Origin of the sequence: Limnothrix sp. PR1529 (genome assembly GCF_002742025.1) — a bacterium.
Lineage (GTDB): Bacteria > Cyanobacteriota > Cyanobacteriia > CACIAM-69d > CACIAM-69d > CACIAM-69d.
On record NZ_LIRO01000062.1, the window covers coordinates 57,672 to 109,377 of the forward strand.

At 55.3% G+C, this 51,706-nt stretch carries 38 protein-coding genes (1 of these 38 running past the window's edge); 18 read left to right on the forward strand and 20 right to left on the reverse strand.

Going from position 1 to position 51,706, the window contains the following annotated elements; genetic code table 11:
- The 4 genes from AMR42_RS09715 to AMR42_RS09730 form a co-directional block, all read left to right on the forward strand.
- On the forward strand, positions 1-306 hold the 3' portion of the coding sequence (locus AMR42_RS09715) for a gamma carbonic anhydrase family protein (protein WP_099533284.1). Its footprint begins 249 nt before the window's first position; the window shows 306 of its 555 coding nt (coding positions 250-555); its start codon lies beyond the left edge, outside the window; the stop codon is at positions 304-306.
- Positions 307-453: 147 nt separating this feature from the next.
- A complete protein-coding gene (locus AMR42_RS09720) occupies positions 454-567 on the forward strand; it encodes a photosystem II protein Y (protein WP_099533248.1) in 114 nt (37 codons plus the stop codon).
- A 347-nt stretch (positions 568-914) separates the two neighbouring features.
- Positions 915-2,138 (forward strand): folylpolyglutamate synthase/dihydrofolate synthase family protein, encoded by a 1,224-nt coding sequence (locus tag AMR42_RS09725; RefSeq protein WP_368670733.1) that lies wholly within the window; start codon positions 915-917, stop codon positions 2,136-2,138.
- 347 nt (positions 2,139-2,485) lie between these two features.
- The gene (locus tag AMR42_RS09730; RefSeq protein WP_234406928.1) at positions 2,486-3,910 is read left to right on the forward strand and encodes a type IV pilus twitching motility protein PilT; all 1,425 of its coding nucleotides are present in this window, start codon (positions 2,486-2,488) and stop codon (positions 3,908-3,910) included.
- Between the two features lie 176 nt (positions 3,911-4,086).
- Here AMR42_RS09730 and hflX read toward each other — a convergent pair whose 3' ends face one another.
- On the reverse strand, positions 4,087-5,937 hold the full coding sequence (gene hflX / locus AMR42_RS09735; protein WP_234406931.1) for a GTPase HflX: 1,851 nt from the start codon (positions 5,935-5,937) through the stop codon (positions 4,087-4,089).
- Positions 5,938-6,171: 234 nt separating this feature from the next.
- On the opposite strand from hflX, the gene AMR42_RS09740 reads away from it, so the two are divergent.
- Positions 6,172-6,765: an AAA family ATPase gene (locus tag AMR42_RS09740; protein WP_099533251.1), complete on the forward strand. Its 594-nt coding sequence runs from the start codon at positions 6,172-6,174 to the stop codon at positions 6,763-6,765.
- 31 nt (positions 6,766-6,796) lie between these two features.
- Here the strand turns inward: AMR42_RS09740 and AMR42_RS09745 are convergent, their stop codons facing one another.
- Together AMR42_RS09745 and AMR42_RS09750 are read right to left on the reverse strand one after the other, a co-directional pair.
- Positions 6,797-7,411, reverse strand: coding sequence for a hypothetical protein (locus AMR42_RS09745; RefSeq protein WP_099533252.1), 615 nt, complete (start codon positions 7,409-7,411; stop codon positions 6,797-6,799).
- Between the two features lie 179 nt (positions 7,412-7,590).
- Positions 7,591-8,400 carry a carbon-nitrogen hydrolase family protein gene (locus tag AMR42_RS09750; RefSeq protein ID WP_099533253.1) on the reverse strand — a complete coding sequence of 270 codons (810 nt, stop codon included), beginning with the start codon at positions 8,398-8,400 and terminating at the stop codon, positions 7,591-7,593.
- 752 nt (positions 8,401-9,152) lie between these two features.
- Here AMR42_RS09750 and dnaA point away from each other — a divergent pair.
- Both dnaA and leuD read left to right on the forward strand, forming a co-directional pair.
- Complete coding sequence (dnaA, locus tag AMR42_RS09755) at positions 9,153-10,571, forward strand: chromosomal replication initiator protein DnaA (RefSeq protein WP_190354999.1); 1,419 nt, start codon at positions 9,153-9,155, stop codon at positions 10,569-10,571.
- 92 nt (positions 10,572-10,663) lie between these two features.
- Positions 10,664-11,257, forward strand: coding sequence for a 3-isopropylmalate dehydratase small subunit (gene leuD, locus AMR42_RS09760; RefSeq protein ID WP_099533286.1), 594 nt, complete (start codon positions 10,664-10,666; stop codon positions 11,255-11,257).
- Positions 11,258-11,332: 75 nt separating this feature from the next.
- Here the strand turns inward: leuD and AMR42_RS09765 are convergent, their stop codons facing one another.
- The gene (locus AMR42_RS09765) at positions 11,333-13,555 is read right to left on the reverse strand and encodes a recombinase family protein (RefSeq protein ID WP_199858139.1); all 2,223 of its coding nucleotides are present in this window, start codon (positions 13,553-13,555) and stop codon (positions 11,333-11,335) included.
- A 232-nt stretch (positions 13,556-13,787) separates the two neighbouring features.
- Here AMR42_RS09765 and AMR42_RS09770 point away from each other — a divergent pair, with 232 nt between their 5' ends.
- The 3 genes from AMR42_RS09770 (at position 13,788) to AMR42_RS09780 (ending at position 16,904) form a co-directional block, all read left to right on the forward strand.
- Positions 13,788-15,272 (forward strand): proton extrusion protein PcxA, encoded by a 1,485-nt coding sequence (locus AMR42_RS09770; protein WP_099533288.1) that lies wholly within the window; start codon positions 13,788-13,790, stop codon positions 15,270-15,272.
- Between the two features lie 34 nt (positions 15,273-15,306).
- Complete coding sequence (gene ylqF, locus AMR42_RS09775; RefSeq protein WP_099533255.1) at positions 15,307-16,308, forward strand: ribosome biogenesis GTPase YlqF; 1,002 nt, start codon at positions 15,307-15,309, stop codon at positions 16,306-16,308.
- A 146-nt stretch (positions 16,309-16,454) separates the two neighbouring features.
- Complete coding sequence (locus AMR42_RS09780) at positions 16,455-16,904, forward strand: secondary thiamine-phosphate synthase enzyme YjbQ (protein WP_099533256.1); 450 nt, start codon at positions 16,455-16,457, stop codon at positions 16,902-16,904.
- A 168-nt stretch (positions 16,905-17,072) separates the two neighbouring features.
- On the opposite strand, the gene AMR42_RS09785 is transcribed toward AMR42_RS09780, so the two are convergent.
- The 3 genes from AMR42_RS09785 to AMR42_RS09795 form a co-directional block, all read right to left on the reverse strand.
- Entirely contained in the window at positions 17,073-19,331 is a 2,259-nt protein-coding gene (locus AMR42_RS09785; RefSeq protein WP_099533257.1) for an ATP-binding protein, read from the reverse strand.
- 611 nt (positions 19,332-19,942) lie between these two features.
- On the reverse strand, positions 19,943-20,947 hold the full coding sequence (locus tag AMR42_RS09790) for a BMP family ABC transporter substrate-binding protein (protein WP_099533258.1): 1,005 nt from the start codon (positions 20,945-20,947) through the stop codon (positions 19,943-19,945).
- A gap of 126 nt (positions 20,948-21,073) precedes the next feature.
- Complete coding sequence (locus AMR42_RS09795; RefSeq protein ID WP_099533259.1) at positions 21,074-22,567, reverse strand: mercuric reductase; 1,494 nt, start codon at positions 22,565-22,567, stop codon at positions 21,074-21,076.
- 153 nt (positions 22,568-22,720) lie between these two features.
- On the opposite strand from AMR42_RS09795, the gene AMR42_RS09800 reads away from it, so the two are divergent.
- From AMR42_RS09800 to AMR42_RS09810, 3 genes are all read left to right on the forward strand, one after another.
- The gene (locus tag AMR42_RS09800) at positions 22,721-23,338 is read left to right on the forward strand and encodes a methyltransferase domain-containing protein (protein WP_099533260.1); all 618 of its coding nucleotides are present in this window, start codon (positions 22,721-22,723) and stop codon (positions 23,336-23,338) included.
- 88 nt (positions 23,339-23,426) lie between these two features.
- Positions 23,427-24,134, forward strand: coding sequence for a HEAT repeat domain-containing protein (locus AMR42_RS09805; RefSeq protein WP_099533261.1), 708 nt, complete (start codon positions 23,427-23,429; stop codon positions 24,132-24,134).
- Positions 24,135-24,435: 301 nt separating this feature from the next.
- A complete protein-coding gene (locus AMR42_RS09810; protein ID WP_099533262.1) occupies positions 24,436-24,963 on the forward strand; it encodes a phycobiliprotein lyase in 528 nt (175 codons plus the stop codon).
- Here the strand turns inward: AMR42_RS09810 and AMR42_RS09815 are convergent.
- Entirely contained in the window at positions 24,960-26,441 is a 1,482-nt protein-coding gene (locus tag AMR42_RS09815; RefSeq protein ID WP_099533263.1) for an adenylate/guanylate cyclase domain-containing protein, read from the reverse strand. The genes AMR42_RS09810 and AMR42_RS09815 overlap by 4 nt on opposite strands.
- 86 nt (positions 26,442-26,527) lie before the next feature.
- Here AMR42_RS09815 and AMR42_RS20395 point away from each other — a divergent pair, with 86 nt between their 5' ends.
- The gene (locus AMR42_RS20395; RefSeq protein WP_234406929.1) at positions 26,528-26,671 is read left to right on the forward strand and encodes a hypothetical protein; all 144 of its coding nucleotides are present in this window, start codon (positions 26,528-26,530) and stop codon (positions 26,669-26,671) included.
- A 636-nt stretch (positions 26,672-27,307) separates the two neighbouring features.
- A complete protein-coding gene (locus tag AMR42_RS09825) occupies positions 27,308-31,117 on the forward strand; it encodes a PAS domain S-box protein (RefSeq protein ID WP_099533265.1) in 3,810 nt (1,269 codons plus the stop codon).
- A 133-nt stretch (positions 31,118-31,250) separates the two neighbouring features.
- Here AMR42_RS09825 and AMR42_RS09830 read toward each other — a convergent pair whose 3' ends face one another.
- Positions 31,251-31,616, reverse strand: a complete 366-nt coding sequence (locus AMR42_RS09830; protein ID WP_099533266.1) for a phage holin family protein — start codon at positions 31,614-31,616, stop codon at positions 31,251-31,253.
- Between the two features lie 29 nt (positions 31,617-31,645).
- Between AMR42_RS09830 and AMR42_RS20400 the strand changes: the two genes are divergently transcribed.
- The gene (locus AMR42_RS20400) at positions 31,646-31,798 is read left to right on the forward strand and encodes a hypothetical protein (RefSeq protein WP_158234431.1); all 153 of its coding nucleotides are present in this window, start codon (positions 31,646-31,648) and stop codon (positions 31,796-31,798) included.
- A 23-nt stretch (positions 31,799-31,821) separates the two neighbouring features.
- Here the strand turns inward: AMR42_RS20400 and rimO are convergent, their stop codons facing one another.
- On the reverse strand, positions 31,822-33,144 hold the full coding sequence (gene rimO, locus AMR42_RS09835) for a 30S ribosomal protein S12 methylthiotransferase RimO (protein WP_099533267.1): 1,323 nt from the start codon (positions 33,142-33,144) through the stop codon (positions 31,822-31,824).
- A 745-nt stretch (positions 33,145-33,889) separates the two neighbouring features.
- On the opposite strand from rimO, the gene AMR42_RS09840 reads away from it, so the two are divergent.
- Positions 33,890-34,306, forward strand: a complete 417-nt coding sequence (locus tag AMR42_RS09840) for a hypothetical protein (RefSeq protein ID WP_143473013.1) — start codon at positions 33,890-33,892, stop codon at positions 34,304-34,306.
- A gap of 255 nt (positions 34,307-34,561) precedes the next feature.
- Here the strand turns inward: AMR42_RS09840 and AMR42_RS09845 are convergent, their stop codons facing one another.
- The gene (locus AMR42_RS09845; protein ID WP_099533269.1) at positions 34,562-35,287 is read right to left on the reverse strand and encodes a calcium-binding protein; all 726 of its coding nucleotides are present in this window, start codon (positions 35,285-35,287) and stop codon (positions 34,562-34,564) included.
- Between the two features lie 438 nt (positions 35,288-35,725).
- A complete protein-coding gene (bchH, locus tag AMR42_RS09850) occupies positions 35,726-39,613 on the reverse strand; it encodes a magnesium chelatase subunit H (RefSeq protein ID WP_099533270.1) in 3,888 nt (1,295 codons plus the stop codon).
- 424 nt (positions 39,614-40,037) lie between these two features.
- Here bchH and AMR42_RS09855 point away from each other — a divergent pair, with 424 nt between their 5' ends.
- Positions 40,038-41,012, forward strand: coding sequence for a hypothetical protein (locus AMR42_RS09855; protein ID WP_099533271.1), 975 nt, complete (start codon positions 40,038-40,040; stop codon positions 41,010-41,012).
- Between the two features lie 62 nt (positions 41,013-41,074).
- Here the strand turns inward: AMR42_RS09855 and AMR42_RS09860 are convergent, their stop codons facing one another.
- The 8 genes from AMR42_RS09860 to AMR42_RS21125 all read right to left on the reverse strand — a co-directional run.
- On the reverse strand, positions 41,075-42,391 hold the full coding sequence (locus tag AMR42_RS09860) for a response regulator (RefSeq protein ID WP_099533272.1): 1,317 nt from the start codon (positions 42,389-42,391) through the stop codon (positions 41,075-41,077).
- Positions 42,392-42,856: 465 nt separating this feature from the next.
- Positions 42,857-46,030, reverse strand: a complete 3,174-nt coding sequence (locus tag AMR42_RS09865) for an ATP-binding protein (protein ID WP_099533273.1) — start codon at positions 46,028-46,030, stop codon at positions 42,857-42,859.
- Positions 46,031-46,146: 116 nt separating this feature from the next.
- Entirely contained in the window at positions 46,147-46,998 is an 852-nt protein-coding gene (locus tag AMR42_RS09870) for an SDR family oxidoreductase (RefSeq protein WP_099533289.1), read from the reverse strand.
- A 165-nt stretch (positions 46,999-47,163) separates the two neighbouring features.
- Positions 47,164-47,811, reverse strand: coding sequence for a bifunctional phosphoribosyl-AMP cyclohydrolase/phosphoribosyl-ATP diphosphatase HisIE (gene hisIE, locus AMR42_RS09875; RefSeq protein WP_099533290.1), 648 nt, complete (start codon positions 47,809-47,811; stop codon positions 47,164-47,166).
- 220 nt (positions 47,812-48,031) lie between these two features.
- Positions 48,032-48,715, reverse strand: a complete 684-nt coding sequence (locus tag AMR42_RS09880) for a biopolymer transporter ExbD (protein ID WP_099533274.1) — start codon at positions 48,713-48,715, stop codon at positions 48,032-48,034.
- Between the two features lie 216 nt (positions 48,716-48,931).
- Positions 48,932-49,621 (reverse strand): GDYXXLXY domain-containing protein, encoded by a 690-nt coding sequence (locus tag AMR42_RS09885; protein WP_099533275.1) that lies wholly within the window; start codon positions 49,619-49,621, stop codon positions 48,932-48,934.
- 130 nt (positions 49,622-49,751) lie between these two features.
- On the reverse strand, positions 49,752-51,239 hold the full coding sequence (locus AMR42_RS09890; protein WP_158234433.1) for a DUF2157 domain-containing protein: 1,488 nt from the start codon (positions 51,237-51,239) through the stop codon (positions 49,752-49,754).
- A 252-nt stretch (positions 51,240-51,491) separates the two neighbouring features.
- Positions 51,492-51,706, reverse strand: a 215-nt coding sequence (locus tag AMR42_RS21125; RefSeq protein WP_234406930.1) for a hypothetical protein, incomplete at its 5' end; no start/stop codon positions are given.

Genomic DNA, 51,706 nt, shown 5'->3' on the forward strand with positions numbered 1-51,706 from the left:
GATGTGACCGTGGGCCACCGGGCCATCATCCACTCCGCCCACATTGAACGGGGCTGCACGATCGGGATGGGAGCCATCATTCTCAACGGTGTGCGTGTGGGTGCGGGTAGCATCGTAGGGGCTGGGGCCGTGGTGACTAAAGAGGTACCACCCCGATCGCTTGTGGTCGGAATTCCGGGCAAGGTCGTCCGATCGCTCAGCGATCAGGAAGTGGCGGAACAAATTGAACATGCGGCCCGCTACGTGAAGTTGGCCCTGGTGCATGGCGGCCAGGGCACGGATCTGGGTTTTCACGGGGCGCACTAGGTAACTCGGCCTACCCCAATGCCCGCCAGTGACCCAGTTCCCAGGATTCCGATCGACTGGTCGCGTTCGGGAGGCCCCAAATGCCCGACAATGGCATTTAATTAAATTGGCTCGCCTGTTTTTAGAACTGTTACGGGAGATCAAGATATGGATTGGCGCGTTTTGGTTGTGGTGTCTCCGCTGCTGCTGGCTGCTGGCTGGGCTGTTTTCAACATTGGTAAGGCAGCTCTCGAGCAATTGCGTCGTCAGCTAGACAGCTAGGTTCGTAGTAAACTCTGGCGGTTTTGTCGCGATCGCCCACAATCGATACCCAATCGCAGAATAGTAGGGGCGCTTTGATGGCGCTCCTACTTGTTTTTGGGCATTTTTGGCCCCTCGCAAGGCGCAATAGGCTAAGGAACAACACCATGACCTCGGCGATCGAACCATCAAACCCAGAGCCGCTAGATTCAGCAAATTCCGTCAGTGCAGCTCACCCGGCAACCCAGGATCATCACGCCAATCACGCTCACCAGGCCAATCAGGTAGATCAGGTAGATCAGGTAGACCAACTAGACCAGCAATTAGCCAGTTTTCAACCCTTCGGCGTGCAGTTGGGTTTAGAGCGGATGCTAGGGGTGCTGGCGGCTTTGGGGAATCCTCAGCAACAAGTGCCGATCGTCCATGTGGCGGGAACCAATGGCAAAGGTTCCGTTTGTGCTTACCTGTCCAGCATTCTGACGACGGCGGGCTATCGCACCGGGCGCTACACTTCACCGCACCTGGTGGATTGGACGGAGCGAATCACGGTGGATCAAGTCCCGATCGAACCGCAAGTTCTGGCTGAGTTGCTGCGTGAGGGGGAACGGGCGATCGCCCAAACCGGCATTTCCCTGACCCAATTTGAGCTGGTGACCGTGGCCGCTTGGCTGTATTTTGCGCGCCAGCGGGTGGATTTGGCGGTGATGGAAGTGGGGCTAGGGGGGCGGTTGGATGCGACCAATGTGGTGGACGGGCCGATCGCCTGTGCCATCACCTCGATCGGACGGGATCATTGGCAGGTTTTGGGCGACAGCTTGGGACAAATTGCCGGAGAAAAAGCCGGCATCCTAAAGCCAGGGCGGCCGCTGGTGGTGGCTCCCCTGCCGCCCGAGGCCCGGGCCGTGGTGGCCGATCGCGCGGCCCAACTGGCCTGCCCGATCGATTGGGTGGAGCCGGCCGAGCCGATCGCCCCGCCGGCCGAATCTTGGCCGCACTTACCTTGGGTGCGATCGGGCAATTTAGCCTATCCGCTGCCCCTGGCCGGAACTGTCCAGCGCACCAATGCGGCCGTCGCGATCGGGCTGGTGCAACAGTTGCGAGCGGCCGGTTGGGCCATTTCCAACCCAGCCATTCAAACCGGCATGGCCAACGCCCGCTGGCCGGGTCGGTTGCAGTGGACAACCCATCAAGGGCGATCGCTGCTGGTGGATGGGGCCCACAACCATGACTCGGCCCAAGTGCTGCGGGACTATGTGGATCAGCAAAATTTGGGGCCCGTGACCTGGGTGATGGGTATGTTGAGCACCAAGGACGCGGCCGCCGTGTTGCGGATCCTGTTGAGATCGGGCGATCGGCTCTACACCGTGCCTGTTCCAGATCCCCAGTCGATCGCCCCCGAAGCATTGGTGCATCTGGTTCCCGAGGCGATCGCCCTGGCAGAGGGTCGCCCCTTCACGGATCTGTTGCCAGCTTTGGAGGTGGCCCTGGCGGGCGATCGGCCCGTGGTGCTCTGTGGTTCCCTGTATCTTTTGGGGCAATTCTTTCGGATCAGCACCCCCACCATTTCCCCAGCCTTAGCAGCCAAAAGCTGACAAATCCATTGGTTTTGGATTAGAAACAAAGGGAGCCTGATCCGCAAAATCACGGAGTTCAGGGGAACCCTCTTTTCGGTTTCCCAGTTCTCCAGCAGCAGGCAGGTATGGATGGGTCAGGCTGAATGCAAGGGCTTTCGACCATGGGCCAAACTGTGGATTGAAAGTCGATCGGGGCGGAAGCGGGGCGATTCATCTCGAAATGGCGGCCAGTCCGGTCTTGTCAGCCTGGGTTGCGGATGAAGCGGACTTCGCCGTGATGAAGCAGGAAGCCTCCCGATTGCAGCCTTCGTGAGCGAATGGTGGCAATTGCTAGTGAAGTAGTGACGGATTTTGGAGGTTTCTCAATGAAAATTGTTCAGGCTCCCAGCCAACCCGTGCGCCCGCTCCAGCGGTTTGTGGTGGCCGGTGTGGCAACGCCCGATGATGCGGGCAAACCGTTGGTCGTCAGTCTGAATAATGACTTCAAGATGACAGGGCCGATCGTGGCCAAGGACGGCACTTGGCGCTTAGACCTGGTGTTTCCCAAGCCCGGCAACCATCACCTGAGTGTGAATTTGGGCGATCGGCGGGCGGACTGGTCGTTTCAGGTGATTGGGGAAAATGGCGAAACGGCCCCACCGGGCCCGATCGTCCCAGAAGCCAGCCCCGTCAGCGGCCGCCGTCCCCTCCCTCGGGCGAAGGCCTCGGAAGGTGCGCCCACCCTGCGGCAGTTGGTGGAAGAAGCCTTTCGCAACAATTATTCCGATGTGCATTTGGCCGTGGGCCGAGAACCGCGCTTCCGCAGCCGGGGGCAAATGCAGCCCACCACCTACCCCACCACGGACGACAACACCTTCATGGCTTGGATGCAAGAGGTGTTGAGCGATTTGGAAATTCAGCATTTTCAAGAAAACTTAGACTTTGACGGGGCGGCCCAATATCCCTTTGCGCGGGTGCGGATCAATTTGTTTGAAACCCTGAATGGGCCGGCGATGGTGTTGCGCTTGATTCCGATGGAAATCAAGACCTTTGAGCAGCTTTGTTTACCGGCGGCCTTTGCCAATGTTTGCCATGCCCACAAGGGATTAATTTTGGTGACGGGGCCCACCGGCTCCGGGAAGTCCACCACCTTGGCGGCCATGATTGACTACATCAACCGCAACATGACCCGGCACATCATCACGATCGAAGACCCGATCGAGTTTGTCCACCAAAGCCGCCGGTCGGTGATCAATCAGCGGGAAGTGGGGATTCACTCCCTACGGTTTGACAATGCGTTGCGGGCTTCCTTGCGGGAAGATCCAGACGTGATTCTGATTGGGGAAATGCGCGATCGGGAAACGGTGGAAACCGCCCTGAAGGCCGCCCAAACCGGTCACTTGGTATTCGGAACGCTGCACACCAACGGGGCCGTCAAGACGATCGAGCGGATTTTGGCGCTCTATTCACCGGAAGATCGCGAAGCCGTGCGAACCCAAATTGCGGAAGCGATGGTGGCTTGCATTTCCCAAGCCCTAGTGCCCACCACCGACGGCAAACGGGCCCCGGTCTTTGAAGTGCTGATCAACACGGATGCCATCCGGGATTACATCAAGAAAGGTCAGATTGACGAGGTGGAGGACATCATTCCCCGATCGGAATACGAGGGCATGTGTACGATGAACCAAATTCTCTACAAGCTCTATTTGGAAGGGCGCATCAACGAGGAGATTGCTCTCGCCAATTCGCCCCGCGAGAACGAAATGGCGATTATGTTGCGAGGTGGCTCTCTCTACAGCTCTGCGGTCTAGGTCGGGGCGCAAGGCTCTAGGCCCGAAAGCTGCTGTTTGACTGTTGATTAACCCATTGCGGCGGTGTGTCCCACCTGATCGATCGGGCAGGTATCGATCGGGCAGGATTAATCGATCAGGATCGATCGGGCAGGATCGATCAGGATGAATCGGGCAGGATCGATCGGGCAAGGGGCCTATTCGCCCGTGGCGTAGCGAACCAGGTTCAGCAACTGTTGCCGAAGGGTTTCGAGTCCCAAGCGATCGCCTGCGGAAATAAACACCCCGTGGGGACATTCCGCCTTGGCCTGCTCGATCGCCTCGGAGCTAGCCGCGTCGATTTTGTTGAAAACCAGCAGCTCCGGCCCCGGAACGATCGGCATTTCACCCAAAATTTCATGCACCGCCGCAATATGTCGGGGCCAGGAAGGATGGGATAAATCCACCAAGTGCAACAGGGCCTCTGCTTCCGTCACCTCCTCCAGGGTGGCGCGAAAGGCATCCATCAAGGGCGGCGGCAGCTCTTGAATAAACCCCACCGTATCCGTCAGCAGGATCGATCGCCCCTCGGTGGGTTCCGCAAATTCGGGGCTGTCTGGAAATTCCGATTCAGCGATCGGGGCGATCGGGGCGGGCGCAGTCAGGGTCAGGCGGCGAGTGGTTGGATCCAACGTGGCAAACAGTTGATCGGCCGCGTAGACTTCCGCATCGGTCAGCACGTTCAACAGGGTTGATTTTCCAGCGTTGGTATAGCCCACGATCGCCACGGTCGGCACATCGTGGTGTTGGCGACGTTGGCGCAGGCGGTTGCGGTGGGCCTGGAGTTCGTTCACCTCCCGTTGCAAGCGGGCAATGCGCCGCTGAATCACCCGGCGTTCGGTTTCCAATTTGGTTTCACCGGGCCCCCGGGTTCCAATGCCGCCGCCCAACCGAGACATGGCTTGGCCACGGCCCGTCAGTCGCGGCATGAGATATTCCAACTGGGCCAGTTCCACTTGCAGCTTGCCCGCGCCCGATCGGGCCCGTTGCGCGAAGATATCGAGAATCACCTCGGTGCGATCGACCACGCGCGTACCGATGAATTTTTCCAAGTTGCGGATTTGGGCCGGGGACAAGTCCCGATCGAACGCCACCAGGTTGGCCCCCAAGCTCTGGGCCTGGAGGGCAATTTCTTCCACCTTCCCTTCACCCACCACGGTTTGGGGATGGGGGCGCGATCGCTTTTGGCGCACCACACCGACCACGGAACCGCCGGCCGTGTCCACCAGCCGATCGAGTTCCGCCAACCCGTCTTCAAAGGCCCTGGGATCCCGATCGCTCGTTTGCACCCCCACCAACAACACCCGATCGCCCGCTTGATCAATCTCTAAGCCGGACACTTCCCGGGCAAACTCGGCCTCCAGCCCCGTCACAAAGTCCAGAAAGTCCTGTTCCGCCAAGTCCTCGATCGGGACAGGGGGTAACACCGTGGTGCTTTGGGTGACGCTTTCGGCCGTCGATTCCGTCCCTCGCACCACCAAACCCGGCAGATTGGACGGCGGCAGCAGATGGGCCACCCGCGCCGATTTCACATAGCCCCCCACACCGCCGCCGCGCCGCGCAAAGCCACTGCCCGTGAGTGGCAACCAAACCAACGCATCCAACCGTTGCAGGGCCAAAGCCGTCAAGGCTCCGGTTCCCGGCTGTTCTGACTCGGGCGCGGTGGCCATGCAACGAATTCCGCACAGGCGCTCGGCCCCGTAACGCGGCAATTCCAAAGGCGGGATTTGGGTTTGGCGCGGTGTGCCCACGCCGACTCGAATCACCTGGCCCCGCCGGTTAAAGTAAACGCAAAGGGGTTTTTCCAGTTCGGTGCTGATGGCGGCTAGGCGCTGGGCAAATTCCGGCGTGGTGAAGCGATCGCCGGGCACGCGCTGATGATAAAGCCGCTTCAGTTGTTTGAGTTGGTTGGTTTTGAGACCTTTCAGATCTCCATGAATGGTTTCGATAAGCCACCTCAGAATGCGACAAAAAAATGGAAAAGAATAGAACGGCAAAATGAACCAGATCCCCAAACGGCGATCGCCGCACATCTCCCGCCTGGGAGGGGCGATCGGGCGGTGGAGAATGGTTCAATTTTAGGCGGGCCGGGCCGGCTAAGGCGAGGGTGATCCCTGATCCTTAGGCGGTTCAACGGCTCAACCATGCTCAAATCATCTCGTTAGCCGATCTCGTTAGCCGATCTCGTTAACCTACAGCGTTAACCTGTGGCGTTAACCGGTTGATTAGCCCATTCCAGCGCCATGCCGCCTCTCGATCGCCCCGTTGCTGATCCCCCTGCCTCTGGTCTGCCCACAACTCGCCTGATCGTACTGATTGGGCCGCCGGGCTGTGGCAAGTCCACCCTGGCTCGCCAGTGGCAAGCCGCCGCTCCCGATCGACATTGGATTTCCACCGATGCCATCCGGGCTGAACTCTTTGGTGATGCGGCTGTTCAGGGCGACTGGTCAGCCATTTGGCAGGTGGTGTGCGATCGACTGCAAACCGCGATCGTCAATGCAGCCGATGCCGTTTACGATGCCACCAACGCCGACCCGCGCCAACGACAGCGAATCTTAGAAACCGCACGGGAATTGGGGTTTAGCCAGATTATCGGCTGGTGGGTGCAAACCCCGTTGGAGCAATGCCTGGCCTGGAATGCCCAGCGCGATCGACAGGTTCCCGCCCATGTCATTGAACGGATGGCTCAACAATTGGATCGATCGCCCCCAGAACTGGCAGAAGGCTTTGATCAACTGGAAATCATGACTCTGACTAGTAATTGCCCCGCGACCCCGAGCCTGAATCATCCTTTGCTCACTCAGCCCAATCAGTGGTCATTCAGTGGTCATGGATAAGCACTAATAACTAGGCACTAATAACTAGGTGCTAATAACAACGGGTTGGAGGCGAAAGTTGGTGCGATCGAGCCATGCCCGCTTCTACCCAGTCAATCCCCTCAATCTCAATCTGCCAACGGTTATTGCTACTGGTCACAGCTTCTAAAGCAATCGGTTTGTCCTTGCGATCAAACATCCCGCGATCTCCCACACCCAGCAGTGACTCATTTAATGAGCGTCCATCGCGACTCAAAATACTGGATTCTGATTTCACGACATAGCGCACCGTCACATTGCTCACCGGTCTGCCCGTTTGATTTTGCACAGAACCCATGAGATGAACAATTAAGCGTTGACTAGGGCCAACCGGCTCGGTACGACCTTCTCCTTCAACGCGGCATTGCAACAGCTCCACATTGCCGCCGCCATTGGCACTAGTGGCCGCCGAAGGTGGCCCCATCGGCGCAGATGCCGGAGCGCTGTTTGGGGCCGTTGGATTGTTGCCCGGCCGACCACACCAAGCACTGAGATCCCGGCGGTTGCCAGCCGCATCAGTGAAGTAGCACAGGGGGTCTGTGTCCTGGCCCTGGGCTGATTTTCCGAAGCTCACCGTAAGCAACAATGCCGTTACCATCAGGGTTGAAAGCTGAACTCGGGGAACCATGGCAGCTTGGAACTCAAAAGCTTACATAAAGTGATTTGTTTAATAATATCTGGGTTTTCGCAGGAAAGGGAATTCGCCAATAATTAGAAAATCAAGGTTTGGGGGCGGGTGTTGTGCCCCCGTTGTTTGGATGGATTGTTTGGATGGATTGTTTGGATGGGCGTTAATCAGATGGACATTTAGCCGAAAACGCGGTGCTCCAGGCAGGGCATTTGGCGACGGACTTGGGCCAGTCGATCGGGGTTGATTTCCGCGATCGCGAGGCCCACCGGATCCCCCGCGTCGGCCAAGATTGTGCCCCAAGGATCAATAATCACCGCGTGGCCATGGGACTGGCGGCGGCCGTAGTGGAGGCCCGTTTGGGCCGGGGCGATCGCGTAACAGGTGTTCTCGATCGCCCGGGCTTGCAGCAACACTTGCCAATGATCCTTGCCCGTGTAGGCCGTGAACGCTGCGGGCACAAACAACACATCTGCGCCCTGTTTGGACAGATGGCGATATAGCTCCGGAAACCGCACGTCATAACAGACCGAGAGACCCAAATTGCCCAAATTGTCCGATCGATAGAGGGGCGGCAAGTGGGAACCGGCCAACACCGTTTGCGATTCGCGGTAGGTGTTGCCATCGGGCAAATCCACATCGAACAAGTGCACCTTTTCGTATCGCACCACGGAGCCATCGGGATCCACCAGCAGCGCCGTGTTGGCCACCTGGTTGTCCGGCACTGGCACGGGAAATCCACCCCCCAAAATGGTGACCTGATATTTCTGGGCCATGGTTTTCAGGAATTTTTCGCTGGCGGCGGCGATCTCGCTGGCCTGGGCGAGTTTTGCGTTTTCTTCGCCCAAAAAGGAGAAGTTTTCCGGCAGGCCAATCAGTTCTGCCCCCCGGTTCACGGCCAGATCAATTAAGTCTTCGGCTTGAGCCAGGTTGTGGGCCAGATCGGGCTGGCTGTTCATTTGGACTGCCGCCGCCAGGTAGGACTTCATAGGTTCAGATCGGTTTAACAACAGGAATTAGGGGCAGATAGCCCGCATTAGATTATCCGTAAATTCTTCCCATTCGTTGCGTTCAGTTACACCCAAGTCATTAACCATGCCAAGTCCGAATGGCAGATTGAGCCGCAAGGGAGGCGGATGGAAGACGGATGGAAGGCGCACGGAAGGCGCATGAATTGTTTAAGAAATTCCGGCCGATCGCCCCTTGGCCCGATTCATGATAGGTTTATGGCTCTTTGCTGGACACTAGATGTCAGCGAGCAGACCCTTCATGCTGCATTTCGCTGCTGGAGTTGTGTTGATGATTGGAGCGCGATCGACCAGACCAGCATGGAATCAGGGTCTTGAGGAATCTGATGACGGGCCGATCGGCCCAGTCCAACCTACTGACGGGGCCAACGCAATGGCGTGAGGGTGACCCAACTGCCCGATCGCTGCCCTGGGTTTCGGGGCTGTTGCGTTGATTTTGACCGGGTTTTTGTGCGCTGGGTCGGGTTCGATCCGTTCAATCGAACAAAGACGGCTAGAATAACTTCGCTGCACTGGTTGCCGGTTGTGGCGATCGCTGCCCCAGCAGTCAATGCTATGCAGTCAACCTATGCAGTCAACCAGTGCAATCGAATGGTTGCCATCGAACTGAAGTCGCGGGGCAATACACCGTTGGGGGTGTTGGGCACAGGTGGAATCGCTACCGGTGACCTGCGATGGGGGTTCGATCGAGATTCGTCCAGAGGATGTCCACCGTGGAAAAATCGCTCGATGCGTTCTGGGGTCAGGTTTTGGATCAGCTCCAAAACCAACTGAGTCGGCCAACGTTTGAAACTTGGATCAAAACGGCCATCGCAGAGCGCTTAGACGATCAGGCTTTGGTGGTGCGGACTCCCACGCCCTTTGCTCGTAATTGGCTGCAAAAGTATTACCTAAAAGCTATTTCCCAGGCGGCCCGCGAAGTGCTGGGCCATGAGGTGGAAATTCAGATCGTGGCGGCCCGGGGTGATGAAAGCGTTGGCGGGGCGATCGACCCGGAAGCCTTCTTGCCGCCACCGGAGCCGATCGCCGATCCCCCCAGCGCCCCACCGATCGCCAGCCCTGCCCCCAGCGATCGGGGCCGCACCGCCACGGAACTGAACCCGAAATATACCTTTTCGCGCTTTGTGGTGGGGGCTAACAACCGCATGGCCCACGCGGCTTCCCTGGCGGTGGCCGAGTCGCCGGGTCGGGAATTTAACCCCCTGTTTTTGTGTGGGGGAGTGGGACTGGGCAAAACCCATTTGATGCAGGCGATCGGTCATTACCGCCTGGAAACGGATCCGAATGCCAGAATTTATTACGTTTCCACCGAGCAATTCACCAATGATTTGATCGCCGCCATTCGCAAGGACGGAATGCAGCGGTTTCGGGAGTTTTACCGCGCCGTTGATGTGCTCATTGTGGATGACATTCAATTTATTGAAGGTAAAGAATATACCCAAGAAGAGTTTTTCTATACCTTCAATACGTTGCATGAAGCGGGTAAGCAAGTGGTGTTGGCGAGCGATCGCCCGCCCAGTCAAATTCCTCGGTTGCAAGAGCGGCTGTCGTCCCGATTTTCCATGGGCTTAATTGCCGATATTCAACCGCCGGACTTTGAAACCCGGATGGCCATTTTGCAGAAAAAAGCCGAGTATGAAAATATTCGAATGACCCGCGATGTTATTGAATATATTGCCGCTAGCTATACTTCCAATATTCGGGAATTGGAAGGGGCCCTCATTCGCGCGGTGGCCTATATTTCGATCTCGGGATTGCCGATGACGGTGCAGAACATTGCGCCGGTTTTGAACCCGCCCGTGGAAACGGTGGAAGCTTCGCCCGAGTCAGTGATTCAAATTGTGGCGGATGCGTTCAATATCTTGATCGAGGATTTGAAGGGCAATTCTCGCCGCCGAGAAATTAGCCAAGCCCGTCAAATTGGGATGTATTTGATGCGGCAACATACGGATTTGAGTTTGCCCCGAATTGGGGAAGAATTTGGCGGCAAAGATCACACCACGGTGATGTATAGCTGCGACAAAGTGGCGCAATTAAAGGATGCGGATCCGGAGTTTGCCCAAAATTTGCGCCAACTGAGCGATCGAATTAATTTGGCGGCTCAACCTCCGGCTCCACCAACGGCGAGTTAAGGGCATTCAGTTAAGAGTATTTCCGATTGCGGTAGGATAATTCCACTCTGTTTTATGACCATCAGCAGCCTTTTAGCAGTCCTATGAGCGAAATCAACAGTCAAGTTCAGCGGGTTTCGGGTACTGGTTTGCCGTTACGCGGTGATGACATTGACACCGATCGCATCATTCCGGCTCGCTTTCTGCGCTGTGTCACCTTTGATGGGTTGGGTGAACATGCCTTTGCGGACGATCGCACCCAACTGAACGGCGAACATCCGTTTGATCAGGCTCAATACCAAGGGGCCAAGCTGTTGGTGGTGAATCGTAACTTTGGTTGTGGTTCCAGCCGTGAACATGCGCCCCAGGCGATCGCCCGTTGGGGCATTGGGGCGATTGTGGGCGAAAGTTTTGCGGAAATCTTCTTTAGCAATTGCGTGGCGATCGGGATTCCCTGCGTCACGGCCAGCCATGAGGATGTGTTGGCGCTGCAAGGGGCCATTGAAGCCAACCCCAGCGCCTCGGTGTCTTTGGATTTGGTGAATCTGACCGCTGCGATCGGGGACTTAACCATCACCGTCACCATGAAGGAAGGGCCGCGCCAGGCCTTCCTCAGCGGCATGTGGGATAGCTGCGGTCAGTTGGTCAGTCAAGGAGAGGCCGTGCAGGCCACTGCTGGCCGTTTGCCTTACCTGGCTTGGGCCTAGGGCCTGTCGTCTTGCCCCCTACGATCTCGCCACGGTGGAATCCGGGTTGCAGACGAACGGGAAAGCCTCGATTTCCTAATTGTCAACCCCAAGCTCGCTGGCATCGATCACCGGGCGCATGGGCCCCAACTGGTCTTGGCCGGTGACCGATAGATCGCTGTGGCACAGATAAAGTCGATCGCGGCAACGCCCCAACAGGTCATGCACCACCCGATCGAACCGATCGAGGTCTGCTTGTTCCTCGTCGTCTGGGGTGCGGCGGCGACCGTTCCAATCTTGCAGAAACAGGGGTGAGCCGAACAACACCGCTGCGCCCCCCCGGGGCCAAAGGGGCGAGGAGGCATCTAGCCAAAAGTGCCAGCGGTGGGAAAGGCGAGCGGTGCGGTACTGGAAAATATTGGCGAGGGTGATGCCGCTGGGGGCCGGGTTCAGCACTTGGCTGGGGAAGGGGTTGGCGGCGATCGTGCCGCGTCGTAACAGCGCAATGAATTTGTGGATGGTTTCCGTTTCCGGTGCTTGGGGATCAATGCGGTGGCTGATGTCCCAATAGCGATGGGCGGCTTCTAGGAGTTCGCGCAGGGCGGCCAATTCGGCGGGATCCAAGCGTCCCCCATGCCACAAAAACTGCTGAACGGCGCGATCGAGCACAATCAGGGGGCTGCGAACCAGGCGTTGGCGGAGTTGTTGCTGTTGCTCGCTAATCCACGATCGCAGCTTTTGATAGGCCATGGTGGCTCGGTAGCCCAACCGATCCCAACGGGCAAAGACTTCCACGGGCAACAGTTCCGGCCGCTGTCGATCGGGACGGAAGCAGTGATCGGCAATCAGGCCAGCGCGCACGGGATCGATCGCCCGGCGTAGGCCCGTGGGGCTGGTTTCCGCCAAATCCGGCAGCGCCAAATCTAACTCCGCTTCTGTCCCGATCGACCCGGCCCCGGTGGCCGCCGGTTCCGGGGTGGCCAACCAAGGATCCGGTTCCGTGCTCAGCCCCACCAACATTTCCGCCACATCTTCCCGATTTAGCCAGTCGCCCAAACCCGAATAAACCAACGTCCACAGGGTCAGGAGCGATCGCACCGTGGGCGAACTAATCAAAGGGCGCTGGTTGCCCAACAGGGTCACGGGTAACCCCCGATCGCGCAGGATGGAGGCCAGGGTGTAGCCCGCGATCGAGTCCAAACCGGGACTAATCACCGCAATGTCCTGGGGTTGGAGGGCTTCCGTTTGGACGGCCTGCACAATGGTTTCGGCCGTTTCCCGCAGCAGTTGGGCCCGAGCAATGGTGGTCAGCACTTGCACCGTGGGGGGCCAGGCCTCGGCCCAGGGGGCGATCGCAAAGGGTTCCCGCGCCACCGTGGTTAGTAACGGAGCCACCCGTTGCACCAAGTCGTGATTCGCGCGTCCCAAATCCAAATGATCGGTGCAGCGATCGGCTAAGGGCTGCAAGGCCACAGGATCCGCACCCAACCCCAAGCGGCTGGCCCCATCCCGATTGTGGGTGTAGCCAGCCCAGGCCCCGCCTTCTTGCAACAGGGTCAGCAGCCGCCCTGCCAGGGCCGGAAAATCATCGGTGTCATCGGCCAAAACCACTTGATAGCGTCGTTGCAGTCGATCGAGATAGCGCGGATCCGACAGCAAAAAGTTGCCATAGAGCCAACTCACCAGTCCGTAGGTGAGCAGACCGCGCCGCAAGCACCAGTCTCGCCACTCCACAATCAGAGCGCCCGCCCGATCGACCCAATTTCCCGGCAGTTCCACCGCCGCCGCTGGCCCCAGCCCTTGCACCAGCCGATCGGGAATTTCCGCCAAATCCGTGCCGCTGTTGGCTGCTAACTGCAACAGATCCAACAGCCGCCGCACGGCCCGCTCTCGCAATGGTTGGGCGATCGGTGCATCAGGGTTTTCAGCCAGCGCCGGGCCCCACAACTGCCCCGCCAGTTCCTGTTCATTTTCCGGGCGCAACAGCAGCGGAAATTGCGGCACAAACCCCGCCCGCTCCGCCAGCAACGGATAGAACAGCATCACCTCCTGCTCAAAAAAGCCCAGGGGGGTGGTGCAGTCGATGGCTGGCCAACCCACCGCCGCCAATCGCTCCATCAGGGCCCAACGGGTTTCGCTGCTGGCCGCCAGGGCCAACACCCGACTTCCCGGGGGCAACTGATCTCGCAATCCCTGGAACCAATCCACCAGGGTTTGGGTTTTGCCGCTGAGGGCCCCGCCTGTAATCCAAATTGATCGGGCGATCGCAGCCGGGCGATCGGGCGCAAACGTGGCGGAAGCCGGGAAATGGTTAGCCACAAGCACGGAAAAATGATGGTTTTGCTATGATACCGATCGCCCAGTGATTCCAAACGATCACCCCAATACCCAAGCCTCAAGTCCCGCCCCAGGGTTGCCCTTTGGATCTCGTTGGGCAACTGCGGTTGTGGGGTTAAATCACGGCTCGGAATTCCCTGAATTTTCCTCAGGGAAAAATGTCAACCTGTCAGCCCGATCGCTGGCCACAGCATTTCAACCGCCTTTGAACAATATGAAGAATCGGTGGCTTCCGGGTTTGCGATCGCTCTGGGCGAATGCGGGGAGTTGGTATGAGTCCACCCCAGAACGGGCGCTCAACCAGGCCTATGAAGCGGCCCTCGCCATTCGGGCCCTGGAAGATCGCTACTTCGAGGGCAATCCAATCGACCTCGACAGCACCCGCTACGGTGACAGCACCTGCGATTACTTTCGCACCGAGCTGCAAAAACAACTGAAAATGATTGATGTGCGGTTGTGGGAATTCAACAGCAGCAACGCTTTTTTGGATTTTGGCACCAAAATGATCGGGATTCCCGGCCGCAAAACCGAAGCGGGCCTGAGCAATCCCAACGCCCCGATTGCCACCAGCACCGACGCAAGCGGCCGGCGATTTTCGGAGCCGGGCGATCGCTCCTTCATCGTGCTCAAAAAACTGGAGCTAATTGACAATACCTTGGATCGCTATGTCCACGGTCGATCGGTCGATCGGCTGGAACTCAACAGCGACAACCTGCCCGCCACCCCGGAGGAATCGCCGCCCGTCACCGCCACCACCACCGCCGCCCTAGACCAGTCCCGATCATGGCAGGCCGCCGCCAACGCCGCCAAAATTCGCCCCAAGCGGCCCTCCAGTTGGCGAACCGGGGCCCTGAACGTGGCCACGCGCAATATCTCCGGCGGAATGCGCAAACCCTCCGCCACCGGCAGCACCGGCCTCATTCCCCGATCGCTCCTCACCACCTTCGATCGCGTGCGGCGCGACCTGGACGATCGTTCCGAAGAAGAAGTGCTGCAAAACTATCGCACCTCCAAAGTTCGGACGATTGTTTCGCTCAAATTCATCTTGCTGCTGATTTTGGTGCCCCTGTTGGTGCAGCAGATGTCCAAAAACTTCCTGGTGGGGCCGATCGTCGATCGGATCTATCACCCCAGCATCAACAACGTCTTCCTCAACATGGACATGCAAGAAGAAGCCATGGTTGAGCTAGAGCGCTATGAAAATTTCCTGCACTTCCAGTCCCTCTTGGGCAAAACGCCCAAACTCACCCCCGAAGAAATTGAGGAAAAAGTTCAAGAAAAAGCTGAAGAAATTGCCAATGAATCCTGGGTTCGCAGCGCCGATGCCCTCAAAAATGTCTTTTCCGATTTCCTGTCCCTGGCCGGGTTTGGGCTAGTCATTGCCTATAGTCGCGAAGAAATTGCCGTCCTCAAGTCCTTCATTGATGAGATTATGTATGGTCTGAGCGACAGCGCTAAGGCCTTCGTGATCATTCTTTCAACCGATATCTTTGTGGGATATCACTCGGCCCACGGCTGGGAAGTGGTGGTCAGCGGCATTTCTCGACACCTGGGGCTACCGGAAAATAAAGACTTCATGTTTTTGTTTATTGCGACCTTTCCGGTGATTTTGGATGCCGTGATTAAGTATTGGATTTTCCGATATCTCAATCGCATTTCACCTTCCGCCGTTGCCACTTACAAAGACATGAACGAGTAGCCCGTTTCCAGTTCTTCTCCACCCTTGCCCGCCCATGATTACCCCAACCATTCAGTGGTATCCCGGTCACATTGCCAAAGCCGAAAAAGCCCTTTTGGAGCAACTCAAATTGGTGGATGTGGTTTTTGAGGTGCGGGATGCGCGGATTCCCCTGGCCACCCATCACCCAAAGTTGCAAAGTTGGCTGGAGCGCCCCGGTACCAAAACCGGCCGCGTGTTGGTGCTGAATCGGGTGGACTCCATTCCGGGGCCCGTTCGCCAAAATTGGGAACAGTGGATGCGATCGCAAGGGGAAACACCCTATTTCACCGATGCGCGCCAGGGTCAGGGGGTCAAGTCGATCGCCCATGCGGCCCAGGATGTGGCGGCTTGGGTGAATGAGCGACGGTTGCAACGGGGAATGCGGCCGCGGCCGGTGCGGGCTGCGGTGATTGGGTTTCCGAATGTGGGCAAGTCGGCGCTGATTAATCGGTTGGTGAAGCGGCGCGTGGTCGAAAGTGCGGCCAAACCGGGGGTAACGCGCCAATTGCGGTGGGTGCGAATTTCTTCAGAATTGGAATTACTGGATGCGCCGGGCATTTTGCCCGCCAATTTGGTGGATCAGTCGGCGGCCGTGAAGTTAGCCATTTGTGACGACATTGGCCAAGCGGCCTACGACAACCAAAAGGTAGCAGCGGCTTTGGTGGATTTGCTGTGCGGGTTGAATTTGGATCCGCAACCGACGCTCGAAACCCCGGCGGATATTTCACCAAAAACTTCGCCAAAAACTTCGCCAGAAACTTCACTAGAAACTTTGCCAGAATCCCTAACAGAAACCTCCACAGCACCTCCAACGGCAACGGCCCGATCGACGGGCGATCGGGCACTGGAAAAACGCTATGGCTTGGCTCCGGGACTCCTGAACGGCGAGGACTATGTGCCCGCGTTGGCGGAATTTCGTTATCAGGGCGATCGGGAACGAGCCGCCCGTACCCTGTTGCAAGACTTTCGGAAGGGCGCGTTGGGTAATTTGCCCCTGGAACTACCGCCCAGTTAGCCATCCAAATTAATTCAAGTTAGTTCAAATCAAGCCAATTCAAATCAAGCCAATTCAAATCACTTCAGCCCTATTCGATCCTGCTCGATCCTATTGGCTCCTGATGATTTGTTTTTTCATTCTCTGCCCATCGTTCCCTTAGCTCCATGCAAATTGTTCACCACACCCTGAAACGAAACACCGATTCAGGGATTGAAATCTATGATTTAACCCCCGAAATTCGCGAGAAAGTTGCCGAATTTTGTCACCAAACCGGTGCTCAAAACGGTCAAATTTTGGTCTCTTCTTTGCACACCACCACGGCCTTGGCGGTGAATGAATATGAAGTGCGCTTGTTGCAGGATCTAAAAGTTTGGCTAAAAACTTTGGCTCCACCCATGGGTTCCTATCGCCACAACGATCTGCATTTGCGAGATGTGCCGGAAGATGAGCCGATCAATGCCCATTCCCATCTGATGGCGATCGCCCTGAGTAACTCGCAGGTGATTCCTCTGGTGAATGGGGGATTGGGTTTGGGGCAATGGCAATCGGTGCTGCTGTTTGAGTTAGACGGCCCCCGATCGCGCTCCGTGTCTCTGCAAATTTGGGGTGTTTAAGGGGTGCTTAAACGGTTGACTAACCCATTCTGACTTGGGAAATTGCCCCCATTTCGTTTTTCGGTAACCGATCGCTTACGTCGCAAGACTTTCATCGGCTCATCATTCGTGAATTACGACACTACCAACCTTTGGGCAGTTAACTGGAGGGACTGGCAAACATTGGCGCTAAATTAGCGGAATGCCCACCGTCGCCGCCGGACTGGTGGTGATCGTATTGCTATTGCTATTGACCCGATTCGCAGAAGCTTGGGCAATTCCTTCCCTGGGATCAATGGCCAGATCATGATCAGCATCCGCCTCATGGGGAACGGTGCGGCGTGCCAACTGTGTCAGCCGATCGAGCGGTAACGTAATGGTAAATTCCGCCCCCCCTTGGTGATGGTTCTTGGCTTCCAAGGAACCGCCATGGGTTTCCACAACAATTTGGTAGCTAATCGATAGGCCCAATCCTGTGCCTTGACCCACGGGCTTGGTGGTGAAAAAGGGATCAAAAATTTTGTTGGCGGCGGATTCATCCAAACCGGGGCCATTGTCTCGAATCGAAATCACAATCGCTTCATCGAGGCAACCGGTTGTGATCCACAATTGCGGCTGTTCATCATTGGGCAACAAATCCATCGCGTCGATCGCATTGCTCAAAATTTGCAGAAACACCTGATTGAGCTGGCCCGCATAGCAAGTGACGGCGGGCAATTCTCCAAGCGATCGATGCAAGGTAATGCAAGAGCGAGTTGGCATGGGCCCCAGTCGATTTTGCAAGATCGTCAGGGTACTTTCAAGACTGGCATTGAGGTCAACAATTTTGACTTCTGCCTCATCCAGGCGCGCAAATTCTCGCAAGTTGCGAATCAGATCCCGAATGCGAACTGCTCCATATTCCATGGATTGCAGCAATTTTGGATAGTCTTGGAGAATAAAATCATATTCGATTTCTTCCCATTTCTCGCGTACTCGCTCCGGCAAATTGGCCAGGGCTTGTTCCATGGGTTCATCGGACTGATAGCCCAATTCTTGAATACACATTTGGTGTAGTTCAACAATATCTTCAAAATAGGAACGAGCATGGGCAAGGTTGCCAAAAATAAAGCTGACGGGATTATTAATTTCGTGGGCTAATCCGGCCACCAATTGACCCACACTGGACATTTTTTCGGTTTTGATCAGTTGCAATTGGGTATGGCGCAGATCATCCAAGGCCCGTTGCAGTTCGATCGTCCGTTCCAAAACTCGCTGTTCCAATTCTTCATTGGCCTTGCCCAAGGCCACAAAAGATTCCCCCAGCCGGTGGGCCATGTCCTTGAAAGCCCGCGCCAAAATACCTAGCTCATGGCGATCGTGGGTGGCCGCGAGCTGGTCAATGTGGCTGTGTTGATGGAGTTGCAGAAAGGAAGCCCGATCGAGCTTAATCACCTCATGGGTCAGCAATTGCAAGGGATGGATCGCCCGGTGGGCCAAGCGCCAACTGAGCCAGCCGGCCGCCGCTCCCGCCGCGATCGCCCCAAGGGTCATCTGTAAAATTAGGTCACGCAGCGGCGCATAGGCATCGGCCAAGGGCAACTCCGTCACCACCCGCCAGCCGCTGGAGTTGCTGGAGGGGATGGGCGCAACGGTTCCAATCACCTGCGCCTGTTTTAAGCCTTGATATTGGGTCACCTCCCCCGCGATCGCCTGATCCAAATGTTCCGCTAGGTGTTGCCCCTCTAGCTCTAAATTAATGGGAGCGAAGGTGGTGGGGTCGGCATCGCTGACCGTTAGCACCACATTGCGCCGATCAAGCAAATAGGTATAGCCCGCCTCCTCACTCCAGGCCTCGCTGAGCACAGAATCCAGGAAATCTAAATTCACCCGGGCCAGCAGTACCCCCGAAATTTGCTCCGAGCGATCGCGAATGGGCACGCTCATCATGATCCAGCGCACCCGCCGATCGTGGAGCTGCTCTGACTCCACCCAACCCACATAGTCTTCGGCCCAGCGGTAGGCCCGCGAGAAGGCTACAGTGTGGTTTTGGTTTTGGGGACGAAAGAGGGGATCTGTGGCCACAAAGGTGACGGGCTGTCCCGATCGATCCAAAATCGCCACCATTTCATAGGCCGAATCGTGGCGAATTAAAGCCTCCAGGAGCGATCGCTGCACCGGCACGGGCAACTCCGACAACCCCGTCACCCGCGACAAATAGCCCAATTTGCGCTGGAAATCCTCGAGATAGGTGCTAATGCGCTCAGCCACCGCCCGCGATTGGGCCGCCTGCAACTGATGCAGCGTTTTCAGTTGCACCTGAGTGCTGTTGTAGGCCAACAGGGCCCCAGTGGCCAGCGTTCCCAGGGAGACCATCAGCGTCAGCCCCAAACGGATTTGCAGCGCCAGGGACATGGGCCACCAGCGGCGATAGTTCACCAATTGCTGAAACCGTTGTTTGAGCCTCATTCGTGGCTAATCCATAACGCCTCGCTGGCCGCAGAGGGTTGACGATTGTTCAGCACTTTCCCCTGCACCTTAACCGTCGGCATCATTTGGCGAGCAACTGTTGCTGTTAAACCCATAGCCCAACCATACATCAGCCAGCACATCAGCCGGCACATGGATTAATCGGTCAATCGACCCATCAATCAACTGGCCAATTGACTCACAGCCCAATTGATGAATTCACCCTTACATCAGCCAACGCATCAGCTTGTCCATTAGCTGATCAGCTTGCACCTCAATCAAGGGATCAACCAAGAGATCAATAAGTTGATCGATAGGTTGATCGATGAACCCGTCCATTGGTCGGTTGATTCGGTCTATCAAGCTGTACATCTATTTTCTTACTGTTCAGCTTGTTTCTTGCGATACCTCAACTCCCTGGCTGTTCAGCTTGCAGTCTAAGAGGAATTTGCCGAGTGGATTGATCCCCACTGAACTAAATTCAACCAAAACCCTAAATTCAATCACAGCCAATACCAAAGCCAATACCTAAATCAATACCTGTTTTAAGTGCGCTGGTAATTGCCACGAGAGATTGAGAGTACTTGATCCAATCCCAAAACCCTAATGGCTTAACGCTCCTCTAAAACCTCCAAGCGGCCGCTACGAATTTGGTCATGGAGATCCGCAATTTCCTTTTGACTCTCAGGGTTCAGGTTACCAGTGGTGGGAATAAATTCCAGCACCCGTTCTGATAGCCCAAAAAGGTATTGGCGACCTTCCCAACGTCCCCGTTGGGCCAGTCTGGCCCCATGCAAAATTAGCTCTGGCACGTGGATGAGGCCACTGGCCAAAATTAAGTTGGGGGCCAATTTGCGAGAATCGGGGCCCAACACCACCATGGGCAATTGGCGATCGACCGCTACGTTAACAATGGCAGGATTATTCGTCCAACAGTTCATGGCCAACCCATCAATTCCCGCGCCGATCAGCTTTTGAGTGAGGGCGATCGCCTTGGGTTCATCATCAAAACTCCCCACCCATTCGATCGAAAGCCTGCGATCGGGGGCAAAGCGGCGCAGGGCATTTTGAAAGGCTAAGTTGAATTGTTTAATGGGCGGGGTGGGCAGGCTGGTGACGAGGCCAATGTGTTGCAATTTGGGCTGCAACGCCAGGGTTGCCCCCAATAGATAGCCCAATTCAGCATTGCGATAGCCCAAGGCTCCGAAATTCCGGTTGTTGCCACTGTCGCTAGCCACTATGGCAAAACGGGTACGGGGGTAGCGCACCGCCGCCTTGACCATATCGTCGCGGAAGGTTCCGCTGTGGCCAATGATGAAGCCGAAACCTTCTTTGGCGTAGCGATCGAGCGCTTGCGGCAAGCTGGCAGGCAACCCCTTATTGATGTCATCGGTGTAGGCAATTTCTGCGTTTAATTCCCGCTCAATGCGCCCGAGGCCGGTCATCCCTTCTCGGCACCAATCGTCACTGTCTGCGCCCCGAGGCAACAGCATCGCCACCTTGAACAACGCAGCTCGGCGGCTGCGCTGGGGCGTACTGGGTGCGAAGGTGCAATTGTTGAGGACGATCGCGCTACCGGCAGCGCCTAGGCCATACAGCAAATCCCGTCGTTTCATAGCAGTCGTTCAGTGGAGAGGGAAGAAGAGGGAAGGGTCAGAAGCGGTGTTTGGGGTGGGCAGGTGGCTAAGCCAACCAAACCAGGCGGCTTGCTTGGGGCCCGCCGTCTGCGATCGAGAGGCGGCCTAGCTCCAACGATGCAACCAGGCCAGTAACTGGCGGGTGCGATCGGACAGTTGGGTTTTGCGATAGGCATCCGCCGCTTTTTTGATGCATTCAGCCTGGGTGGGGTAGGGATGCACCACTTTGGCGAGCCGGCCCAGCCCCCAACCGGCGGCCATGGCCAAGGTAATTTCGCCAATGGTTTCGCCCGCGTGGGGAGCAATGAGCGTGGCCCCCAAAATTTGGTCTTGATCGGGGGCTAGCCACACTTGCAAGCACCCTTCGGCAACCCGATCGGTCTGGGCCCGATCGACTTGGCTTAAGGGTACTTCAATCAACCGAGGGGCCGGCCCCGGGACAATTGGGCTAATTCCCTCTCCGGGATCAATCCAGCCCACGCTGGCCACTTCCGGATCGGTGTAGGTGACCCGGGGCATGGTGACCTTGCTCCAGCGGCCCTTACCCAGGCCAAAGGGCGTGAATAGCGCATTTTGCAAAACAAGACGGGCCGCCGCATCGGCCGCGTGGGTGAATCGATCGCCCTGGCACACGTCGCCCGCCGCAAAGATGCGAGGATTGCTGGTTTGCAGAAAATCATTGACGGCAATTCCTTGGGGGCCAAGGGCCACTTGGGCCGCTTCCAGGTTCAGGGTTTCAACATTGGGCGATCGACCGGTGGCCACCAGAATTTCATCCACAGCAATCGCAGGATGTTGGGCCATCTGAATTTCACAACCCAAGGGCGATCGATCCACTTGGGTCACCGTTTGCCCCGTCAACACCGTGATTCCCTCCCGCTCCAGGGCCCGTTGCACAATGGCAGCGGCGGCGGCACTTTCGCGCGGCAACAGGCGCGATCGCCGTTGAATCAGGGTCACGTGGGTTCCCAGTCGGGCAAAGGCCTGGGCCAGTTCGCAGCCGATCGGGCCGCCACCCAAAATGGCCAGGCGATCGGGCCGCTGCACCCAGTTAAAAAGAGTCTCGTTGGTGACAAAGCCGGCTGCGGCCAAGCCCGGAATTGGCGGCACGTGTGGGCGGGTTCCGGTGGCAATCACGGCTTTTTTGAACCGCAGCGTTTGGGAACCCACCGCGATCGTCCGAGGATCTTGAAAGCGCCCTTCGCCCAAAAACACATCGACCCCCAGCCCCTGAAACCGCTGGGCTGAGTCATGCACCGCCAAGCGTGATCGCACGGCCCGCAGTTGGGCCATGGCCGCCGCAAAGGTTTCCGGTTCCACGGGCGATCGGGCCGCTTTGGCCGCCGCAATCAAGCTCTTGGAAGGAACACAGCCCACATTCAAGCAGTCCCCACCCAACCAGCGGCGCTCAATGAGGGCCACCTTTAGCCCCAAGCCCAAGCCCGCCGCGCCGGCCGCCGCCACCAAACCCGCCGGCCCGCCGCCCAACACCACTAGGTCATAGCAATCCGCTGGTTGCGGATTCACCCAATCCTCCGGGGCGATCGCCGCTAGCCACTGTTGATTGAACGAATCCTGAGGAAGGGCGATCGATTGCATAATTCAGAGGTCGTGAAATGGGGGTGTGAAATGGGGCGAGATGGAAATCTTGGGCAGGAAAAAGCACCGTCAGACCGTACCTAAATAATGACCAAAGAATAATGGTCAAAGAACTGATTCACCAATTCATCAACTAACGGCAAACACCTCAACATGGTTCTGAACGAGGAACAACCAACGATTGATTTTTGGGAAACGGCCTACCAAACGGGCAAAACCGGTTGGGACTTGGGACAGCCATCACCTGTTTTGGTGGCCTGGGCCGATCGCCCCGATGTGACACCGGGAGGACGCATGGCCGTGGTGGGCTGCGGCCGGGGCCACGACGCGGTGTTTTTGGCTGATCGGGGCTTTCAGGTCGTGGGGTTTGATTTGGCCCCTTCTGCCATTGCCGAAGCTGACCGGGCAGCCCGCGATCGGGGTGTGGCGGCGGAATTTGTGCAGGCGGATATTTTAAACTTGGCGGCCAATTGGGCTGGGCAATTTGATTGGGTAATTGAGCACACCTGCTTTTGTGCGATCGATCCCAGTCTGCGGCCGGCCTATGTGCAGGCCATGCGATCGCTCCTGAAGGATCAAGGCTCCTTGGTGGCGGTGTTTTTCACCCACGATCGCCCCGGTGGCCCACCCTTTGGCACCAGCATTGCCGAAATTCAGCAACTCTTTGAGCCACAGTTCGTGATCCAAGAACTGCAACAATCGGCTCACTCCATCGATCGACGACGCAATGAGGAATATTTGGGTTGGTTGCGGCCGCGGCTGGCCCCGTGATCCCCGGTCATGTCTGGGGAGAGTTGGCCCTTGGTATGATGGTGAAATGCTCGGCCAATTCGTCGATCCGTTTTGGTAGCCTCACCCCATGTCCGACCCCAATCTTGATCGCATTGCCGACCAACTCGAAAGCCCCAATTCGCGCGATCGGCTCCTGGGCCTCACGGCTCTGCGGGATGTGTCGCCGGTTGATGCCGTACCGCTGATTAAAAAAGTTCTCAACGACGACCATTTGCAAGTGCGCACCATGGCCGTTTTTGCCCTAGGACTGAAGCCCACAGAAGAATGTTTTGACCTGCTGATGGGCCTGTTGGCGGACAAAGACTACAGCATCCGCGCCAATGCAGCCGGAGCGTTGGGCTATTTGCACGACACCCGCGCCGTTGAACCCCTGATCCGCCTGTTCTATGAGGATACGGATTGGTTGGTGCGCTTCAGTGCGGCCGTTTCGTTAGGGAACTTGGGCGATCCACGCGCCCGCAAAACCCTGATTGATGCGCTGGACAGTCCGGAGGTGATTGTGCAGCAGGCGGCGATCGCGGCGCTGGGCGAGGTGGGAGCCGTGGAAGCCGTTGAGCGGATGTTGACCTTTGTGCAGTCGGATGATTGGCTGGTGCGGCAACGCTTGGCGGAATCGCTGGGTAAGTTGCCCAGTGAGAAGAGCCGATCAGCCCTGAAATATCTTGCCAAAGATAGCCATCCCCAGGTGGCCGAGGCGGCACACTATGGATTGCAACAGCTTGATCAGCTCGATCAACCGTCGAATCCTGCGGCCGATCAGCCCCTGGATTCATAACCTAGTAGCACGGCCACCTTAATTCGCTGGGTCAAATTACATGACTGTTACTATCACTTAATCGTTACGCAGCAAGGGGCTTAAGCCCCTTGTTACCACGGCTGGCTCCGCAACTTTGACCCAGTACCTTAAGCCTGTCATGCTACTAGATTCATGGGATTCTGAGTTGCTTGGCCTGGCTCAGATCCAGACTGTGACCCGGCCAGGCGATCGCAACAAATTTTCGGCTCCCCAAGGCCAAATCCATTTCAGCCCTGATCTTTTTTGAGTATTTTTTTACCCATCAATTCTTTGTTTCATCATGAGCACGATCGCTGAGTTTTTAGAAAAATGTGTGGGTAAGTGGTTTTCCCAACGGACGGGCCACAATTTGACCGATCGCAAATCCGTTTTGGGCAAAGGGGATCTTTGGATGGAGACCCTAACGGCCGACGCACCGGAGGCGATCGCCCTTTGTCAGAAATATGGGGCCGATCCGCAGGCGATCGCGGCGGGGCTGAAAATGCGTTGGGAAGCGATCACGGCTTCTCCGAATAAGGAATTGGGATCCTCGGTGCTGTTGGCTTTGGCTCCGGATCCGTCGGGAGCGGGGCCGCTGTTGGCCACGCCGGGCAGCAACGGCCAACCCCAACCCGGTCGCTACAGTTTTGGCAGCGATGGGGCCCTGTGGATTACCCTGCCGGTGGAGGGTGGCTGGATTGAGGAGCGAATTTGGTTTGCTAGCGATAATCTCCGGTTTCGATCGAGTACCACAACCCGATCGGGCGGCCCCACCTTTGCCTCCTTCTGCTCCGAAATTCGGATGGGCGTAACGCCACCCAAGGCCTAGGAGGGCTGGCGATTTCCCGACAATCCTGAGGCGATCGGGGGGTGGGCCGCCGGGTTCGCGGCTGCGCCATTCATGGGGCCGTTGGTTGCCAATCGATCGAGCAACCAATAGGTGGTCATTGTGCCTTTGCCCTTGATGGCAATTTCGCCCCGCCGCTCAAATTGGAAGCGATCGCGCAGGGTTTGGTAAACCGCTTCGGTCACCTGGATTTGGCCCGGCATTCCATGGGACTCCATTCGGCTGGCCGTGTTCACCGTGTCGCCCCACAGGTCGTAAATAAACTTGCGGATGCCAATCACACCGCCCACCACCGGCCCCGTATGGATCCCGATCCGGATCGAAAAGGGGTGCTGGGTGGAGTCGGCGGCGGGCTGGTAGGCCACGATCGCCCGTTGCATGGCCAGCGCCATTTCCGCCACCGCCGTCACACAGTCCGGGTGCGGATCCGGAACACCCCCCACCACCATGTAGGCATCCCCGATCGTCTTGATTTTTTCGAGGCCATAGGTATCGGCCAGCGCGTCAAAGGTGGAAAAAATGTGATTGAGCTGTTGCACCAACTCGCCCGGGGTGATGTGGGCTGCGAGTCCAGTGAAATCCACCAAATCCGCAAACAGCACCGTTGCCTGTTCAAACCGTTCTGCGATCGGGTGTTCGCCCCGTTTCAATCGTTCCGCGATCGCGGGGGGCAAAATATTCAGCAGCAAGCTTTCCGATTCCCGCTCTGCCCGTCGCCGCTCCAAGATTTCCTGGTGAATCCGGTTATACATATGCCGGAAGGCCGTAATCACCTCCCCCAGCTCATCGGGGCGATCGACCTGGCAGGCATACAACATCTCCCCAGAGGTATCCTCACGACTGATTAAGTCCGCCGCTCGCCGCAGGTCATCGCGCATTTGCAAAATCGGCACGATCGCCACCCGCGACAACACCACCATCGTCACCCCCGTTGCAAACACCGAAATCAGCACCACCAATCCCAGAATGCGGAAAATAAAAGCCCGCAATTCCGCATAAACCGGGTTCATGTCGTGGCGAACCACCAGGGTGTAGTTGCGTCTGGCATCGGGCGGCCAAGCCAAATCGAGCCGTTGTTGATCGCGGCTCAGTTGTTCACGGCGACCCGCGGCCACCGCCGTGATGGTCAACTCAGGCTTTTCGCCCACCGTGGCCACCAAACGCCCCGATTGGTCATAGAATGCCAGCCCCTTCCACAGGGAAATCGGGTCATCTGTCTGATTGGCCAACCGCTGGGCCAACCGCACGGGATCCTGAAACTCCGGTGCAGCCTGCGACCAACGCGCCAGGGTCACCACCTTGGCGGTGGAAATCCGTTGCATGTAGTCAATTAGCTCACGTTCCCTTCGCCAATAGGAGGGAATGAGAATCACCGCCTCAATGGTCACAATACTAAACAACACCCCCAAGGCCACCGTTCGCGACAAACGAGCCTGAAAAGGTTGCAGCAAACGTTTCATGGGGATGAACGGGGCGAAATTAGAATGGCAGTCCCATAGCTTGCTTGGGTGGGGCTGTCCTCAGTGTAGTCGGCGGAACCAGCACAGTGCATGGGGGAATCGGGGCAGGCAATCGATCGCCCTCGGTCACCGCCGGATCGCCCCAGGGGCAGGGCAACCCTGACAGCCATTACGGCTCGATCGCGCCCAAAACCGGACAAGCGACCCGATCGGGTTTTGAGTGGCGCTGACCATCACACCGCGATTAAGAACAGTTTTGTCTCTTTGCAATTCATCCCCCCAAAGCCCGATTCGGAAAGCGGTCTGTTGACCCATCCCCCGGTTTTTGAAAACCCGTAGCATTGCTTGAAATCTGTGACCAAGCTCACTTACTAATCATCCGGTTTAAGGGTGATCAACCCCGCAAAGATTAACGATGTCGGCCCAAACTCGATCGCCCTCGCAGAAAATGTTTAAACAGTCAAAATTGATACTCTGCTTACCCCATTGATCGACGAAGACAAGGGACTTAAGCTCCTTGCCCCCATGACCACTAGCGCTTTGCCAGCACCCCAAGTTATTTCTCAGATATCTTCTCAGTTCTGAATTCCCAAAGCTTCTTTCCCAAGCGTTAATTGCTAAGGCTTCATTTTCAAAATCTGATCTCCAGCGCTTTATTTTTAAAACTGGTTTTGAGCACAATTTGTGCATAACAAGATTGATTTTCCATCACTGATCGATCATCCTTGCCCAAGTTAATGATCCCAGCAACACAGTCAAATGCGGCCAATCATAAAAATAAATAAGGAGATGAATCCAGAGAATTGGCCCCGATCGCAAGGTATAACCATGATTCACCACTTGTTTCTACGTCTGCCCCGCTAGCTATGACTGACTTCCTCCAGCCTGATCTTGAAGTTCAGCATCTACGACAACAGCTTGCACAATCCCAAACTGCCTTGGCCGAAGCCCAAGCGCAGCTAAAAGCCCTGCAAGCCAAACTGGAGGAGTCCAAGCCTCGTCAGCCCAGCCCAGTCCCAAAATCCCCATCAATATTTTTGAATAATCCCTTGAAGTGGCAGCAGATTATGGATCTCCTGCCCGTTTGTATTGCCTATTGCGATCGGGATTTATATTATCGCTACGTTAACCAAAGTTATGAGGATTGGTTTGGTCTCTGTCCTCAAGAGATTTGTGGAAAGCGAGTCGCTGAGGTAATCGGTCAACAGGCTTATCAATTAGTTAAACCCCACATCGATCGGGTCTTAAAAGGGAAAATTGTGACCTATGAAAGTGTTATTCCCTATGCCCAAGGAGGCCAGCGCTATATTCGAGCTACCCTGATTCCCGACCAAGCGATCGATCAAAGCGTTCATGGTTATTACGCCATGATTGTTGACTTCACAGAGCACTTTCAACTAGAACATGCTCTCCAGGAAAGTCAGCAAAAATATCGAACGCTCTTTGAAATTTTGCCCGTTGGGGTTTCCATCGCCAACGCCAGCGGTCAGATTTTGGAAGCCAATCCAGAGTCCAAACGAATTTTAGGCATTTCCAAAGAAGAACATACTCAGCGCACCTGCGATTCCCCAGTGTGGGAAATTTTGCGATCGGACGGTAGCCCCATGCCCGCCGAAGAATATCCCTCAATTCGGGCCTTACGTGAAGGTTGTCCGATTCAAAATATCGAGCAAGGCATTGTGCGGCCCGATGGCACTTTGCGCTGGATTATGACCAGTGCAGCCCCCATCCCATTAGACCCCTATGGTGTCGCCATTGCTTACATTGACATCACCGATCGCAAAGCCACAGAAGAAGCCCTACGCCGCAGCAACGCCCACTATCAATCCTTAGCCAATGTATTACCGCAATCCCTTTTTCGTGAAGACTGTCAGGGGCGTTGCACCTTTGCCAATCAGGCATTTTTAAACTTGCTGAATTTGTCAGATTCAGAAATTTTTGGCAAAACGGTTTATGACCTCTATCCCAATGATTTAGCAGCTCGCTACAACCAAGAAACGCGCTGGGTTTTGGAAACTGGTCATATTTTAGATGTCATTGAACCCCATCCAACGCTGAGCGGCTCTCAAGAGGGTTCTGAGTTGAGTCTTGTGCAGGTGGTGAAGACTCCTGTTCGTGATAGCGACGGCCAGATTATTGGCATTCAAGGCATCTTTTGGGACGTGACAGAACGAGTCCATTTAGAACGAGCACTGCGTGAATCGGAAATTAAACTCAATGCCGTTTTAAGCAACACGGCTGCGGCCATTATGAGCGCCTATGTTTTTTCCGATGACAGCCATCGCTATGATTACTGCTCGGCTGGATGTGAAGATTTATTTGGCTATCATCCTTCTGAATTCTTAGCCAATCATCAATTGTGGTTATCGATTGTTCATCCTGAAGATCTTCAAAAGATTGTTTTGCCCAATTTTGAAAGTATTTTGGCAGAAGAAACATTTCAGTTCAGTTACCGATTTCGTCATCGAAGTGGAGAATGGCGCTGGGCGATGGTAACCGGCACATCGCAATGGGATTCTGAAATCAATGGTTGGCGCGTCACGAAATTTCACATCAACATCACCAACCAAAAACGCTTGGCTGATGATCTAAAAATCATTAACGATTTATATAATCTCGCCATTCAGAGTATTGGTGAAGGCGTTTGGGATTGGAATATTTTGGATGATTCTATTTTGGTATCGGAACGCTATTTAGAGCTATTGGGCGAAGAGCGACGAGGAATTCAATCACCACAACTCTTTGCTGAAGCTGCTTTTTCCCAAAAAATCCATCCTGAGGATCAAGAGCGGTGGGAAAAAGCTTTAATAGCCCATCTTCAGAGCTATGAACGCTATGACATTGAAGTACGATTTCAACATGCCCAAGGTCATTACATTTGGGTGCGAATTCGTGGGCAAGCGGTTTGGAATGGGCAAGGGGAACCAGTCCGGATGGTAGGGACGATCGAGGATATTAGCGATCGCAAATTTGCAGAGGCGGCCCTCAATCAACGGGAGCAGGAATTTCGCAATTTGGCAGAAAATTCACCGGATTGCATTATGCGGTGCGATCGGGAAGGGCGCTTTCTCTATGTCAACCGCACGGTTTTGCAACTTTGCAGAATTGCTGAACAGGATTTTATTGGTAAAACCAGCAGAGAGTTAGGATTTCCAGAAGACCTAGTTCAGATGTGGCATGAGGGGATGGCAACGGTTTTGGAAACCGGTCAGAAGGCTTTTTTAGAATATGAAATGCTGTTGCCGGACGGTGGCCATATTTTTCAGTCTTGGGTGGTTCCGGAGGTGATGCAAACGCCCATTTTTGATCGAGAGCACCCCAGCGCATCGATGACCGCACCCCGTTGGACGAGTTTGGAACATCTGCAAAACTTCATGGCCAGTTCGGCGCTGAACACAGCCCCATTGGGCAATTCTGCGACAGCGGAATCTCAGTCATCGAATGTGATGGTTAGTTCAACGGCAATCGAATCGTTGCTAGTTGTGGCGCGGGATATTACCCATCTCAAGCGAGCGCAAATTGCCCTTCGCCAACAGGCCGATCGGGAACGAACCTTGCGTTCCATTACCCAACATATTCAAAGCAGTCTTGATCTGAGCGAAATTTTGGATATTGCGGTGACGGAAGTGCATCGAACCCTGCAAGCCGATCGCACCTTTATCCTGCGTTTCCATGGGGATTATTCAGGATCAATTATTCAAGAGGTGGTGAAAACAGACTATCCCCCCATGCGCGATCGACAGTGGCCCAAAACCAACGCCCTCTGGTCACGGTCTAGGGCAGAATCTGCGCCTCGGACACAAATTATTCAAGAAATTCCGATCGATCGCCCTCAAATACACTTGGCACGGTTGATGGAAGCCACGGGAGCACAATCTCAAGTGATGGCTGCCATTGTGGGCACTTTGCCCCATGGTGAATCGCATGTTTGGGGACTTTTGATTGTGCAGGCCTGTGCTAGTGCCCGCTCTTGGCAAGGAGATGAAGCCGAATTGTTGCAACAGGTGGCGGATCAGTTGGCGATCGCCATTCAACATTCTGAACTATTGGAACAGTTTCGATCGCAAGCGGAGCAACTCCAACAGGCTAACCATTTTTTGGAAGAAATTAACATTAAGCTCAATGATTTGAGTAACCGCGATGGACTCACGCAAATTGCCAATCGCCGCTGTTTTGATGTGGTTTTGCAACAGGAATGGCAGCGGTGTCAGCGAATTCAAGAACCGCTCTCACTAATTTTATTTGATGTGGATTTCTTCAAAAAATATAACGATTTACATGGACACCCAGCCGGTGATCAGTGCCTAATTAGCATTGCGCGATCGATTGATGGATTACTTCAGCGCAACACAGACTTGGTGGCTCGGTATGGCGGTGAGGAATTTGTGGTGGTGTTGCCCCACACCGATTCTGGTGGTGCAACCCAAATTGCAGAATTGATTCGCAAAACTGTTTTGAATCTGCAAATTTTCCATTCAGAACACCAAGGAATTACCCATCATGTAACTGTGAGTTTGGGAATTGCCAGCCAAGTGCCTCAGCTCGATCGCCCCTGCCAAGATTTGGTGCAAGCGGCCGATCGGGCCCTTTACCAAGCCAAGTCCCTTGGTCGTAATACTTGGGTGTTGGCTAGCGATGACTTACCCAATCGATATCCCAGCTCCGATCAGGATTGAAACGAGAAATTAACGGCAGAAAAGCAGCACAGACAAGGGGCTTAAGCCCCTTGTCCTCCATGGCTTTGCAGCAAAAGAATCAGAAGTTTAGTACTTGAGAAATTGCTGCCATTGACCGATCGCTTTAGCTATCTTATTGGTTGAGAACGGGCAGGAAATTTCCCAGAACTCCCAGCACCAACGATTGGAAAATGCTAATAAAAACTGCCCCCAGCAAGGCACTCCAAATGCCATTTTTGAGGCGGAAACCTTCCACCAACCAAGCAGCTAAACCAAACAGCAAGGTACTAACAATTAAAGAAAACAAGCCCAGCGTGAGCAACTTGGGTAAGAAGGTGAGCCAGCCGGGAACGGCCCGCGCCAACCCCTGAAAAATGCCCAAAATAATACCGGCGATCAAGGCCTTCCAAGGGCTATCGACTTCCACGCCAAACGGCAAATAGGTTAGCAGAATCAGGCCGACGGCAATGACGACGGCCACGATCAGAAAAGAAACCACAATTCCTCATCCTTGGGGACACACCCCGGTTGATCCACCCACGATTCGATCGGGCAGTCGCGGCGGGAGTCCGATCGGCGGTGGATGGGCTGAAGCGGCGAGAGCTGGCCCCTTCGGAAATGGCTCCTTGGGAAAGCCAGCCCGCGCGCTTTTCAATTCTGAGCGATCGCCCTCGGATTTGAGTAGAGCTGGTGGGGCAAATTCTTTAGGCGGAGACGGCAACCTCGCCAAATAGATCGTAGGGTTCGGCGGCGGTGATCGTGACCGGGACGATCGCCCCCAGGCGAGCCGGCCCAGTGACATAGACCAAACCATCCACATCGGGAGAATACCGAGCCGATCGACCCAAGAATTGTCCCGTTTTCGGGTTCACCTGCTCAATCAGCACATCCACCGTTTGGCCCACGTAGGCCTGATTTCGCTTCAGGGAAATGGGCTGTTGCAGGGCCATCAGTCGATCGCGCCGACCATCCATCACTTCCTGCGGGAGTTGGTTGGGCAAATTAAACGCGGCGGTTCCCTCCTCGGGCGAGAAGGTGAACACCCCCACATGGTCAAATTCGTGGCGCTGCACAAAGTCGCACAAATGCTCAAAGTGCTCCTCCGTTTCGCCGGGAAAGCCCACAATGAACGTGGTGCGCATGACGGCATTGGGCGATTGCTCGCGAATTTGGGCCAAGAGCCGATCGTTCACATTGGCCTGCCAAGGGCGATTCATCGATCGCAGCACTTCCGGGTGGGAATGCTGGAGCGGCAAATCAATATAGGGCAAGATATTCGGCGTTTCCCGAATGGCCGCAATCACCGATTCTGTCAGCCCCGTGGGATAGGCATAGTGGATTCGCACCCAAGGAATGTCCACCTCACCGAGGGCCCGCAACAGCTCTGCCAGCTTGGGCTTGCCATAGCGGTCTAGGCCGTAGTTGGTGGTGATTTGGGAAATCAAGATTAGCTCTTGCACCCCTTCATCGGCCAGCTTGTGGGCTTCGGCCACAATCGACTCGATCGAGCGCGATCGCTGGTCGCCCCGCAAGTGGGGAATGATGCAGAACGCACAGCGGTAGTCACACCCCTCCGCCACCCGCAGGTAGGCCGTGCCTTCGGCCGTGGTGCGATAGCGAGGGACGGTCTCATCGGCAATGTAGGTTGGTTCTTCCGAAATTTCCTGAACGCGCTCGCCCGCTTCCGTTCGCTGCACCACATCCACAATCTTGTGATAGTCGCCCGTGCCCACCACGGCCACGGCTTCCGGAATTTCATCCAAAAGGGTGTCCCGAAAGTGTTGAGCCATGCAGCCCGTGATCACAATTCGTTTGCCCGCTTCCGCCAGGGAAACCAAGGTGCGCACCGATTCTTCCCGCGCCTCCTGAATGAAGCTACAGGTGTTGACGATCGCGTAGTCTGCCGCATCGTCGTTGGCACTCACGTCATAGCCTGCCTGGGCTAGCAGGCCCATCATATGCTCGGTGTCAATGCGATTTTTTTCGCAACCGAGGTGAGTAACGGCGATCGTGGGTTTTCCAGCCATAGCTTGCAGTTGCAGTGCCGTTGAAGCGAGGGGTTAAGGGGTGTTAGCAGAGTCGAATCCACAATTATTCACCATATCAGCCCAAATTGCGCGTCCAATCGATCCCAGGGATTTTGATCAGATTTCTGGCGGGTGGGGAATGGTATGACTGGGGTGATGCGCGGGGTGATGTATGGGGTGATACATGGGAGACGGATGAGGCAATGCCTGGGGCTTGAGGGGGCTTGGGCTGGCGAAATTGGAGTTAAGCAACGGGGCCGATCGCCCGGAGCCACCAATCCGCCATCGCCCCTTGTGCGGAATTCTCCTTCTGGCTGATCTGCACGGAATTTTCCCGATCGGCACTGTACCTTAGAGGAAGAGATAGGCAGTCTCTGTATCGACGATCGCCTCAATTTGTCCCAACTATACGGACAAGACTGGTGCAACTCCCGGTAGCCTGCCATTGCCAGCTCAAGGCTGCTTTGTTTGGGATCACCAACCCGCTGCTCCATTCCTGGCAGCATACGGGGCAACCGTAAGGGTTAAGTAGCCGATCGTGGAGTTGATCGCTAATGGGTCTCTAACCGATCGCTCACCGATCGTTCCCGATCGTGCTCGATCGCCCGTGATCGGTTTTGAGCGCAAACGCAAGGTGGCGTTAACCGCGTTTCGAGGGTGCATCAGCCGGCGATTCATGAGGAATTTTTGAAAATCGCATGAAAATCGCATGAAACTTGACAGCTCCGCTATTGCCCACAAAGCTATGCAACATTTACCCGAAAGCATTAGCGACGCAATTAACACCAGCGAACTCGGCGCGTTGATTGCTGAACACCGCAACACCCTGTTGTGCGAATTGTTACGCCCCATGCTGGATACCCTCGATCGGGAAGGCATCCAATTTTCTGCCGTGTTGCGTGCCCTGGCCACCGTGGCCAACGAACGCAGCAGCCAGCTTGAGGCCCTGAATGGATCGAACCCTTGGGAGCGCTGCAATAAGCTCTTGCACCAAGCCCGTGCCAGCGCTGAAGAGGCCGAACGCGCACTGCGCCCCAAAAGCCGCACCAGCCCCCGATCGATCGCAACTCCCGCCGCGATCGAACTGCGGGAAACCCGGCCCTCCTTGGACGAGCTGCCCGAAGAAGAAGCCTGGGCCCGAGAGCTACTGAGTGAATCCTGAAGACAAGGGGCTTCAGCCCCTTGCCCGCAATTCACCCTTTACCCGCCATTGGCCACTGATGCCACCGGTTTAGTGTTGATCCCATTAGGTGTTGATCCCATTAGGTGTTAGTGCCATCAGGTATTGATCCCATTGGGTGTTAACTCCCTCAGGTATTGATCCCATCAGGTGTTAATCCCGTCAGCGGAACCCTTAGCCTAAACAACCGGCTGAAAGGTTAGTTAGACAGTCGGCCGCAAGGTCGGCCTAGTCGGCTTAAAAGTCCGTATTCACGAACTTACCGGCCAGCTCGGTGGGCGTTTTGCCCAACACCAGACCCAAGGTTTTGAAAACCCCATTGTCGTTGAACGTAATCGCCGTGCTGGGTGTGGAGCCGCCGCCGGAGTCGTTCAAAGTGATCGCCAGCAGTTGCAACTGACTTTCCTGCAAGCCGCCGGTTAGGCCGATCCGATCATTTCCAGTACCAAAATCCACGATGAAATCTGCGGCGATCGCCCCGCTGGCATCAGCCACCGCCGCCGTGTCCCGCCGCAACACCAACAGATCATCGCCAGCCCCGCCGGCCAGGGTATCTTGGCCCAGATCGCCCACCAGGGTGTCATTGCCCTCTTCGCCATTCAGGAAATCGTTGTCCTGACCACCCCGCAGGATGTCGTTACCCACGCCACCCAAAATCAGGTCATTGCCCTTGTTGCCGCTGAGTACGTCATCCCCGGTGGAATTGAGGCCATCACCCACCAACAGATCGTCACCTTGACCACCATAAAAGGTGTCATTGCCCCCCAAACCATAGAGGCTGTCGTTGCCCAGGTTGCCGTAGATGATGTCCGCTTGGGCACTGCCGGTGATTTGGTCATCGCCCCCCAAACCCCGCACGCCTGCCGGGGTGGTGCGAAGCACTTCCGCCGACAGCGAGCTAGTGGAGAAAAAGTTATTGGTATCGTCAAGATCGTAAAACGGGGGGTTAGGGCCAATAGCCATGATTACAAACTCCTAATCGATGAATGGTTCCGGAACTGGTTAGCCTAGGGACTGTTTAGCCTTTGAGCCTTGGATTAGACCGCTGTGGGGGCTAGTTCGTTCATGGTGTGCAACCAGTTCCTCCAGAAACTTGAGCACGATTTGTGCTCCCGCTGAACTCAGCCTTGAATTCCGGCCTTGAATTTCAGATTCCAACCTGTAAAGTCCAGTCTTGAATAATGACTGGCATTGGCGGGCAAATCAGCACGATCGCCCTGAGAAGTTTCCCCCCCAGAGATCGTGCCATTAGTGGCGGTCTTTTCGGATCCGGGTTAGGGCTGGGGACGCTGACGGCGGCGTTGTCGTTCCCGATCGCGCGATCGCGGCCCTGGTTGAACGGGGGTTCCGGCTGGGGGCATTTAAATTGAGTGGCCAATTGAGTGGCTGATATTGAGCGGCTTACGGATTGGTTACCCCCTCCAAGGCCGCGTCGGTTTCGTCGTAGAGGGCTTGTAGTTGGCCGACCACAGCCTCATCGGCGGCCCAAAATCCACGGCCATTGGCTTCCAGCAAACGACCAACAATGTTGCGGAAGGCTTCCGGATTGGCGCGGCGCAGGCGATCGGCCATGGCTCGATCGAGGGCGTAGGTTTCGGCGGCTCCGTCATAGACCCAGCGATCGGCAAAATCCGTAGTGCCGCTCCAGCCCAACAGGGCCGTCATCCGTTGGGAAATTTCAAAGGCCCCGCCGGAACCCTGGGCGGCCATGGCTTCGGCCCACTTGGGATTCAGCAATTTGGTGCGATATTCCAACCGCAAGAGGCTGTTTAAGTCGCGGGGTTGGGTGTTTTTGCCGAAACTTTCCACAAAACTCGCGGTGACGGAGCGCTGTTGCTGTTGTTCGGCGGCACGCTTCAAAGCTCCGGTGTTGGCGTAGTACTCCTGGATATCCGTCAAGCCATATTCCACGGAGTCGATTTCCTGGACAATGCGCCCAGTGGTGGCCAAGAGCCGATCGAGCACTTCTGGGCGGGCTTGCCCCCGATCGCGCCGACCGTAGCTAAAGGCATTGCGCGATCGCCAGGTTTGGGCCAGCTCATCACCAGACTCCCAATTCCCATCATTGACGCGATCGTTCACAAGGGAGCCAAAATCCCCCGCCGGGTTTGAGAAGAGCCGAGCACTGGGATTTTCAACCCCTTGGGTCTGAAGCTCCAGGGCATGTTTACGAATGAAGTTTTGTTCGATCGGCTCGTCGGCCGCCGCCGCCCGCGCAAACAGATCATCCAAAAGTTCCAAAATATTGGCGAAACTGTCTCGAAAAATGCCCGATAAATTAGCCAACACATCAATTCGAGGACGACCCAATTGAGCCAGCGGAATTAACTCATAGCGAACAATTCGGCCCGTACCTTCCTTAATTGGTTCTGCGCCCACTAATTCCAACAAAATGCCCAAGGATTCGCCCTTGGTTTTAATGGCATCCAAACCCCAAAGCATCACGGCAATGGTTTCGGGATAGCTGTTCGGTTCCTGATCATGTTCCTGTTGGTGTTGGGCAATCAATTGCTGGGCGATCGCCTTGCCCCGTTCGTAGGCTCCTGGGGAGGGCATTCGGTAAGGATCAAGGGCGTGAATATTGCGGCCCGTGGGCAATGCGCCGGGCCCGTCCCGCAACAGGTCTCCCCCCGGTGCGGGCGGAATATATTCCCCATTCAAGCCCCGTAATAAATTCGTTAGCTCATCGGTATTTTGGTTGAGCAAATCCCGCAAATGAATGGCTTCTTGAATTCGTTCTGAGACCTTGAGATCCAACTCAAATGATCGATTGGGATATTCCTGCTGGAACCAGTATCGATAGGCATTCAGGGGGCGATCGAGGTCGGATCCTTGGGCGATCGTTTCTAAGACCGATCGGGGTAAATCCGTCTCAAAATAGGCTTCCAAATAGGACAATAGTTGCTCGACATTGGGTGCAGCTCCCAACACATGCAACCCACTGGAAAAGAGGCGCTGTTCTAGTTCTTGCAGGTATTGATAAACCCTTGCAAAGTAGCGATCGAGCAAATCGGGGCCAAACAACTTCAGGGTTTCCGCACTCAACTCCACCCCCAATTGTTGGGCTTCCGGCAGCGGACAATCCCGATCGAGTCCCGTGTCAATTAACCGTTGGGCGATCGCATCCCGCAGGGCCGTATTCGCCTGCGGATCCTCGCGATATTCCGCAATTAAATCACGCAGATTCACCAATTCCTTATACAAACCTGCTCGCCCATAGGGAGGCACATTGTGGGAAATTAACACCCCATAGCCCCGGCGTTTTGCCAAGATCGACTCCGAAGGATTATTGGCCGCATAGATGTACAAATGGGGCAGATTTCCCAACAAAATATCTGACCAAGAATAGCCCGTATTACCCAAGGGAGATCCCGGCAACCATTCCACCGTTCCATGCATTCCAAAATGGACGATCGCGTGGGGTTGCCAAACCCGCTGCAACCATTGATAGAATGCGGCATATTGGGGATGGGGGGTCAAGTCTCGCTCAAACATCAAGCGCATGGGATCGCCTTGCAAACCCAAAGGCGGCTGCACCCCAATCCAAACGTTTCCAAAGTAAACGCCCCCAATGTGCAACTCATCCCCAAAGGTTTTAATACCCGATTCCGTGAGACCACCCCACTGTTTTTGAATCCGAGAACTGCCGAGATATCCTAACCATTGATCAAGGATTTGAGCCGGAACCCAGCCATCATTCAAGGGAGCCTGGTGTGGGTGCGATCGGGAGGGATGGCCCAAAGACCAACGATCATCGGCAGCTTTCACCTGTTGAATAATCGCCTCGCCGTCGGTGGGCAATTCACCCACGTCATAGCCTTGAGCTTGCAAAGACTCCAGCAGTTTCAAGAGCGATCGGGGAACATTCAACAGGGCCGCTGTTCCCGTTGCGCCATACCCCGGTGGAAAGCCATATAAAATGATCGCTAATTTGCGATCGCGTGGTGGAGTTTTGCGGAGTTGAATCCAGTTTTTGACACGACTGGTTAACCGTTGAACACGCTCCGGAATCAGGTAAATATCATCTCCCACCAAGCCACCCAAGGGCACAGTATCAATTGCCCCGTCCAACTCCGGCAGGGCATATAGCACCACACTTTGGAGACCGCCAATTCCCTGCCTTGTCCAGGATTTTAGGTCTTGAATGAGCAAAGGAGCGGCAACTAAATAGGGCACATTTTTAGCCGCCAAAATCCGCTGGGCTACTGCCACCTGTCGCCCAGCTTCCATGGAACCAGCAGGGCCGCCCACCAGCGGAAATCCAATCGTGGAAACAATTGCATCCACCAACACCGCATCAGCCGCCAGGGATTTCAATTCCCGATCGCCCTGGGCCCGTTGTTGCTGTTCATGGCTGGTGGTCAGCCAATCTCGGACAATCACATGGGCTTCCACGCCATTAATAAAAATGGGCAGAGGTAGCAAACCAGCCGCTTCAAAATGGCGAATCAGTTGAGGAATATAAGCCTGTTGCGTCACCACATGTTTTCGGTAGAGCAAAATGGCTACTACCGGACGATCGTGAGCAATTTTGGAGGCTTCCATTGTCGATCGCCCCGAATGATCAAGATGATCAGGCTGATTAATTGGAGACCCCGACAACTGGGGCGATCGTTGTTGACGATACCAGTTCAAATAATCTTGAGGATTCAAAAAATAGCCCGCATATTCAGGGTGCAATAACCCCATATTGGGCGTTTCGATCGGTGGGGCAATTTCCCCGATCGAGAGATCCAAATATTTTTCAGCCAAAATCCAGAGCATGGCGGCCACATTTTCCAAGCCACCAGCATTCCAATAGCCATAGATAATTAGCCAATTGCGCAGATCTTGTACCTTTTGAATCGGCACAAATTTCAGCAGCTTGGGCCCGGTTTTTAAAAAGCTGAGATAACCAGCCAGTCGATCTTCTTCTCGGCCGCTGGAAAATTTACTGAGAATAAACTTCACAGGCTTTGGCATTCCCGAAGGCTTGTCGCCAATTTTAAACGCCCCAATCTGAGTGAGGGAAATTAATTCCAAAGCCGACTCAAAGACCAAACGAATAGGGATATGTTGCACCCGATCGCGCAACCAAAGCACCTGCTCATAGTCAAAAATTAGGCTGGCAAAAAATACATCGGCTTCTGCTAAAGCTGCGGCCACCTGATCGGGTTGTTCCGTAATGTCACGATCGGTAAAAGTGGTCACTTGCAATTGAGGACAACGCTCGATCGCCCGGTGGGCAGCTTTTCGGTACAAATCGGCGTTAAAAGTCTCGAACCCAGCAATGAGAACAATGCGCTTCATGGTGATGGAGGGTAGTGCGAGCGGAATTTAACGCAGGAGATCAGCAATCGATCAGTAATTAATCGGCAATTGATCGGTTGATCGGTAATTGGTCAGCAATCGATCGGCAATCGATCGAAAACCAACCAGACCTTGATCGGAACCCGATCGAAGCTTGATCAAAACTGAACCGGCCCTTGACCGGCACTTGACCAGAACTTGACCAGAACTGAGGTCGATCGCCCCTTGGGAGCCAGGCGGAGCCACTTGTTAAGCTAGCATCACCTGACTTTTCGCTGGGCTGTTTCCCTGGGGCTCTGTCGTTCGATCGAAACGCAATTGCCATCGCCCAAAGACTCCGATCCCTGGCCGGCAGCGGTGACCAATTGCACCCCAGCCTATCTATTTTGACGAAATTTTTACGAAACCTGGACTGGAGAAACCCATGATCCCCAACTTTTTCCCCACATCCCAAAGTCCTGAGAGTGATGCTGCCGGTGCTGCTTGGCAAAAGGTGGCGATCGCCGTGGTTCATGGCATTGGAGCCGGTGATCCTGACTACAACAGCGGCAAAGCTGACCAACCGGAATTTATTCGCAGCTTGCAAAATAATCTAATCGATCGCTTCAGTAAACTAGGCATTTCTGACAAGGAATATCATCAGCGGTTCGTGATGGCTCCAGTGTATTGGGCAACGGTTTTGGAAGGAAACCAACAGGATTTGTGGGCCCGATTCCAGCGCCAAAGTGCCATGAATTGGGATCGAATCCGAGAATTTATGGTGTCCTTTGTTTCCGATGCCATTGCCTATCAGGTTAGTCCGCGCGGTCGCCATTCCTATCACGCCATTCATCGATTTTGTGCCCAAACTTTGCACACCCTGGCCCAAAAAGCTGGCCCCAAAGCACCCCTCTGCGTGATTGGCCATAGCCTTGGTTCGATCGTTTCCTATAACTATCTTCTGGATTTGCAAGCGGAATTTGGGAACAACACCGAAGCAGAATCGCTCTTCCGAGAATCGGTGTTGCGTCAAGTGGGCAATAGCCCCTTGGAACGGGGTGAAACCCTCAGTTTGTATTACACCTTGGGCAGTCCCTTAGCCCTTTGGACACTGCGTGATCGCGATGGGGGCTTGCCGATTCAGTTTCCGGCCCCCCACCTGACAGAACATTATCCTCAACTGAACTCAGCCACCGAATGGGTGAATGTTTACGATTCTGATGATGTGATTGCCTATCCATTACGACCCATTAATTCAGCTTTTCAACGGGCAGTGAAGGAAGATTTGAACGTAAACGCGGGAGAAGTCTGGGAAAGCTGGAATCCGCTTTCTCACAATGGCTATTGGAAAGATCCAGAAACGGGCGATCGCATCGCCCGATCGCTCCTGAACCTATCTCGATTGATCAATGGCCGCTGATCAATGGCCGCTGATTAGGTTTCTGATGAAGTTTCTGATGAAGTTTCTGATGAGGTTTCTGGTTAGGGCTGAGTAACAGGAATTTCGAGAATGAACTTAGCGCCGTGACCCATCTGAGATTCACAATCGAGCCGACCACCGTGGCGATCGACCACGATTGAACGGGCGATCGCCAGCCCTAATCCTGTGCCAATACCCGTGGGTTTCGTGGTGAAAAATGCTTCAAACAACTTCTGCTGTACCTCCGGTTCAATCCCTGGTCCATTATCAGAAACGATAATTTGCACCCATTTTTGATTCAGGGATCGGGTTTGAATTTTAATTTCCGGTTCCAAACCGCTCATGTGCTCCCAGTCCAAGTCATCCAAGGCATCGATCGCGTTAGCAATCAAGTTCATGAAAACCTGGCTCATTTCCCCGATCGAACATTCAACGAGGGGTAATTCCCCATAATCTCGAATGATTTTAAATTCCGATCGGCTGCCCTTGGACTTTAATCGATGGCGCAAAATGATGAGGGTATTTTCCAACCCTTCATGCAAGTCCGCTGGGGCGAGCTGTTGATTGCCCATTCGCGAAAAATTGCGCAAACTTGCGACCAAATCGCGGATTCGATCGGTTCCCAAACGCATGGATTCCAAAATTTTTGGAAAATCCTCCATCATAAAAGGCAAGTCCAAATCTTGCGTTTGGGTTGCCAAATCTTCTGGCGGCTCTGGATAGAATATTTGATAGAGCTGCAAGACATTCATCAAGTCTTCTGCATAATTACAGGCATGAACCAGATTGCCATGAATAAAATTCACAGGATTGTTAATTTCATGGGCCACTCCCGATAGCAACTGTCCCAGACTGGATAGTTTTTCTGCCCGCACCAAACTAAGGTGGGTGTCTTGCAAATCCGCCAAGGCTTTTTCCAGGGCCGCTGTGCGCTCAGCCACCCGAATTTCCAATTCTTGATTGCGATCGGCTAAGGCTTTGGTGAGGGATTGCAAACGCAAATGTAAGCGCACCCGCGCGAGGACTTCATCTTGCTGAAAGGGCTTGGTGATATAGTCCACAGCCCCTAAATTGAGACCACGCACCTTATCATCCACTTCCGAGAGGGCGGTCATGAAAATGATGGGAATGGCGGATGTTTGGCTATTGGCCTTCAAGCGGCGACAGGTTTCAAACCCGTCAATTCCTGGCATCATCACATCCAGCAAAATCAAATCTGGGGTTGCAAAATTGACCCGATCGAGCGCCACTTCTCCAGATTGGGCGATCCAAACTTCAAACCCCGCATCATCTAATAAATCAGACAGCAAACTAAGGTTAGCTGGCATATCGTCCACAATCAGAATCGTGGGACGATTTTCAGCGGCATCGAGGGACATGGCTCAAGGATGGAAGGTTTTGCAGTAAAAAGGGTGCTGGGAGAATTGAAGGATCGCCATTTAAGAATCGCCATTTAAGGATCACCAATCACTTGACCAATTGCTTGGCCAATGAAATGACTGGGCCCATGAAGCGCTGGATCGAAAGTGCTGAAAATCAGGTTAAGGCATCAACAATCATGAACTAATCATTAAGAACAAGCAAGACTTTTCCTGGGAAGATTCTGAATGGCTGGTCTTGCCAGTTTTTGTGATGAATTATGATCCCGGGGATCATAAATGCTTGATGATTTGAACGATTATTGCGCTCAACTTCATGATCCTCAGAAAGTTTCAGAAAGTTATTGAAGACCTTTGATGGTCTCTATTCTCTCGAAAAAAGCTATTTTCAGCAATTTTTCAGCCAATTAATTGACCGGAGATCCCGATCATCCGTTTTTGTTTGGTCTAACGTTTCCTTCCCCGTTAATTCGCGCTTGATCGCCCCGGCGCTTGACTTAAAAGTTCCAAAATCCCCTGATCGTTAAACGCCTGGGCCAAACTCTTGAGCTGTTGGGCAAAGGGAGCAAGGGTTGGATCCTGTTCTGCCAGGGCTTTGGCTTGGCGCTTCAGGGCGTTGAAGTTGCCTTTGCGGGCCAGGGTTTCGAGCTGCTCCAACAACTCGGGGTCGATCGGGTAGTCGATCGGGTAAATGAGTGCATCCGGGGGCAGGTCGGGTTCCGCCGCCGACTGCGCCAAGGGTGACGGGGCGATTGCACTGGCTTCATAAACCCAAACCAATTGCAAGTGTTTTTGCAGCAGGTGCAATAGCTCGTGGGTTTGCACCGGTTTGGGCAAAAAGTCGCTGCCACCCGCGTCCAAGCTTTGTTGTCGATCGCTCTCAAAAACGCTGGCAGAGGACACAATAATCGGCAATTGCTGCAACTCAGGATGGCGACGAATCAGATCAATCAGGGTGTAGCCATCCAAGTTGGGCATTAACAAATCCGTAATCACCACCTGCGGGCGATGGTGCTCCAAAAACTGCCAAGCCACAGCCCCATCTTCCGCTTCCTGAATCACAAACCCGATCGGCTCCAGCATCTCCCGCAACACGGCCCGGTTTTCCCACTTGTCATCCACCACCAGCACTTGGGGCGCATCCCCTTGAATACCAACAATTTGCCCCTGTTGTGTCATGCGGGAATGGCGGCTCCACTCGGCCGCCACCGGCAAGGACACTTCAAACCGAAAGCTGCTGCCGACTTGGGGTTGGCTCTCGACGGTAATTTGGCCGCCCATCAGCTCCACAATTTGTTGGGAGATCGCCAGCCCCAGACCCGTGCCCTCCGTTTGGCGCTTGGTCTCGCCCACCTGCTCAAAGGGCAGAAAAATGCTGCTGAGTTGATCTGCTTCTAGGCCAACGCCCGTGTCTTGTACTTCAAATTGCACCCGATCGCCCCCCATGGCCAACACACGTAGGGTGACCGTGCCGCTGTCCGTGAACTTGATCGCATTGCCCAGCAAGTTAAGCAACACTTGGCGGAGACGCTTTTCATCGGTGCGGATGCCTTCCGGTAAGTCATCGGCGATTTCTTCTGCGAATTGCAACCCCTTCAGTTCCGCTCGCAGACGGCACATTTCCGTTACGCCACGCAGAAAGGCCCGAAAGTGAAATTCCGTGGGGTGCAGTTCCATTTTGCGGGCTTCGATTTTGGCCAAATCCAGCACATCGTTGATCAGGGTCAGCAGATGAGTGCCACATTGGTGAATCACGCCAATTTTGGCCAGTTGCTCTTCGTGCAAATTGCTCGATCGCTGCAACACCTGGGCATAACCCAAAATGCCGTTCAAGGGGGTGCGCAACTCGTGGCTCATGTTGGCCAAAAATTCACTCTTGGCCAAATTGGCCACTTCCGCCGCTTCCTTGGCTTCCGCCAGGGCCAGTTCCGCCTGTTTGCGGGCAGTGATATCAAACAACACGCCGCTAAACACAACCGTGCCGTCATCGGTGCGCCGGGGGGTGGAAGCGCCTTGCCACCAACGGAGGGAACCATCGGGACGAATCAACCGAGCCTCATAGGCCCATTCCGTGGGGTTGTCCACCACGCGGCTCACAGATTCGATGTAGCCGTCCCGATCGTCCGGGTGGATGGCACTAATAAACCGGCCCAGGTCAGCCATGAATTCTTCGGCGCTGAATCCCGTTAGCTCGCTGACGCGATCGCTCATGTAGTCGATCGTCCATTGGCCCTCGTGATTGCTGAACTGAAAAATGGCTCCCGGAATATTTTGGGCAATGCTGCGCAGACGGGCTTCGCTGGTTTGCAGGGAGGCTGTGCGCTCGGCCACCCGTTCTTCCAGGGCTTGGTTGCTGGCGGCCAACTCCTGAAAGGACTGTCGTAACTGCTGGGTCATGGTGTTGAAGGCCCGGGCCAATTGATCCGTTTCGGCGGTTCCTTCCGTCATCACCACCTGATCGAGCTGATTGGCGGCCACGGCATCGGTGGCCGCACAGAGTTTCACCAAGGGCCGCGACACCTGCCGCCCAATCCACCACCCCAGCCCGATCGCCACAGCCAAGGCCAGCAACATGATGGTGAGGATGTCTCGACGCGCGGCCATCACCGGCTCCGCAAAGTCGGCTTCCGGAATCGCCGTCACCAACAACCAGTCCAAGCCGTTGCGATCGCGCAGGGGCGACACTTGCACCAGCAACCGGGTTTGTTGGGTGGGGCCAATGAATTTGGTTGTGAGTTGGGTGGTTGGGGTGTTGGGCGGAATGGCGGCCCAAGTGCCAAAGCGCTGTTCAATGGTGGTAACGGCCGCTTGCAAAATTGAATTTTTGAGGTCTTTGGCCCGAATTCGTTTTCCTTCCGGGGAGATTGGGTCGTTGGTGGAGGTGGCAATCACCTGGCCCGATCGCTCCACAATGGCCGCCACCCCGCTGTGGCCGATATTTTGGGCCCGCAAAAAGGTGCTGATTCCTTCCAAGGCCAGGTCAGAGGCAAACACCCCCACCAGTTGTCCCGTGCGATCGTATAGGGGTTGCACCGCTGAAATGCCCAATTCCCCCGTTCCCGAAAAGGCAAACACCGAAGTCCATTGGGGTCTGCGGGCGGCAAGGGCCGTTTTGAACCAGGGGCGATTGCGCACATCATAGAGCTGGCTGTCTTTGAGGACGCGCCGCCCTTGGCGATCGACCTCGATGGTTCGCCGCAAGCCCGATCCCAATCGATCGCTTCGTTTAATTAGGGTGCTGCTGGGCAATTCCCGAACTTCCAAGGAGCCACCAACCGCTGTTCCAAACTCCGTGGTGGTGACCAGGGGAAACAGTCGCAACTTTCCGTGGAAATAGGTTTCCAGCGCTGAAAAATCTGTCAACTTCACCTGATCAGCCGCAAAAGCCTGCACATGGAGCTGATTGAGGCGCAACGGCTCGCTCAGGTATTGATGCACGTAGGTTTGAATTTGCCGATCGACCTCGGAGCCAAGGCGGTTCATCAGCGCATCCACGGCCCGTTGTCCTTGAACGAGTACCACTTGCCCCGTTAGCCCCACGGCCACCAACGCTTGCAAGGTCGTGACCAGGACAATTAATTTGCTCAGGGGCCAACGGGGCGATCGGGCAAATTCAGGTGCAGAGCCAGATTCAGTCACAGTGAAGATACCGAGTCAGGGGGCAGCGGGCCAGCGGCGGGCCCATCCCCATCATCGCCGTCCCCTCCCCCCAACTGCCACCAACCGGCCCGATCGCCCAGCTCCTGATCAGGGCCCTACAGCGGAATCGTGGCCGATCGAAACTGGTAACCCGCTGTTTTGAGTTTTTGATTGGAAACCCGCGCATTGTAAGGACGCTGGGCCGATTCCGCCGGATTCCAAGTCACCCCCGGCCACCCTCGGCGGCGAAAGGCCCGATCGAGCAATTCCGCTTGGGTCAAGGGTTCGTCATGCACCAGGTTATATAGCCCCGACAACCGCGCCGCTCGGGCAAAGGCGATCGCCCCCACAATGTCATCCAAATGGATCCAATTACTCCAGTCTTGGCCACTGCCCGGCCGCCCTTGGCCACTGGCCGATCGAAAAATATCCGCCACCTCGCGACCGGGCCCACAAATGCCCCCCAGCCGAAACACACAAACGGCCAAACCGTCCCGCGCCGCACCCAACAACACCTGCTCGGTTTCCAGCAAGATTTGGCCATTGTCCGTGGTGGGCTGGGGCGGCGTGGTTTCATCCACCCAAGCCCCACCCCGATCGCCATAAACCCCATAGCTGCTGGTGTAGATCACCTGGCGCAGTTGGGGCAATTCAGGCAACAGTTGCGCCAGGGTTTGGGCGCTGTGCAAATAGGTTTCCCGATAAATGCCCGATCGCCGGGGCCCCAAACAAACCAACAGCGTGGTTTGCCCAGCCAGGGCCGACCGCAACCCCGCTTCATCGTCCCCCCGCAAGCAAAGGGCCCGATCGCAACAATCCGCCAGCTCCGCCAAGCGATCGGGTGTGGTGGTCGTGCCGGTGACGGTCAATCCTTGCGATCGCCAATATTGCGCCATCGGCCGGCCCACATAGCCACAGCCCAAGATCATCACCGACTCCGACCCTGAGCGATTGATTGCAGCGTCCATCATGGAAAACACGGGAGATCAACAAAAAAATCCACAACAGGAAATTCACAACGAGAAATGAATCCCAAGCTCGAAACAGCAATCACCTAAAAAGTAATCACCCCAAAAAGCCATTACTTACAAAGTAATTACCTAAAAAGTAATCACTCAAAAAGCAGTGAGCCTTTAACCGCGTCGTTCCTGAAGCTTGCGATAAACCGCTTTTAAATCCACCTGATGATGGGCGATCGCCACCAGGGTGTGATAAAACAAATCCGCCACTTCTGAGGCGATCGACTCCGGATCATCATCCTTACAAGCCATCACCACTTCGGCCGCTTCTTCACCAATTTTTTTGAGAATTTTGTTATCCCCACCGGCCAACAATTTGCAGGTATAGGACTCAGGATTTGGGTTGGCCTTGCGCGATTCAATCACCTGAAAAACCTGCGACAACGTATCAGCAGGCGGCGGAACCACTTGCCCATCCACTTGGTGGAAACAACTGCGGGCCCCCGTGTGGCAAGCCACATCCCCAATCTGTTCAATGGTCATTAAAAGGGCATCGCTATCGCAGTCATAGCGAATGCTTTTGAGCTTTTGAATATGTCCGGAAGTTGCGCCCTTGTGCCACAGTTCTTGGCGCGATCGGCTCCAGTACCAAGCCTCGCCAGTTTCCAGGGTTTTTTGCAAGGATTCCGCATTCATCCAAGCCATCATCAACACTGTGCCATCCAGGTAGTCTTGGGCGATCGCCGCGACTAATCCTTGTTCGTTGTAGGCGATGCGATCGACTGGAACGGCACGGCGCAAAGCTTCAAGATCGGTGGCCATAGAATCGCTGCTGTGAGGGGGTGAGGATTGGGCAAACCATTGGCCCTCGGGCGCAATGTTGCAGCGCCAACCGGCCGCCAAATGGCAGGACAAATCATAGCAACTTTCCATCGCTTCCCCGCTGCGGGGCCGATCGAGTTCCGCCCGATCGCCCAACCCAAGGGCCGATCAAGCGCCTCGATTAACCCAACCCATGATCTACCCACCCTTGCACCGTCCGTTAGGGCTGAATCGGTAGTCGATCGCCCGGTTGCGCCGGAGCCGGTGACTGGTTGGGTAACAAATACGGCTGATTCAAACCATTGCCGCCCAAGCCGGGGTTATTCGGGCTGCTGGGATTGGAATTATTGGGACTGGAATTGCTGGGATTGGAATTATTAAAGCCAGGGCTATTGAAACCCGGATTCCCAAAATCGCCCCCCTGACTCGGATCGTTGGGCACGAGGGGCTGATTGCCGAATGGGTCAAAGTTGTCGGCCGGTCGCTGGGCTGGGTTTTGGCCGCTGGGCAAGGTAGCCAGAGCCACCCGATCGCCCCCAACCGATCGCAGCAAGTCCAACACCGCCACCACATCGCTATAGAAAGCCGACTGGGAGGCATAGAGGACGATCGTCCCGTCGGGTTGGGCTTGCTTAAAGGCTTGCAGTTGGGTCAGCAGCGCCTCTTTGGTCACCGGGGCTTGCTGAAAATACAACTGACCGGCGGGGCTGAGGGCCACCATCGCCAACTTGCGCATCTGGGGCTGGCCCGTGCTGGCTTGGGGCAGGTCTACCCCAATGCCCTGTTGGCGCGTCAGCCCGATCGCCGCCAGGATAAAAAAGGTCAGAATGCAGAAAATCACATCGATCAGCGGCACGATCTCAATGCGAATTTCTTGATCGGACGAGTCGAGGTTGATTTTCATAAATTGATTCAGAACTTGATTCAGAACTTGATTCAGAACTTGATTCAGAAATTCATTCGATTATGCGAATCAATGGCACGATCGGCACTGCAAATCTGGGCATCGAAATTGATACGGCCTTGACCTAGCGCAATCGATCCATTAGGTCGCAGATGCCATGAAGTTATGGGTTGGTGGGCATTGCCCACCCTACAGGCTACTACTTCGCAACCATCTTTAAAACTGATAGCGATCCTGCTCAATCCAAAGGCTGTGGGCCACGGCCTGCCCATCAGCACCCACGCGAATTTCCACCACAAACGGCAAGGGGCGATTCGTGCGAGGACGTGCCCAATTCATGCGGTTCACGCCATTGATTTGGTCATTGATTTGATCCCGCTTGGATTCGTCCATGTAATAGGTTTCCAGGTTGTAGCGGGGCATGGCGGCCATGATTTCACCCCGCAGGGCCACTTGGTTGACGGGCAGTTGGCCCGGGCGATCGGGACGAATGGCCACCGGTTGCCAGGGCTTGGGTCGATCGGGCGGTTGATTGGGGTCTTCGGTGGCGGTGTTGGTCGGTTGTTGCAAAATCAGGTAAAACTCCCGCCGTTCATAGGGTAAGCGCGGTTTTTGTTTTTGATCTCGATCGGTGGCGATGGTTTCCCAGCCGGGCAGCTTTTCCAAAACGCTCACCTGGCTAATGTCGTAGCTGAGGGTTTGGGAATAGCCCCGCATCCAGTCGTAGGGATCCACCGGGCGGGTTTGCAACACCACAGATCGCCCCCAGTAGTAGGTCATGGCCGATTGAGCTGGAACCCCGATCGCCAGGCCCAACTGCAACAACATCGGGATCCAAAATCGCCAGCCGGCTGCCTTCGGAGGGGGGCTATCTGGGGCGATCGGGGAAATCAGGTCTTGGGTCATGGTTCAGGCTTCCAAAATAAATGACAAGGAATTGAGGAATGACAGGGAATTCACGGGAGCGGGGTTGTGATGAGCGCTGATTTGGCAGGGCGATCGGGGTGCATCACCAGCGATCGCAAGTTCCGATCGCTCACGATCGCGCCGTGGGGGATGAATTCGACCCATTCAGCGTTTGCACCGATCGCTCAAACCACAAACCCGCCGCAATTACCCCAACACCACAGAGCACAAACACCAGCGCCTTCAGCAGCAAATCCGTGTTGTACTCCAGCATCCGCGTCCAAATATCCAGCACCAACAGCAACAGACCGCTCCAAAAGGCCAAGCGCCGCCCGTCCGATAGCCCTTCGCGCACTAGCCCCACCCCCAACAGGAACAGGCACACATTAGCCAGCAATGTTCCCAAATTGGGCAGAGCCGCCACGTTGTAGTGCCAACCCAAGGTCAACCCCAATGACAACACCAGGGCCCAAAGCACCGCGTCGGTGAGCCATTGATCGGCCCCCATGGCCGCGCCGCGACCCCGCCGCGCCCACATCAGCACCGCCGCCACGGCCACCACGGCCACATCCACCGCCAGCCAGGGGACGAATTGCGCTGGGTCATAGATATTGCCATCGGTGGAGGAACCACTTTGGCGACCGGAACCTTCCCAGAAAAACCAGAAGCTGGTGAAGTAAAACGTGCCCATCAGCCACAGGATGGTCAAATTTTGGGTGATGTTTTGAAAGTTCAGTGGCCTTGGGTCGATCGCCCCACCGGGCACGAGCCAATGGCGCAACGTCCGGGGCAACGGCAACCGCAGCCACCAACGTTGCACGGCCGGCCAAAGTCGATCGCGATATCCCCAACCCAAAGCGAAGGGCAGCGCCAAAGACAACACACTGGCAACCCAAGGGTGCATCAAGCTCCACCAAAAGTTGGTTTGCAAGGTTCCCAACGTGAACAACCAAGCCAAGCCAAACAAAAAGCGCGATCGCGTCACATGGGCCAGGGGCAAAAAAGCCAGGGCACTCACCAAGGGCATATGCTCCGCCAACGCTCGCTGCCAACTGGGTTCCGGCTCCCACCAGTCATAGAGACCCGACCAGTAGCCCACGATCGTCAGGATCAACGCCAGCAACCCCAAAGGCATCAACCGCAGCCCGATCGCCATGGTCAACACACCGCCGCCCCAAATGAAGTAGAGGCTTGATAAGGGGCCGCCCTGGTGAAACATCTGAGCCGTCAAGGCCAAATTCGCCCCCAACAGCAGCCCACCCAACAACAGCAGGGCTTGGCCCAAGCGGCGTTGCCCAGCCAACCGAGGAGCGGGCGATCGCCACAAATAAAAACCCAAAGCTTGAACGCCCAACAGGGCACTCAACAACACCCCCACCCGAAACGCCCGGGGCCATTGCTGCCAGTTGGCGGCCACGAAGGTGATCACCCCTAACCCCAACAGCACCCCTCCCAAACACAGCAGGATGGTCACGAAGCGGTTGCGGGCCCCCTGATCGAGGGTTCGGAACTGATAGCGATCGGCTAGGCGATCGAACTGTTCCGGTTGCAGCAAGCCATCGGTCACCCACTGGCGGGCCTCCTGGCGCAACTGATAACGAAAGCGCTCGGTAATCACGCGGTCAATCCTCCCCTAATTGCGGGCCAACGCGATCGACAGTCTCCCGACCTGTCCGGGGGGCATGATTCAACAACCATGACCGAGGACAGTGGGACAATTCTTAGCAATTCTTAGCAACAAACGGTTGATGAAACTTAGGGTTCAAGGGCTGGCAATCCCCGATGGGTCAATGTTCCCAGCCCGATCGCCCTGATGGCATCCAATCTGGCATTTCTCGGGTCGATCGATCCATCCCCTGTGCCACCTGCCCTACGGGCCGACTTCAGTTCCTGTCCCAAATCCATGCCCAAACTCGTTGAGGGGCGATCGGGAAGCTACACCGACCAGGTTCGGTATACACGAAGGATTTTCAAAGTCAACTGATTGTAAATATTTTTTACGAAATGTTATTGTTATTAACAACAACGCAGCACCCAACCGGCCCCCACCGCGCTGTTCTCCCCCATCTCTGTCTCTTATACACA

Excerpts from the sequence above, each read along its gene's own strand:
- rimO (WP_099533267.1), bottom strand. The coding sequence starts at position 33,144 with ATGGCTGGAAAACCCACGATCGCCGTTACTCACCTCGGTTGCGAAAAA.
- AMR42_RS09855 (WP_099533271.1), top strand. The coding sequence starts at position 40,038 with ATGATCCCCAACTTTTTCCCCACATCCCAAAGTCCTGAGAGTGATGCT.
- AMR42_RS09840 (WP_143473013.1), top strand. The coding sequence starts at position 33,890 with ATGCAACATTTACCCGAAAGCATTAGCGACGCAATTAACACCAGCGAA.
- AMR42_RS09770 (WP_099533288.1), top strand. The coding sequence starts at position 13,788 with ATGAAGAATCGGTGGCTTCCGGGTTTGCGATCGCTCTGGGCGAATGCG.
- AMR42_RS09810 (WP_099533262.1), top strand. The coding sequence starts at position 24,436 with ATGAGCACGATCGCTGAGTTTTTAGAAAAATGTGTGGGTAAGTGGTTT.
- AMR42_RS09720 (WP_099533248.1), top strand. The coding sequence starts at position 454 with ATGGATTGGCGCGTTTTGGTTGTGGTGTCTCCGCTGCTGCTGGCTGCT.
- AMR42_RS09860 (WP_099533272.1), bottom strand. The coding sequence starts at position 42,391 with ATGTCCCTCGATGCCGCTGAAAATCGTCCCACGATTCTGATTGTGGAC.
- AMR42_RS09790 (WP_099533258.1), bottom strand. The coding sequence starts at position 20,947 with ATGAAACGACGGGATTTGCTGTATGGCCTAGGCGCTGCCGGTAGCGCG.
- AMR42_RS09725 (WP_368670733.1), top strand. The coding sequence starts at position 915 with ATGCTAGGGGTGCTGGCGGCTTTGGGGAATCCTCAGCAACAAGTGCCG.
- AMR42_RS09805 (WP_099533261.1), top strand. The coding sequence starts at position 23,427 with ATGTCCGACCCCAATCTTGATCGCATTGCCGACCAACTCGAAAGCCCC.
- AMR42_RS09845 (WP_099533269.1), bottom strand. The coding sequence starts at position 35,287 with ATGGCTATTGGCCCTAACCCCCCGTTTTACGATCTTGACGATACCAAT.
- bchH (WP_099533270.1), bottom strand. The coding sequence starts at position 39,613 with ATGAAGCGCATTGTTCTCATTGCTGGGTTCGAGACTTTTAACGCCGAT.
- hisIE (WP_099533290.1), bottom strand. The coding sequence starts at position 47,811 with ATGGCCACCGATCTTGAAGCTTTGCGCCGTGCCGTTCCAGTCGATCGC.
- AMR42_RS09795 (WP_099533259.1), bottom strand. The coding sequence starts at position 22,567 with ATGCAATCGATCGCCCTTCCTCAGGATTCGTTCAATCAACAGTGGCTA.
- AMR42_RS09825 (WP_099533265.1), top strand. The coding sequence starts at position 27,308 with ATGACTGACTTCCTCCAGCCTGATCTTGAAGTTCAGCATCTACGACAA.
- AMR42_RS09885 (WP_099533275.1), bottom strand. The coding sequence starts at position 49,621 with ATGACCCAAGACCTGATTTCCCCGATCGCCCCAGATAGCCCCCCTCCG.
- AMR42_RS09815 (WP_099533263.1), bottom strand. The coding sequence starts at position 26,441 with ATGAAACGTTTGCTGCAACCTTTTCAGGCTCGTTTGTCGCGAACGGTG.
- AMR42_RS09800 (WP_099533260.1), top strand. The coding sequence starts at position 22,721 with ATGGTTCTGAACGAGGAACAACCAACGATTGATTTTTGGGAAACGGCC.
- AMR42_RS09730 (WP_234406928.1), top strand. The coding sequence starts at position 2,486 with ATGAAAATTGTTCAGGCTCCCAGCCAACCCGTGCGCCCGCTCCAGCGG.
- AMR42_RS09785 (WP_099533257.1), bottom strand. The coding sequence starts at position 19,331 with ATGAGGCTCAAACAACGGTTTCAGCAATTGGTGAACTATCGCCGCTGG.
- AMR42_RS09750 (WP_099533253.1), bottom strand. The coding sequence starts at position 8,400 with ATGAAGTCCTACCTGGCGGCGGCAGTCCAAATGAACAGCCAGCCCGAT.
- AMR42_RS09870 (WP_099533289.1), bottom strand. The coding sequence starts at position 46,998 with ATGGACGCTGCAATCAATCGCTCAGGGTCGGAGTCGGTGATGATCTTG.
- AMR42_RS09780 (WP_099533256.1), top strand. The coding sequence starts at position 16,455 with ATGCAAATTGTTCACCACACCCTGAAACGAAACACCGATTCAGGGATT.
- AMR42_RS09880 (WP_099533274.1), bottom strand. The coding sequence starts at position 48,715 with ATGAAAATCAACCTCGACTCGTCCGATCAAGAAATTCGCATTGAGATC.
- ylqF (WP_099533255.1), top strand. The coding sequence starts at position 15,307 with ATGATTACCCCAACCATTCAGTGGTATCCCGGTCACATTGCCAAAGCC.
- AMR42_RS09740 (WP_099533251.1), top strand. The coding sequence starts at position 6,172 with ATGCCGCCTCTCGATCGCCCCGTTGCTGATCCCCCTGCCTCTGGTCTG.
- AMR42_RS09745 (WP_099533252.1), bottom strand. The coding sequence starts at position 7,411 with ATGGTTCCCCGAGTTCAGCTTTCAACCCTGATGGTAACGGCATTGTTG.